This is a genomic window from Agromyces ramosus, assembly GCF_030817175.1.
GTDB classification, from domain to species: Bacteria; Actinomycetota; Actinomycetes; order Actinomycetales; family Microbacteriaceae; genus Agromyces; species Agromyces ramosus_A.
In genome coordinates, this window is sequence record NZ_JAUSYY010000001.1 from 3,732,969 (window position 1) to 3,790,639 (window position 57,671).

The window sequence follows — 57,671 nt, forward strand, 5'->3', positions numbered from 1 at the left end:
CCCGATCCAGGCGATCGGCAACGCGAACGAGCAGGACCGGGAGGAGCTCGGCAGCCGCCGCACGCGGAACGTGAGCGCCATCGTGCTCGTCGTGCTCGGCATCGGACTGCTCGCAGCCGGGGTGGCCTGGGGCCTCACCGAGCCGTACGGCGTCTTCGTCGCCATGATCGGTGGCATCCTCTCGTTCACGGGGCTCGTGCTCGGCGCTCACATCGTGATGCCGCCCGTGCTGCGGCTCGTCGGGCGGCTCCTGGGCTCGAGCCCGGCGGCTCGCCTCGCCGCCGAGAACGCCGTGCGCCATCCCGAGCGAAGCTCCCGCATGACGATCGGCCTCGTCATCGGCGTCACGCTCGTCACGACCTTCGCGGTGACGATGGAGTCGTATCGTGCGATGCTCCTCGAGGCGCAGCGCGCCCGCCCCGAGGTCTACGCGGGCATCGACGAGATGCTCGACGTGACGGTGACCGTCTTCACGGTGCTCATCGGCTTCAGCGCGCTGATCGCGGCGATCGGCATGGTGAACACGCTCTCGCTCAGCGTGATGCAGCGCACTCGCGAGCTCGGGCTGCTGCGCGCACTCGGATTCGACCGTCGACAGCTGCGTCGCATGATCGTCGCCGAGAGCGCGGCGCTCACGGTCGCTGCCACGCTCACGGGCATCGTGCTGGGCTTCGCGTACGGCTGGGCCGGCGCGCAGGCGCTGCTCGGCGGCGCACAGGGCGAGCCGACCTTCGTGCTGCCCGGCATCCCGTGGATGCTGTTCGGCGGCCTCCTCGTCGCGGCGGGCGTGCTCACGCTCGTGGCGTCGATCACGCCCGCGCGGCGGGCCATGCGGGTGTCCCCGGTCGCGGCGCTCGCGATCGACTGACGCGCGGACGCGTGCCGGGGCGGCGGCAGGGGGACTGCGACGGGCGGATGCTTCGGGGGAGGCATCCGCCCGTTCCGTCATGTTGCGCGCCCCACCGGGCCGGGTGTTAGCCTTGACTCGTGCTTCACGGCCTGCTTCTCCTTAGCTGCCGCAGCGAGTCCTAACCCAGGCCTCCCTCGCTGCGGAGTTCGTCGTCGGCTGAAACCCATCCGTAAGCGAGAAGAGCACCCCATGCAGAACACCCAGAAGCCGTCGTCGATGCCCGTGCATCGCTATCGCCCGTTCCACGAGCAGATCCGTGTCGAACTGCCCGATCGCACGTGGCCGTCCAAGCGCATCGAGCGCGCACCGCGCTGGTGCGCCGTCGACCTCCGCGACGGCAACCAGGCCCTCATCGACCCGATGAGCCCGGAGCGCAAGCGCATCATGTTCGACCTGCTCGTGCGCATGGGCTACAAGGAGATCGAGGTCGGCTTCCCGTCGGCGAGCCAGACCGACTTCGACTTCGTGCGCAGCCTCATCGACGAGGGCGCCATCCCCGACGACGTCACGATCCAGGTGCTGACCCAGGCGCGCGACCACCTCATCGAGCGCACCTACGAGTCGATCGCCGGCGCGAAGCAGGCGATCGTGCACCTCTACAACTCCACGAGCATCCTGCAGCGAGAGGTCGTCTTCCGCACCGACCGGCAGGGCATCATCGACATCGCGCTGCACGGTGCACGCACCTGTCGCGAGATGGAGTCGAGCATCCCCGGTACGACCGTCTACTACGAGTACTCGCCCGAGAGCTACACGGGCACCGAGCTCGAGTTCGCGGTCGACGTGTGCAACCAGGTGCTCGAGGTGTTCGAGCCGACGCCCGAGCGAAAGGTCATCATCAACCTGCCCGCGACGGTCGAGATGGCGACGCCGAACGTCTACGCCGACTCGATCGAGTGGATGAGCCGTCACCTCGCCCACCGCGAGAACGTGCTGCTCTCGCTGCACCCGCACAACGACCGTGGCACGGCCATCGCCGCTGCCGAGCTCGGATACCTGGCCGGCGCGGACCGCATCGAGGGGTGCCTGTTCGGCAACGGCGAGCGCACCGGCAACGTCGACCTGGTCGCCCTCGGCGTGAACCTGTTCACGCAGGGCGTCGACCCGCAGATCGACTTCTCCGACATCGACGAGGTCAAGCGCACCGTCGAGTACTGCAACCAGCTGCCGGTGCCCGAGCGCCAGCCGTGGGCAGGCGACCTCGTCTACACGGCATTCTCGGGCTCGCATCAAGACGCGATCAAGAAGGGCTTCGAGTCGATGGAGGCCGAGGCGGCGCGCCGAGGCGTCAGCGTCGACGAGCTCGAGTGGGCGGTGCCCTACCTGCCGGTCGACCCGCGCGACCTCGGTCGCAGCTACGAGGCCGTCATCCGCGTGAACTCACAGTCGGGCAAGGGCGGCGTGGCCTACCTGCTGAAGCATGACCACGCACTCGACCTGCCGCGACGCCTCCAGATCGAGTTCTCGGGGGTCGTGCAGGCGAAGACCGACGCCGAGGGCGGCGAGGTCACGAGCGAGCAGATCTGGGCCGTCTTCAACGACGAGTACCTGCCGGCGCCGCAGAACCGGCCCGACGAGAAGTGGGGCCGCTTCGAGCTGCTGTCGCTCCGCACGGAGAGCGCGCTCGACGGCGTCGTCAACGTGCGGGTCGGCCTGCGCGACGGCGACGAGAGCCTCGAGGCCGACGCGAGCGGCAACGGGCCCATCTCCGCGTTCCTCGCGGTGCTGGGTGGCGAAGGCGTCGACGTGAAGCTGCGCGACTACGTCGAGCACACGCTCTCGGCGAGCGGCGACTCGCAGGCCGCCGCCTATGTCGAGCTCGAGGTCGACGGTCGCGTCCTGTGGGGCGTCGGCATCGACGCCGACATCTCCACCGCGTCGCTCAAGGCCGTCGTCTCGGCCGTGAACCGCGCGCTGCGAGCGCGAGTCGCCGAGCCCGTGCTCGAGGCAGCCGGCGTCTGACGTGTCACCGGCGGCCGGGGCATCCGCTCGGGTCGCCGGTGGTCAGGCGCGGCGCCAGACGCGCCAGCTGCCGAGCGCGCGCTGTTCGGGCAGGCTCCACCCGTAGCGCACGGAACCCAGGCGGGTGAGGGTCGTCACGACCACGCACAAGCCCGCTGCGACGACCACGTTCACGCCGAGCGACACGAGCACGACGAGCAGGACCGTGCCCGCCGTCGCCGCGATCGCATAGAGCGAGCCGACGTGCATGAGCGCGATCGGCAGGTTCAGGGCGACGTCGCGAAGGATCGATCCGCCCACCGCCGAGATCACCCCGACGAAGACCGCGGGCACCTCGGGCACCCCGTACGCGAGCGCTTTGGACGTGCCGATCGCGCCGAAGAGGCCGATGGTGACCGCGTCGAGCGCGATGATGAGCCCGTTCAGCTTCGTGAACACGCGCAGCAGCAGCATGCCGAGCAGCGCGGCCGCGGTCGCCACCGGCAGGTACCAGTTGTCGGAGATCGCCGCTGGGCGCTGGTTCAGCAGCAGGTCGCGCAGGATACCGCCGCCGAGGCCGACGATCACGCCGATGAGCGCGACTCCGAGCAGGTCGATGCGTCGCTCGGTGAGCCGCGCCGCGAACATCGCGCCCTGGATCGCACCGACGGCGACGGCCGTGAGATCGAGCCAGAGGGGGATGGTGAAGAGCGCGGTGGTCACGCGAACAGTGAACCACGAGCGGATGCCCCGCCGCGGCATCCGGAACCGCCAGCCTCGGCCGGTTCGACGATCGCGGGTGGGAGAATGAAGGGTGCCCGTGTACCGAGATGAAGCCGTCGTGCTGCGTACCCACAAGCTGGGTGAGGCCGACCGCATCCTCACGCTCCTCACGCGCCAGCACGGCAAGGTACGTGCGGTGGCGAAGGGCGTGCGGCGCACGGGGTCGAAGTTCGGTGCGCGGCTCGAGCCGTTCATGGTCGCCGACCTCCAGCTCTACGAGGGCCGCAGCCTCGACGTGGTCACCCAAGCGGAGTCGCTCGGCTCCTACGGCGCGCTGATCACGCAGGACTACGCGGCCTACACGGCGGCCAACGCCATGGTCGAGGCCGCCGACCGGCTCACCGAAGACGAGGGGTCGCTCCAGCAGTACCTCCTGCTCGTCGGCGCCCTGCGTTCGCTCTCACGCACCGAGCACGGTGCGAGCCTGACACTCGACTCCTATCTGCTGCGGGCGCTCGCCCTCGCGGGCTGGGCGCCGAGCTTCCAGGACTGCGCGCGCTGCGGCCGCACCGGCGAGCACTCCGCCGTCGTGGTGCAGCTCGGCGGCGTCGTCTGCGACGAATGCGCCCCGCCGGGCACCCCGCGCATCGCCCGCTCGAGCGTCGAGCTGCTCGGCGCGCTGCTCGCGGGCGACTGGGCATTCGCGAAGGCGTCGAGCGAGCGCGACCGCAACCAGGCGAGCGGCATCGTCGCCGCGTACACCCAGTGGCATCTCGAGCGGGGGCTCCGCTCGCTGCCGCATGTCTCCCGAGAAACGACGGCCACGTGACCCCGAAGCCCTACACGCACCGCGACGCCGTTCCCTACCGGCCGATCGACTGGACCGGCCTCTACCCGCCCGAACTGCCGAAGGGCGCCGTGCCGCAGCACGTGGCGATCGTCATGGACGGCAACGGCCGCTGGGCGAACCGCCGCGGGCTCACTCGCATCGAGGGGCACAAGGCGGGGGAGGCGGCGCTGCTCGACGTCGTTGCGGGCGCCGTCCAGGCCGGCGTCAAGCACCTCTCGGTCTACGCGTTCTCCACCGAGAACTGGAAGCGCTCACCCGACGAGGTGCGCTTCCTCATGGGCTACAACCGCGACGTGCTGCACCGCCGCCGCGACCAGCTGAACGAGTGGGGCGTGCGCATCCGCTGGGCCGGGCGACGTCCGCGCCTGTGGGCATCGGTCATCAACGAGCTGCAGTACGCCGAGCAGCTCACCGCGGGCAACGACGTCCTCACGCTCACGATGTGCGTGAACTACGGCGGCCGCAACGAGATCACCGACGCGGTGCGATCGATCGCCGACGACGTGGCATCCGGGCGCATCCGCCCTTCGGCCGTGTCCGAGAAGCTCATCGCGAAGCGGCTCTACGTGCCCGACCTGCCCGACGTCGACCTGTTCGTGCGCAGCTCGGGCGAGCAGCGCACCTCGAACTTCATGCTCTGGCAGTCGGCTTACGCCGAGATGGTCTTCCTCGACACGCTCTGGCCCGACTTCTCGCGCACCGACCTCTGGCAGGCGATCGAGCTCTACGCGGCGCGCAATCGTCGCTTCGGCGGCGCGGTCGACACGCCGACGGCAACGTCGTAGCGAGCGGATGCCCCGTCACCGCGCCGCGCGGATGCCGGCCGGGGAATAGGCGAGCCGTGGCATCCGTTCACCCTTCAAGTGAGTGAAGCCATCAAGATCGACATCTGGTCCGACATCGCGTGCCCGTGGTGCTACATCGGCAAGCGCAACCTCGAGGGCGGCATCGCGGCCCTCGGCGACGACGGGCCCGACGTCGAGATCGAGTACCACTCGTTCGAGCTCGCTCCCGACACCCCCGTCGACTTCGAGGGCTCCGAGGTCGACTTCCTCGCGCGGCACAAGGGCCTGCCCGAGGAGCGCGTGCAGCAGATGCTCCAGCACGTCACGGGCGTGGCCGCCAACGCGGGGCTCACCTACGACTTCGATGCCCTGCAGCACACCAAGACGCTGAAGGCGCACGAGCTCCTGCACTTCGCGAAGGAGCAGGGGCGCCAGCTCGAGCTCTCCGAGCGGCTGTTCCGCGCCTACTTCACCGAGGGGCGCCACCTCGGCCGCGTCGACGAGCTCATCGAGCTCGCGATCGAGGTCGGCCTCGACGCCGACGCGGCGCGGGCAGCGCTCGATTCGGGCCGCTTCGGGCCGGCGGTGCAGGCCGACATCGCGCAGGCGGGTGCCTACGGCATCAACGGCGTGCCGTTCTTCGTGATCGATGGCAAGTACGGCATCTCGGGCGCCCAGCCCGCCGAGGTGTTCGCGCAGGCGATCGCCCAGGTCGCCGAGGAGCAGGCGGCGTGAGCTCGTCCGAGCCGACGACGCCGACGGATGCCCCGGCCCGGGCGCCGTTCGCGATGATCGCCGGCGATCCGGCCGCGATGGTCTGCGAGGGCGACGTCTGCTTCATCCCCGGCGCCGAGGGCTGACCTCGACGCTATTCGGGGTCGCTGATGTCGGCGACGGTCGCGTCGAGGGCGGCGATCAGCCGGTCGGCGTCGACGAACAGGCTCCGGCCGTGTTCGCCGGCGCCCATCGAGACGCGGCGGCCGGCCACGGTCTCGTCGACGACCACGGGCCACGCGGTCGTCGAGCCCAGCGGGGTGATGGTGCCGCGCTCGTAGCCGGTCGCGGCGAGCGCGAGTGAGGCGTCGGGCAGCTGGAGCTTGTTCACGTTGAGGAGCCCGCGCAGCTTCGGCCAGGAGATCTTGCGACCGCCGGGCACGAGGGCGAACACGTAGGTGTCGTCGCTGCGCTTCACGACGAGGGACTTCACGATGTCGGCTGGTGTGATGCCCATCAGCTCGGCGGCCTCTTCGAGGCTGCGCGCGGCCGGGCGTTCGATGATCTCGACGTCGAGACCTCGTGCTGCGGCATCCGCTCGCACTCGTTCGACACCGGTGAGCTCTGCCATGTGGTCCTCCCCAGCCTCGCCTTCCCCGTGAATCCTAGGCGCGCGACGGGGGAGCGGGCGAGCAGGCCCGGAACTCTGGGAGAATCGACGGTGATGTCCTCCACCACCACGTTGCCCGCAGGCCCGCTCACGATCGGCGGCATCGAGCTCGACGTACCCGTCGTGCTCGCGCCCATGGCCGGCATCACGAACACCGCGTTCCGCCGGCTCTGCCGCGAGTTCGGTGCCGGCCTCTACGTCAGCGAGATGATCACCTCGCGCGCCCTCGTCGAGCGCACGCCCGAGTCGATGCGCCTCATCACGCACCACGAGTCCGAGACGCCGCGATCGATCCAGCTCTACGGCGTCGACCCGAAGACGGTGGCAGAGGCGGTCACCATGCTCGTCGCCGAAGACCGCGCCGACCACATCGACCTGAACTTCGGATGCCCCGTGCCGAAGGTCACCCGCAAGGGGGGCGGGGCGGCCCTCCCTTGGAAGACCGAGCTCTTCCGCGGCATCGTCGAGGGAGCGGTGCGCGCTGCGGGCGACATCCCCCTCACCGTCAAGATGCGCAAGGGCATCGATTCCGATCACCTCACCTACCTCGAAGCGGGTCGCATCGCCGAAGGTGCCGGAGTCGCCGCGGTCGCGCTGCACGCGCGCACGGCTGCCGAGTTCTATTCCGGCGAGGCCGACTGGTCGGCCATCTCGCGGCTCAAAGCGGCCGTCACGAGCGTGCCCGTGCTCGGCAACGGCGACATCTGGTCGGCCGACGATGCGCTGCGCATGGTGGCCGAGACAGGCTGCGACGGCGTCGTCGTCGGGCGCGGATGCCTCGGCCGGCCCTGGCTCTTCGGCGACCTCGCCGCGGCCTTCCGCGGCGAGAACCGCACGGCGCACCCGAGCCTCGGCGACGTCGCCCAGACATTCCGACGGCACGCCGAGCTCCTCACCGAGTTCTTCGACAGCGAAGAGCGCGGATGCCGTGACATCCGCAAGCACGTCGCGTGGTACTTCAAGGGGTACCCGGTCGGCGGCGAGCTCCGCGCGCGACTCGCGACCGTCGAGTCGCTCGCGCAGCTCGACGAGCTGCTCGGCACGCTCGACTGGTCGATGCCCTACCCGGGCGAAGGGGCCGAAGGCCCTCGGGGCCGAGCCGGCACTCCGAAGAAGCCCGCCCTGCCCGACGGCTGGCTCGCGTCGCAAGACCTGGTCGGCGACGACCGCGCCACCCTCGTCGGCGCCGAACTCGACACGAGCGGCGGCTGATGCGCGAACGACTCTTCGGCGGCTATCACGACGCCGACATCGAACGGCGCCTGCCCGAGCAACACGAGTCCCGCCGCAGCGACTTCGCGCGCGATCGGGCGAGGCTCTTGCACTCGAGCGCCCTGCGACGCCTCGCTGCGAAGACGCAGGTGCTGAGCCCCACCGCCGGGCTCGACTTCGCCCGCAACCGATTGACGCACTCGCTCGAGGTCGCCCAGGTCGGTCGAGAGCTCGCGACGAGCCTCGGTCTCGACCCCGACGTCGTCGACACCGCGTGCCTTGCGCACGATCTCGGCCACCCGCCGTTCGGCCACAACGGCGAGAAGGCGCTCAACGTCTGGGCCGCCGACATCGGCGGGTTCGAGGGCAATGCGCAGACCCTGCGACTGCTCACGCGACTCGAGCCCAAGGTGTTCGGCTCCGACGGCCGAAGCTACGGACTGAACCTCACGCGCGCGAGCCTCGACGCGAGCTGCAAGTACCCGTGGCCCGAGGCGACGTCGGTGTCCGATCCGAGCGGCCGCGCGAAGTTCGGCTTCTATCCCGACGACCTCGACGTCTTCACGTGGCTCCGGGCCGGCGCCCCCGAGCGGCGGCTCTGCATCGAGGCACAGGTCATGGACCTCTCCGACGACATCGCGTACTCGGTGCACGACTTCGAAGACGCCGTCGTCAACGGCTACCTCGATGTCGCGGCGCTCGGCTCTCGCGTCGACCACGACGACCTCGTGACCTCGATGTACGAGTGGATCGGGGGTGCGATCCCGCACGACGAGCTCATCGCGGCGTTCGACCGCCTCGACTCCCTCGATGCGTGGCTCGAGTCGTGGGACGGCAGCCGTCGCGACCAGGCGCGCCTCAAGAACCTCACGAGCCAGCTCATCGGACGATTCGCGCATGCCGCGACCGATGCGACTCGCTCGGCGTTCCCGCTCGCGAGTCTCATCCGGTTCGACGCCGACGTCGTCGTGCCGCGCGAGATCCAGGCCGAGATCGCCGTGCTCAAGGGCATCGTGGCGGCTTTCGTGATGTCGCGCAACACCAGGCAGCCCATCTACCAGCAGCAGCGGCAGATCCTGACCTCGCTCGCCGACGTGCTGCTCGACGGCGGCGAGCAGCACCTCGATGCGGGCTTCGCCGAAGAATGGCGTGACGCCGCCGACGACGCCGCGCGCAAGCGTGTGGTCGTCGACCAGGTCGCGAGCCTCACCGACCAGTCCGCGCTGTCCTGGTACGAGCGGCTCGTGCAGCGCTGAAACCGGCCGCACCGGCCGCCACGACCAACACGACGAATAGGATGTGAGCATGGCGGGCCGAATTCGACAGAGCGATGTCGATGAGGTGAAGGCTCGCACGAACATCGCCGACATCGTCGGCGAGCACGTCAGCCTGAAATCCGCCGGCGTCGGCTCCATGAAGGGGCTCTGCCCCTTCCACGACGAGCGCAGCCCGAGCTTCCACGTGCGCCCCGGCCTGGGGTACTACCACTGCTTCGGCTGCGGTGAATCGGGCGACGTCTACACGTTCCTGCAGCGCATGGACCACGTGTCGTTCACCGAGGCGGTCGAACGTCTCGCCGGCCGCATCGCGTTCGAGTTGCACTACGAAGACGGCGGGCAGGCCTCCGACCACGGCAACCGCGCCCGGCTCCTCGCGGCGAACCAGGCGGCGGCCGAGTTCTTCGTCGATCGGCTCGGCGGCCCAGAGGCCGAGATCGGCCGGCGCTTCCTCGGCGAACGCGGCTTCGATGCCGAGGCCGCGCGCCGGTTCGGCGTCGGCTTCGCGCCGAAGAGCTGGGACGCACTCACCGGCCACCTCACGGCACGGGGATTCAGCACCGAAGAGCTCGCGGCATCCGGTCTCGTCTCCCAGGGCGACCGCGGGGTCTACGACCGGTTCCGCGGCCGGCTCGTGTGGCCGATCCGTGACGTCACCGGCCAGACGGTCGGATTCGGCGCACGACGCCTCTTCGACGACGACCAGGGCCCGAAGTACCTGAACACCCCCGAGACCGCGGTGTACCACAAGTCGCAAGTGCTCTACGGGCTCGATCTCGCCAAGCGCGACATCGCCAAGACCCACCGCGTCGTCGTCGTCGAGGGCTACACCGACGTCATGGCCTGCCATCTCGCGGGCGTCACCACGGCGATCGCCACCTGCGGCACCTCGTTCGGCGTCGACCACATCAAGGTGCTCCGGCGCGTGCTCGGCGACGACTCGGGACTCGGCGAGGTCGTCTTCACCTTCGACGGCGACGCGGCCGGACAGCAGGCGGCGATGCGCGCGTTCGCCGAAGAGCAGCGGTTCGCAGCCCAGACCTTCGTCGCGGTCGCACCCGACGGACTCGACCCGTGCGACCTGCGGCTCGCGCGTGGCGACGCCGCCGTGCGCACGCTCGTCGACTCCCGAACCCCCCTGTTCGACTTCGTCATCCGGCACACCCTCGCCCGCCATGACCTCGAGACCGTCGAGGGCCGGGTCGCAGCCCTCCGGGCGGCGGCGCCGATCGTGGCCGAGATGCGCGACCCCGCGATGCGGCCGGGGTACACGCGCGAACTCGCACGCATGCTGGGCGTCGAGCTCGCCGAGGTGACCCGCGCAGTGCGAGGCGCCTCGGGCCGTGCCGGCGCTGCGGCCCCGACGGGGGCGGGCGATCGAGGTCGCGCGGCGGCATCCGATGGCCAGAACCGTGCAGCGACGACGGCGACGGATGCCCCTGAGCGACCGTTCTCCATCACCGACCTGCCGAACGACCCCTCGACCAGGCTCGAGCGCGACGCGCTGCAGGCCATGCTGCAGTTCCCCGACACGATCGGCGCCGACCTGCTCCGGCATGCGGCCGACAGCCGCTTCGGAAACGCCTCCCTCGCCGTGATCCGTGACGGCATCGCCTCGGTGCTCGCCTCACCAGACCCCGCCGTGCGGGTCGATCGGGTGATGGCCGAGGTGCCCGCGCCGTTCGCGGGCGTCGTCCAGCAGCTCGCGGTCGCACCCGTGCCCCAGCGCAGCGAGGCCGAGCTCGCGGCCTACGTGCAGGGCGTCGTGAGCGCGCTCGTCGATCGAGAGCTCCTCCGCCAGAAGGCCGAACTGCTCGGCCGGCTCCAGCGAACCGACCGTGCCGACGTGACGACGTTCACGGCGCTGCAGCACGCGCTCGTCGAGCTCGAGACCGAACGGCGCGCACTCCGCGCCGAATAGCTTCCGGTTCAGCCGTCGTGCGGCACGATTCGATCGAGCTGCTCGCGGAGCTTCTGCTCATCGGCACCCGACGGCCAGAGCTTGAGGAGGTGCCCCTCACTGTCGATGAGGGCGGTCATGGGAGGTTCGGTTACGGCGTAGGAACGCCAGATCTGCAGGTCGTGATCGACGAGCACGGGTTGAGCGACCTGATGCGCGTCGAGATATCCGGCCAGGGCCGCAGCGTCGGTGTCGCCCGAGACCTGCGCGATGGCGATCGCATCGCCGTATTCCGCGGCGACCCTCGAGAGCACCGACTGCTGTTCGGCGCAGCTCGAGCACCAGCTGGCCATGAACTGCACGATGAGCGGTCGACCGGCCGCGAGTGCGTCGAGGTCGACAGGGGTGTCGTCGACGAGTATTCCGTCGAGGGCTGGAGCCGCCGGACCGGTCGTGCCGGGTGTGTACGAGGTGCCTTCGGGCAATGGCGCAGGCAACTGGGCGGCGCCTCCTCGAATGCCGGTCGCGCAGGCGGTCAGGGCGAGGATGAGCGCGGCGATCGTGCCGATCACGGCGATGGGTCGGATGCCGGTCATTCTGATCCTTCGGTGGTGGGGTCGACCGAGGCGAGCGCGGGCACGAAGACCATCGTCGCCGCGGCATCCGCTCGATGTTCGGCGACGACATGGCCGTCGATGCTCACGTGATAGGTCACGCCGTCGTCGAGTTCTGCGGCACCGAGCGGGAAGCGGCAGAAGGTGGGGATGCGCGGCGCCTTGCCGTAGTCGATGTCGTCGACCTTCACCGCTTCACCGTCTTCGAGCTCGGTGGTGAACACCTCGTGGCCGTGCTCGTCGATCAGGGCCAGCTCCGCTCCCTTGTGGAACTCGAGGTACGGCCTCGCGCCTGAGCATGACGCGCCGAGCTCTCTCAGGTGACCATCACGGACGACGAGCTCGAGCTCACGGCGATCGGCGACGTCATCGTCGGCGCCGGAACTCGCGCAGGCGGTGAGCGCGAGCGCAGGAAGGAGTGCAAGGCACAATGCCGAGCGGTGGACGGACGTGAACAAACATTGCCTCCTCATGCCCATCGATGCCAGGGCGAGTGTGTGCTGCCGATGATGCCCGACGCCGAACGGGGCGGCGCGGAACGGAGTGCTTCCCGTTCCGCGCGCCCCGGTCGGCGAGGTCGACTCAGCGGGCGTTGCCCGGTGCGTCGATCTCGCAGGTGAGCGTCTCGGTCGCCGACGGGTCGTTCTCCGACGTCGCGGTGATCGTGACGGTGGCATCCCGAGCGGCGTCGGCACCGCGTGATGCGTAGACCGGGACGGAGATCGTCTCGCCGGCCGTGGCCGTGACGATGCTGCTCGGCGTGTGCACCGACCAGCCGCGGCCCTCGATCGAGGTCGCGAGGCGATAGATGTCGCTGTTCGCCTTCGCATCCTCGACCGCACCGCCCGTGTTCGTCAGCGGAACGGCGCACTGCGCGATCGCGGTGCCGTTCGCCTGGGCCTGTCCATGCAGCGACGCGAGGTTGCCGTTCACGACGGCCTCGCCGAGGTCGACGCCACGGGCCTGCGGTCCGGCGCTCACCGTCGAACGCACGGCCACGTCGTAGGCGAGGATGCCCGCTTCGTCGCGCTGCACGTTCACGATGTAGAAGTGCAGACCGTTCGCGGTGTCGACGTACTCGAACTCCGAGCCGGAGTCATTGCCGGCGTGGAAGAGCGCATCGTTCAGCTGACGCTGGTCGCCGCGAGTGATCATGATCGGCGTTCCGTCGGGGCGGACGTAGTCGACCGTCGCGATGTCCTGGGGATTCGCGTCGATCGTCCAGATGAAGGGGTTGCGATCCTGGTTCTTCGTCTTCGCGATCATCACACCGTGGTCGGGCTGGAACGAGTCCGTGCCCATCCGGTCGATCACTTCGACGGTGTAGTTGTCGAAGGAACCGCCGTCGCAGTCGAACTTGGCCCGCCGGGTGCACGTGCCGGTCGAATCGTCGGCCGGAGCCGCGCCCGGCTTGTCGAACACCAGGTTGATGCCGGTGAGTTCACCGGGGCGCATCACCGCTCGTGAGACGACATTCGTGACGATCGAACCGAGCGAATCGAGTTCGCTCTCCTGGAGGTTCAGGTAGCTCGACTCGTCGATGATGCCGAGGTTGATGCGGTTGCGCAGCGCAACGCCCGAGGGCTGGGATCCGCCGGCGACCGACGGGACGCTCCATCGCTCGTGCGTGCCGCCCGGACCGTTGAACGTTCCTCTGGCCAGAATGTCGAACGGTCCGCTGGTGTCGCGGAGCGGCCCGCCATCGGCGGCTTCGGTACCGTACGGGTTTCCGTAGTTGTCCGAGATGCCGAGGATGTGCGAGAACTCGTGGGCATAGGTTCCCATGCCCGAGGACTCTGCCTGCGTCGAGTTGCCTGCCCGCCCGTTCGAGGCGAAGTTGGCGTTCGGCCAGTGGTTCACCGCAGCGGCCCACGAGGTCCATGGGATGTAGCGGGTCTTGGCCCAGTTCGCCATCGGCGCGCCGTTCTGGTCGAGCGCGATGCCGTTCTCGTCACGGGGCGGCCCGAAGTCGTCGGTGACGTCTTCGGGGTGCTCGAACAGCATCTGCCCGAACTCCTCCCACGTCGCCGACTCGTCGTGCCCGGCTGTGACGTAGAACACCTGGTCGAACTGGGTCAGGGGGTCGGCGCTGCCGATGTCCGCACCCCAAAGCGGGAGCGCGTCGGTGCGGATGTTCTTGTTGCAGGACAGGCCCTGCGGGCAGAAGGCCGCGTTCGGCTTGTTGAACGAGTCGTTGAGGCCGTATTCCTCGATGTTCCCCGGGAGCTGGTACGGGCCGAATGCCTCCATCTGCACACTGAGCCGGCCTCCTGACTGTTCCATCCAGTACTCGTTGATGGTTCGGCCGTGGTTCAGCTCGCTCGGCTTGTTGAGCAGGTCGAGGTAGAAACCGGGTACCTGTTCACGGTCGAGGCCGTTCGCGAGCCCGGAAGGATCGCCGAACGCGTGAGTGCCTTCAGGCTGGGTCACGAGGAACGGCTGGTTCTCGAAGTCGAGGAGCACGATGGCGCCGTTGAACTGCCGCTCAGAGCCCTCGACGTCATTCGCCCAGTCCGTACCTGGGACGCCGACGTAGTCGTCCCAGGTCATGTCGTCCATGTTCTCCCAGCTCTGCGAGTCCATCGGGCCGAGGACGGAAGGGTCGAACGCGTCGGGCGGCGCCGCCATCGCCGTGCTGTTCGAGACCGTCGCGAGCGCGATGACACCCGCGGCTGCGGCGACCGCGATGCCGGTGCGCCCCCTGCCGATCCGGCGTCGCTCCTTGAGACGTTTCACTGGGTCGTGTCGTTTCACTGCCAACCTCCCGATGGTGTGTGCGAGCGATGTGGCCCGCTCACCATCCTGTGCAGCGGTGTGGAGTCCCCCGTGAAGATGGTGTGCTGGCAGCCTCCCATCGAGACATCATCGAGCAACAGACATCCGGTGTCTTCGAAGAGTGGGGAGTTCCGATCGGTATTGTTCGGAATTGTTGAACAATTACGGTCCGATAACGTTGGGTTCCCGCTTCAGGTGGCCGTGCTACCTCTTGAAGTGTCTCCCGCAACCGCGCGGCGGGGCGCCTCCAACCCTCGTAACTGTGGGTGGAGAATGAGCAACCCGGTTCGTCCCGCGCGCGGGGCTCGAACGGGCCGGTCTCACACAGCTCGGCAACAGCCTTCCAAAGGTCATGCCGATATCCACAGGAAGAGGTAGACGGATATGACATCCGCATCCAAGAACGGCCGTCGCGGCATCGCCGCGCTGGCTGGTCTCTCGGTCGCAGCCCTCGCTCTCGCAGGCTGCTCGGCCGGTGGCGAAACGGGCGACGACGCCTCGGGCGACTCGATCACCATCGGCACCACCGACAAGGTCACGACGCTCGACCCGGCCGGCTCGTACGACAACGGTTCGCTCGCCGTGCAGACGCAGGTCTTCCCGTACCTGCTGAACACCGACTACCAGAGCACCGACGTGGTTCCCGACCTCGCAGAGTCGGCCGAGTTCACCTCGCCCACCGAGTACACGGTGAAGCTTCCCGCAGGCCTCAAGTGGGCGAACGGCAACGAACTGACCTCGTCCGACGTCAAGTTCTCGTTCGATCGCAACATCGCGATCGCCGACCCGAACGGCGCGTCGAGCCTGCTGTACAACCTCGACAGCGTCGAGGCGCCCGACGACACCACGGTCGTCTTCCACCTGAAGGCGGAGAACGACCAGGTCTTCCCGCTCATCCTGACGAGCTTCCCGGGCGCCATCGTCGACGACGAGGTGTTCGCCGCCGACGAGCTCACCCCCGATGCCGACATCGTCGAGGCGAACGCGTTCGCCGGTCCGTACGTCATCACGAGCTACGACTTCAACAACCTCGTGTCGTTCAAGGCCAACCCCGACTACAAGGGACTGCTGCCTGCCGCCAAGACCGAGACGGTCAACCTCAAGTACTACGCCGAGTCCTCGAACCTGAAGCTCGACGTGCAGGAGGGCAACATCGACGTCGCGTACCGGAGCCTCTCCGCGACCGACATCGAAGACCTCAAGGGCAACGACAACGTCAACGTGGTCGAGGGCCCCGGTGGCGAGATCCGCTACATCGTCTTCAACTTCGACACCCAGCCCTATGGCGCCAAGACCCCCGAGGCCGACCCGGCCAAGGCGCTCGCGGTTCGCCAGGCCGTCGCCGACCTCATCGACCGCCAGGAGCTGTCGGACCAGGTCTACAAGGGCACCTACACGCCCCTGTACTCCTACGTTCCCGCGGGTCTCGCCGGTGCGATCGAGCCCCTGCAGGAACTGTACGGTGACGGCAATGGTGGTCCTGACGCAGACAAGGCGGCCGACCGGCTCGCAGCTGCCGGCGTCACCACACCGGTCGAGCTGAACCTGCAGTACTCGAACGACCACTACGGCCCCTCCTCGGCCGACGAGTACGCGCTGATCAAGGACCAGCTGGAGTCCACCGGGCTGTTCACGGTGAACCTGCAGACCACCGAGTGGGTGCAGTACTCCGAGGACCGTACGGCCGACGTGTACCCCGCCTACCAGCTCGGTTGGTTCCCCGACTACTCCGACGCCGACAACTACATCACGCCGTTCTTCCTGATCGAGAACTTCCTCTCGAACCACTACGTGAACCAGGAAGTGAACGACCTGATCATCGAGCAGGCGTCGACGCTCGACCCGGCCGCCCGCACCGCCCTCATCGAGGAGATCCAGCAGAAGGTGGCGGCCGACCTGTCGACCGTGCCGTACCTGCAGGGCGCACAGGTTGCGGTCACCGGCAACGACGTCACCGGCGCCGACGACACGCTCGACGCGTCGTTCAAGTTCCGGTACGCAGCGCTGGCGAAGGGCTGAGCCGCCTGAACAACGGCTAGAGTCACTTCTACGCAAGGAACGGGTGGCCCGCTCTCCGGAGCGGGTCACCCGCATTTCGAGCCTTCACCCGATTGGCGAACATTGACCTCAACGACGACGCCCGCCGCCGGAGCGCCCCCACGTAGTACACGATCGACCAAGACGCCGGGTGGCGGCCTCGGGCGGTACATCCTGGTGCGAGCGCTCCTGATCATCCCGACGATCTTCATCCTCGTCACGCTCGTGTTCGTGCTGATGCGCACGACCGGTGACCCCATCACCGCCAAGCTCGGCGGCCAAGTGACCGCAGACGAGCTGCAGGAGCGCATCCACGCCGCCGGCTATGACCGACCCGTGATCGTGCAGTACCTGGAGTACCTCGGCGGGATCTTCACCGGCAACTTCGGCACGACGCTCAACAACCGCCCGGTCACCGAGGTGCTGCTGACCTACGGCACCGCGACGCTCGAGCTCGTGTTCTACTCGCTCATCGTCGCCTTCCTGATCGGCATCCCGTTCGGTCTCGTGGCCGCGTACTTCCGCGACAAGGGCCAAGACGCCGTGCTGCGCGTCTTCGCCATCCTCTGCTACGCCACGCCGGTGTTCTTCGCGGGCCTCCTGCTGAAGCTCGTGTTCGCAGTGTGGCTCAAGGTGCTGCCCGTCGCCGGACGAGCCTCGACCGGAGCGCAGATCCAGATGGAGCTGCTTCCGAACGAGACGGGGCTGTACACAATCGACGCCATCATGACGGGAAGCCCGGCCGTACTCGGCGACGTGCTCGCCCATGCGGTGCTCCCGTCGATCGCGCTCGGCCTGCTCACCGCCGGTGTGTTCCTTCGACTCGTGCGCACGAACGTCATCGGCACGCTCTCCACCGACTACGTCGACGCGGCACGATCACGAGGGGTCAGCGAGTTCCGCCTTGTGCGCAAGCACGCCTATCGTCCGGCGCTGATCCCGATCATCACCGTGATCGGCCTGCAGATCGCGCTGCTGCTCGGCGGTGCCGTGCTGACCGAGACGACGTTCGAGTGGAACGGGCTCGGCTTCCAGCTCTCCGAGTACCTCCAGGCCCGCGACTTCGTCGCGGTGCAGGGCATCGTCGCCCTGCTCGCCGTGATCGTCGCGCTCACCAACTTCGTCGTCGACATCATCGCGGCGCTCATCGACCCCAGGGTGAGGTACTGACATGACGACCGACACCGCCGCACGGCCCCCGAAGCGGCTCCTCCGCGACCGCCTTCCCGTCGTCCACCAGCTGCGGCAGAGCGTCGGGTTGCAGCGAGGGATGCTCGTAACCGGACTCGTGCTCACCGCGCTCTTCGTCTTCATCGCCATCTTCGCCCCCCTCATCGCACCGTATGGCTTCGCCCAGCTCCGCGACCTCGAGGGTCCGTTCGGCAGCCAGCAACCCCCGTCGTCGGCTCACCCCTTCGGCACGACCGTCGGCGGCTACGACGTGCTGTCGCGAACGATCTGGGGTGCGCAGACCGCGATCCTCGTGATCGTCGTCGCCGTGCTGCTCTCGATCTTCGCGGGCGTGTTCCTCGGTCTCGTTTCGGGATATTTCGGCGGATGGCTCGACCGCGTGCTCGTCGTCATCTGCGACGCGATCTACGCCTTCCCGTCGCTGCTGCTCGCGATCGTCATGGCGATCGTGATCTCGGGCGGCCAGTCGAGCCTCTGGGGCGGCGTGCTGGCCGCCGCGATCTCGATCACGGTCGTCTTCATCCCGCAGTACTTCCGTGTCATCCGAGCAGAGACCGTGCGCATCAAGGCCGAGGCGTTCGTGGAGTCCGCGAGGGTGCTCGGCGCGTCGAACGGCCGCATCATGTTCCGCCACGTGCTCCGGAACGCCACGCGGACCCTGCCGCTCATCTTCACGCTGAACTCGTCCGAGGCGATCCTCACACTCGCCGGGCTCGGCTTCCTGGGCTTCGGCATCGAGCCGACTGCCGGAGCGGAGTGGGGATACGACCTCAACAAGGCCCTCTCCGACGTCTCCAGCGGGATCTGGTGGACGGCGCTGTACCCCGGACTCGCGATCGTGCTCGTGGTGCTCGGCATCACGCTCGTGGGCGAGAGCCTCAACGACCTCGCCGACCCGCGCCTGCGCGGACGCCGTCGCGTTGCGCAGTCCGCGGGCGTCGTAGCTGAGACCTCGGTCGTGCCGGGCGGCACGCTCACCGCCGGGCCGGGCGGACTCGCCGGCCTCGAAGACGGCGAATCATTCGACGAGCACGGGATCGAGGTCAGGCGATGAGCACGGTGGTCGACATCAAGGGCCTGGGGATCTCGTTCTCCACGGACGCCGGGGCGGTCAAGGCGGTCGACGGCGTCTCGCTCTCCGTCGAGCGCGGTGAGGTGCTGGCGATCGTCGGTGAATCCGGCAGCGGCAAGACCGTCACCGCGAAGGCCATCCTCGGCCTCTTGCCCGAGACCGCGACCGCGAGCGGCGCGGTGATCCTCTCGAACAAGGCCGGCACCTCGACGCACGACGTGGTGTCGATCCCGAAGCGCGAGCTGCGCGGCCTCCGCGGCACCGACGTCGCGATGATCTTCCAGGAACCGTCGACGGCGCTGAATCCCGTGTACACCGTCGGGTGGCAGATCATCGAGGGTCTCCGCGCCCACACCGACATCTCGAAGAAGGACGCCCGGGCGAAGGCGATCGAGATCCTCGGCCGGGTCGGCATCCCCGACCCCGAGTCGCGGATCGATCACTACCCGCACCAGTTCTCGGGCGGCCAGAAGCAGCGTGTGGTCATCGCGATGGCGCTCGTGCTCGACCCGGGGCTCATCGTCGCCGACGAGCCGACGACGGCGCTCGACGTCACGGTCCAAGCCGAGATCCTCGACCTCCTGCGTCGCTGTCGCGACGAATTCGGCATGGGCATCGTGCTCATCACCCACAACATGGGAGTCGTCGCCGACCTCGCCGACCGGGTCGCGGTGATGTACCAGGGCAAGGTCGTGGAAGAGGCAGACGCGGAGACGCTCTTCGCCTCACCGCAGGCCGAATACACGAAGGCCCTGCTCGCCGCGGTGCCGTACGTCGGCACCGGCACCGCGAGCGCCGTGGCGCGCGTGGAGGCGCGCTCGGCCGACTGGTTGGAACAGCCGCCCGTCGTCGAGGCATCCGGGCTCGAGATCGTCTACCCGGGTCGATTCGGTCGCCCTGGGTTCCGGGCCGTCGACGGCGTGGACTTCGTCATTCGTCCGGGCGAGGTACTCGGCCTCGTCGGCGAATCCGGGTCGGGCAAGACCACGATCGGACGTGCGATCGCCGGGCTGACCAAGGTGTCGGGCGGTTCCCTCCGGGTGCTCGACCACGAGATGAACGGGATTCGCGAGCGTCAGTTCCGGCCCGCGCGCAGCCGCCTCGGGTTCGTGTTCCAAGACCCCGCGTCGAGCTTCAACCCGCTGCTCACGATCGCCGAGTGCGTCGCCGAGCCCCTCATCATCGACCGGCGTGCCGAGAACGCAGCAGGGGCCAGGCAACGCGTCGACGAGCTGCTCGAGGCCGTGCAGCTTCCGCGTGCCTACGGCGACCGCTATCCGCATGAGCTGAGCGGCGGCCAGCGCCAGCGCGCGAGCCTTGCGCGTGCGCTCGCCCTCGAGCCCGAGCTGCTCATCGCCGACGAACCGACCTCGGCGCTCGACGTCTCGGTGCAGGCGCGGGTGCTCGAGCTGTTCGCCGAGCTCCAGCGCGAGTTCGGCTTCGCCTGCCTCTTCATCAGCCACGACCTGGCCGTCGTCGACATCCTCGCCGACCGCATCGCGGTGATGTACCGCGGCCAGCTCGTCGAGGAGGGGACCGGTGCCGAGGTGCTGGGCGCTCCGTCCGACCCGTACACCCAACGGCTGCTCGCCTCGCTGCCGGTGCCCGATCCGGTCGCGCAGGCCGAACGCCGAGAGGAACTTCGCCGACTTCGGGAGGCGGGTTGATGGGCGCCGCCGCGCACGGCTTTCCAATTCGATTGAGCGACCTTTCGCTCGAGTACCCGGCGCACGGCCCGAGCCCCGCGCACGTGGCACTGCGCGGCCTCACGCTCACGGTGGCTCCCGGAGAGGTGCTGGGGGTGCTCGGCAGCGCGGGCAGCGGCAAGAGCACGCTCGCGAAGGTGCTGTCGGGTGCGGCGTTCGAGCCGCGATCGGGCGAGGTGCAGCCGGTGATCACGGGGGGCGACGCGAACGTGCTCGGGTATGCGTTGCGGGGGATTCCGAAGCGGAAGGTGCCCGAGTACCGCTTCCATGTCGGCTACCTCCAGCAGGACGCCGCATCCACCCTGCCGGCCGACCGGACGATCGCGGAGATCATCGGCGAGCCGATCCTCGAGCGCGACCGCCGGTACAACGCGAAGGCGCTCGCGACGCGCGTCGCGACGATGCTCGACTCCGTGCGGCTTCCGCTCGGCATGCTCGAGCAGTACCCCTACGAGCTGAGTGGCGGGCAGCGGCAGCGAGTGGCGGTCGCGCGAGCGCTCGTGCTGGGGCCATCGGTGCTGATCGCCGACGAGCCGACGGCCGGCATCGACCTCACGGTGCGCGACGCGGTCGCGCAGCTCATCGGCGAGCTTCGCGCGCATCACGCGTTCTCAGCGATCATCATCAGCCACGACCTGCCCGTGCTGCGGAGCACCGTCGATCGCATCGCCGTGCTCGACCGCGGTGAGCTCGCCGCGATCGGCACGATCGATGAGGTCTTCGACGACCCGCGCCACCCGTACGTGATGGCACTGGCGGGCGCGCTCGACGCGGGCCATGCCGTGACCGACGATCTCGAGCCGGACTTTCCGGCGTGACCGATGCCGCCGAGCCGGCGCCGCGTCCACGACACCGACCCGTCGTGGCCGACGAGCCCGGCGACATCGAGCCGGCGTCGGTGACGCCGGGTCCGATCGCGGTCGTCCCGACAGCGGAGCCCCCACTCGTGGCCGCCGTGCAGCGCGAGGGCGGAACGGTGGCGCCGCTCTCCGCGTCGACCCGCGGCATCGTGTGGACGGCGGCATCCGGTGCCGACTCCCTCGGCCGATTGCTGCACGACCACCCCCACGTCTCGTGGGTGCAGCTGCCGTGGGCAGGAGTCGACGCCTTCGCCGACCTGTTGGCGTCGGCTCGCGACGACGGGCGCGTCTGGACGAGTGCGAAGGGCGCCTATGCGCAGCCCGTCGCCGAGCACGCCCTCATGCTGGCCCTCTCGCTCGCCCGCGTGTTGCCGCGGCGTGTGGCGGCACACACCTGGGAGGCCGACGAGGTCGGACGCACGCTCTATGGCGCCGAGGTCGTCATCGTCGGTGCGGGTGGCATCGCGGTGGAGGTCCTTCGGCTGCTCGAGCCGTTCGGCGTGCACGCGACCGTCGTGCGACGGCGCGCGATGCCGGTTGCCGGCGCCTCCCGCACGGTGACCGTCGCCGAGCTCGGCTCCGTACTCGCGAGCGCCGAGGTGCTGTTCGTCGCCGCGGCGCTGACGCGCGGGTCTCGAGGGCTCATCGGTCGCGCCGAGCTGGAGCGCATGCCGCGCGGGGCATTGCTCGTGAACGTGGCTCGTGGCGGCCTCGTCGACTCCGAGGCCCTGCTCGACGCGCTCGAGACCGGCCGGATCGGCGGTGCCGGGCTCGACGTGACCGATCCCGAGCCGCTGCCCGACGGGCACCCGCTCTGGACGGCGCCGAACTGCATCGTCACGCCGCACGTGGCCGATACCCACGCGATGACCGTGCCCCTGTATGCCGAGCGAATCGCCCGCAACACCCGAGCGTTCCTCGGCGATGGGCGCTTCGAGGGCCGCATCGACCTCGCCGCCGGGTACTGACGCGAGCCAGGCGGCGCGCGGCCCGGCCAGCGGCGGCCGTGAATTGGGAGTCGGGGCATCCCTTTGCTAGAGTATCGATGCTGAACAAGCGATCCTCCATAGCTCAATTGGCAGAGCAATCGGCTGTTAACCGATAGGTTCTTGGTTCGAGTCCAAGTGGGGGAGCGTACAGGGCCGTCCGGGCGACCGGGCGGCCCTTCGTCGACTCGGGAGGAATCGTGCACGAGCGTCCGGATGCCGCGCCGGCCGGCGCATCCGATCCCGAGCGTGGCGTGGCCGACGCCGTCGCCGACCCGGCCACGCAGTCGGGCCGCGCGGTGCGCGACAGCCTCGCGGTCGGCCTCGCGACCGCCGTCTACGGGATCTCATTCGGGGCACTGGCAGTGGCGGCCGGCCTCGACGTGTGGCAGACCTGCTTCCTGAGCCTCGTGATGTTCACCGGCGGCTCGCAGTTCGCGCTCGTCGGCGTGCTCGCGAGCGGCGGCGCGGCGGCCGGCGGCGCGGCCATCGCGACCGCGGCGATGCTCGGCATCCGAAATGTCGTCTACGGCATGCGCATGAAGCCGATCGTCGATGACGGCCGGGCTTGGCGCCGCATCGCAGCCGCCTGGATCACGATCGACGAGTCGACCGCGGTCGCGCTCGCGCAATCGAGCGATCGGGCCGCACGCGTCGGCTTCTGGGTGACGGGTCTGGTCATCTTCGCCGGGTGGAACCTCATGACGCTCGCTGGTGCGCTCATCGGCGACGCGCTCGGCGACACGAGTGCGTGGGGACTGGATGCCGCGGCCGCAGCTGCATTCCTGGGGCTCCTGTGGCCCCGCCTGAAGCGGTTCCAGGCCGGCGCCGTGGCGGTCGCCGCTGCGCTCCTCGCGACGCTCACGACACCGGTGCTGATGCCGGGGCTGCCGGTGCTCGTCGCCGCGCTCGTCGCGATCGTCGTCGGCTGGTTCGACCTCGGCGGTAGGCGGACTGCAGCATGACGACCTGGCACATCATCCTCATCGCCTCGGCGGCGACCCTCGCGCTGAAGCTGGCCGGCCACCTGGTGCCGGCGGGCTTCCTCGAGCGCGAACGCCCGGCCCGCATCGCCGACCTGCTGACGGTGGCGCTGCTCGCCGCACTCATCGCCGTGCAGACGCTCGGCGTCGGCCAGGCGATCGTCGTCGACGCGCGGGTGCCTGCCGTGATCGTCGCAGCGGCGCTCTACGCCCTGCGGGTGCCGTTCGTCATCGTGGTGGCGGTGGCCGCCGCCGTCGCCGCCGGAATCCGCGCCCTGGTCTGAGCGAACACGAGCCGGGACATCCGCTCGGCGTGCCTCACCCCTCGAGGTCGTCGACGCCCGGCATCCACTGCTCGCCAGGCTTGCCCCAGCCGACCTTGCGGTTGATCTTCGCCACGATGCGCTGGTCGCGATGGCTCAGCCGGTCGAGGTAGAGGATGCCGTCGAGGTGGTCGTACTCGTGCTGGAAGATGCGAGCGAGCCATCCCTCGGCCTCGATCTCGAACCGCTCGCCGGCAAGGTCGGTCGCCCGAAGGATCGCACGTTCTGCGCGGCGCAGGCCGAAGCGCTCGCCGGGGTACGAGAGGCACCCCTCGGACTCCTCGTCGAGATCGGGGTCGCCCGGCGGCGGAGGCGAGATCCACAGCTCGGGGTTGATCGCGACGCCGCGCCACCGCGTGCCCTGCTCGTCGACCCAGCCATAGGTGAAGACGCGAAGCGGTACCCCGATCTGGGGAGCCGCGAGTCCGACGCCCGGCGCGGCATCCATCGTCTCGTAGAGGTCGCGCACGAGACCCCGGATCTCGTCGTCGATCGCCTCGACGGGGGAGGCGGGGGAGTGGAGCACCGGGTCGCCGGTGATGCGAATGGGGAGCACGGCCATTCGCCAAGGATATCCATGAGGCAACAGGTAGGGTCGAGGACGTGGAACCGGACCTGAGCGAGCTCACCGAGCAGATCGCCCTCGACCCCTCTCAGTTCATCGGCATCCCGCTGGCGCTCATCGGCGCAGTATTTCTGTCGCTCGGTGCGCAATTCCAGCATCGCGGTGTCGTGAAGGTCGAGGCGTACACCGCCGACACGTTGGGCAAGGGGCTGAATCCCAAGCAGCTTGGGCTGCTGCTTGCGCGGCCATCCTGGGTCGTCGGCACCCTCATGCTCGGCTTGGCGATTCTCTTCCAGCTCGGCAGCCTCTACTTCTCGCCGCTCATCGTCGTGCAGCCGCTCGGCGCGATCGCGCTCGTGATCACGTCGATCGTCAACTCGCGAGTGAACCACGTACAGTTGAACCACAAGTCGATCATCGCGATCGTCATGTGCGTCGGCGGCGTGTTCCTCTTCGTCGGCGTTGCGGCGTTCACCGCCGTCAACAAGCCGGTCACCGACCGGCAGCTCATCACGATTCTCATCGTCCTGGCCGTCGTGCTCGCCGCGGCAGGCCTCGCGTTCGCCCTGTTCCGCCTGCACATCCGCGCGATCTTCTACGTCATCATGGCGGGCGTGCTCTACGGCTTCGTCGCGACCCTCGCGAAGGTCGTGCTCGTCCGCCTGCAGCAGGGCGAGTTCGACTGGCTCACCACCGTCTGCGTGGTGGCGCTGCTCCTGGCCACCGCGCTCGGAGCCTACTTCGTGCAGAACGCCTATGCGTCGGGCCCGCCCGACCTCGTCATCGCGGGCCTCACCGTCGTCGATCCGATGGTCGCGGTCGCGATCGGCATCGTCGTGCTCGGCGAGGCGTCGCAGGCGCCGCCGTGGGCGATCGGCGTGTTCATCCTCTCTGGCGTGATCGCCATGTGGGGCGTGTTCCAGCTCGCTCGAAACCACCCGCAGACGCGCCTCTGATCCGAGCCGACCGGCCTGTGCAGTACGGCCATCGCGGTCGCGCTGCGTAGACTATCGTCGGATTCAGCTCGCGCGCCAACCCTGTGTCGCGGCACCCGCGAGGGCCGACCGCCCCGACTCCCCGAACTGTGAGGACCAACTCCACGTGGCTGACAATACCGGTGCGTCATCCGCCGGCACCGACCATACGACCGGGGAGCGACCGCTCCGCATCCTGATCGGAGCCGACACCTTCGCTCCCGACGTCAACGGAGCCGCCCGCTTCGCCGAACGCCTCGCGGCCGGCATGGTCGAGCGCGGTCATGAGGTGCACGTCATGGCGCCCGCCGCGAGCCGCAAGCACGGCACCTGGAAAGAGGTGCACGAGGGCCAGGAGATCACCGCGCATCGCCTCAACTCCTGGCGCTGGTACCCGCACGACTGGCTGCGCTTCGCCCTGCCGTGGCGCATCAAGCAGAACAGCGCTCGGGTGCTCGACGCGGTGAAGCCCGACGTGGTGCACTTCCAGTCCCACATCATCGTGGGTCGCGGACTCTCGGTCGAGGCGCAGAAGCGAAGCATCCGCATCATCGGCACCAATCACTTCATGCCCGAGAACATGCTCGAGTTCACGTTGCTGCCCAAGGGCTGGCAGGAGTGGGCCGTGGGGCTGGCCTGGAAGGCGGCGGGCCGTACCTTCGGCCGTGCCGAGTCCGTCACCACTCCCACGCGCAGGGCGGCGCAGTTCCTTGAGAAGCACACGGGTCTCACCGGCGTGCACGCGATCTCGTGCGGTGTCGACGCCCACAAGTACTCGCCGAACTGGGCACCGCGCACCGAGAACCGCATCCTCTTCGTCGGGCGCGTCACCGGCGAGAAGCAGATCGACGTGCTGCTGCGCGCCATCACGCTTCTGCCCGCCGAGCTCGATGCGAAGGTCGAGATCGTCGGCGGCGGCGACCAGAAACGCAATCTCGAGCACCTCGCCCACGATCTCGGCATCGCCGACCGTGTCACGTTCACCGGCTACGTCACCGACGACGAGCTGCGAGACGCCTACCACCGGGCCTCAGTGCTCGCGATGCCGTCGATCGCGGAGCTGCAGAGCATCGTGACGATGGAGGCCATGGCCTCGGCGCTGCCGGTCGTCGCGGCGAACGCGATGGCGCTTCCGCACCTCGTGCACGACGGCGAGAACGGATACCTGTTCGAGCCGAGCAACCCCGAAGATCTCGCAGCCAAGCTCCGCACGGTGCTCGAGGCCACACCCGAGCAGTACCGCACGCTGAAAGAGGGCTCGATCCGCCTCATCGCCGCGCACGACATACAGCGCACGCTCTCGACGTTCGAGAGCCTGTATCGTGGAAAACCGGTGACCGATCCGGTCACCGACGTCGCGCCGGTCACTCTTCCTGAGTGAGCCGACGCCGCGCGGGGCGGTAGCTCAGCCGGTCAGAGCAGTGGACTCATAATCCATCGGTCACGGGTTCAAGTCCCGTCCGCCCTACGGTGAAATCGTTTTGATCAGCATTTCTTGCCTTCATTGAAAGGCAGAGACTTGACTGACTCTCCGTTTATTCACCACAAATGCGCGCGTGATCGCGTGCTCGCAGAACGCTGCACGAAGGTGCTCGGCCGGTTTCGACTTGCTTCGGCTGATCTGGAATCGCGGGTTCCGGGCCATTGCTCCGTCTCGTTCCGGTGGGCTCCTCCACGCACCTGTGGTGTATGGACACGCAGCGATTCGCAGGGTTCGGTCTCGAACCCGTGCTGACCACAAGCGAGCTCGCCGAGTACCTCGGCGTGCACGTACAGGCGATCTACGACCTGCGCGAGTCGGTCGAGAGATCCGGTTCCGCATCTCCGATGTCCTGCGCTTCGTCGCGACGAATAGATCTGCGCGCAACTCGGCTGGAATTGTTCGCAGGAACTCACCAAGGCGTTCCTGGCTGAGCCCATACGCAGGTGCGGTGTCAAAGAAGCGGATGCCAAGATCGACAGCGCCGGCCAGGAGAGCGGCCACGTGTACGCTCTGCTCGACCGTCGAGGCCGGGAGCAGGTTGTACGCCTGGAACACGAATCCCACGTGCTTTCGCCGGAACTTCGCGAGCTTGTTGGGCCGCATCCGCGAGATATCGGTGTCGCCAATCCAAACGGAGCCGCTCGTTGGAGTATCCAGGCCCGCCGCGGTGTGTAGGAACGTGCTCTTTCCCGACCCGGATGGTCCATGATGGCAGTGAACGACCCACGCGCCAGGCTGAGATCGATGCCGCGCAGGGCGTTCACTGCCGATGGGCCAGTGCCGTTATTCTTGACGACCGCCTCGAGCCGCACGGCCTGACCCGTGGCCTGCTTCGCCGCGCGTGCGTCGATGGCGGTGGCCGTGTTGCCCAAGCCGAGGTTGCTGGTCATGATGCGGATCAGTTGGTCGTGGGGTCTTGCTGGCGTCAGATCACGGTGGTGCCGCCGTCGGCGACGAGCTCCATGCCATTGACGTAGCTCGAGTCGTTCGAGGCGAGGAACAATGCGACCGAGGCGATCTCCTCAGGGCGCCCCATCTCTCGCCGGGGGATCACGGACTCGAACATCGCCTTCATCTCGCCGCTCAGAGCGTCGCCCATCATCGGCGTGGCAACCTGGCCGGGGGTCAGCACGTTCACCCGAATCTTTCTGTCCCTCAACTCGGCCACCCACACCCGTGCATAGGCGGGCAGCACCGCCTTGCTCGCGGCGTACACACTCCAATCGGGGTAGCCCCGGAGCGAAGCGTTCGACCCGGTCATGAAGATCGAGCCTCCGTCGTTGAACAGCGGCAGCGCCTTCTGAACGGTGAACAGCGTGCCGCGCGCGTTCAGCGAGAACGCGGCATCGAACTGCTCCTCGGTGATCTCACCGAGCCTGCCCTGCTCGCCGCCTCCGGCGCTCGTCCACAACACGTCGATTGAGCCCTTCTCCTGCTCGACCGTCTCGAACAGTCGGTCGAGATCAGCGAGGTCGGCCGAATCGGCCTGCACACCGGTGACGTTCCGGCCGATCAGCTTCACAGCTTCATCCACGGCGTCCTTCCGTCGACCGGTGATGAAGACGTGAGCGCCCTCATCAACGAACAATTTCGCGCCGGCCAACGCCATCCCGCTGGTCGCGCCGGTGATCACCGCGACCTTGCCATCGAGTTTTCCCACGATTACTCCTGTCCTCCGAGGTTGATGCCGAGGGAGAAGTTGATCCCCAGGCCGTTGCGGGCCAGGCCCATCTCCAGCAGGCCCGCGCCCTCCAACCAGTGCGCCATGCTCAAGTCACCCGTGTCCCTGGGGCGAAGTCCCAGGCTCGTGATGAACGCAGACACCCTCGCCTTGGCCCGCGTGTCGTCACCGGCCATGAACACATCCACCGGGTCGCCCGCGGCCAGGATGTCGCGGAAGAGGGTGTTGAACGCCTTCACGACGTGGGTGCTTGCGTGGGCGGCCTCGGCGACTAGCTTTGCGTTGGACGATTCATGAGGCACCGCCAGCCCGGTGGCGCCGGCGTTGAAGGGGTTCGTGATGTCGACGACGATCTTGTTGGCCAGCGCCTCCCCGTACTCGCGAACGACAGGCACGGCACCTCCGGCTAGCACGGCGAGGATGACGATGTCGCCCGTCGGGGTGGCGCCCCAGATTCCTGCCGTGGCTCCCTTGCCGAGCGCCCGGACCAGGGCCCCGGCCTTGTCCGCGTCTCGACTTGTGACCTCGACGGTGTTGCCTCCCTTGAGGGCCAGGGCGCCGATGGCGCTGGCCATGTTGCCCGAGCCGATGATGCTGATGCTGCTCATGACGTGCTCCTTCGTGGTGTTATATCGGTTGGCCGTGAGGTACTCGCTGGCGGTCGAGTGCAGCCTCAAGCTGAGGCACCCCTCCGGTTATTGGGTTGAACCGGAGGGGTGCCTCATCTATTCCAGACAACGGTGTGAATTCGACAGAAGGCTTTCCGCCCTTGACGTTGGTACGGCGCTTCTGAGCCAGAACCGGAGGGTACCCTCGGATTCCGAGGTAAATTGGCTAGGTGAGCATCAACGACGTTGAGCGGAAGCGGGCGCCCCGGCGCCGAGACGCCCAGGAGCGCCATGACAGGCTCATCGCCGCGGCACAGCGCGAGTTCGCCGCCCGAGGCGTGGATGCCTCCTTGGAAAGGATCGCTCGCGACGCCGACGTCGCCATCGGGACCCTGTATCGCCACTTCCCGACCCGCCTGGACCTACTCCTGGCCGCCCTCGAGCCTCGACTCCGGGAGTTCGCCGACGGGTCCGAGAAGGCCCTGGAGATCGACGATCCGTGGGAAGGATTCGTCTCCTACCTGGAGAACCTGTTTCGCGTGCAGGCGGGAGACCGAGGTTTCAACGACTTCCTCTCCCGCCGCTTCCCCGGTAGCGCTGACACCGAGCGCATCCACGACGAGATGTGCCGACAGATCGACGACGTGCTCACCCGGGCCCAAAAAGTGGGTGCGGCGCGCCCCGACATCACGCTGGCCGACATCGTCAACCTCATCTGGTCCAACGGGCGAATGATCGACGCCACCAGCACCACCGCGCCCAACGCATGGCGGCGGCACCTCTACCTCATGCTCGACGCCTACCGGGCTCAGCGGGCACATCCGATCCCCGAGCCGCCGATGACGGAAAAGCAACTCTACGACGCCATGGTCCACCTCAGCACGGCGGACTAGATGGCCGTCCGCAAGCACCTATGGCACACCCGGCGGAGGTGCTGCCCATCCACTGCGGCCTCAGGCTTCGAAACATCGCCCAGTTGCCAGAACTTACCGTTGACGACCTGAAATGCGCCCTGGGCGAGCCGCGAGTCATTCCCCGGAGACTTAAGCGCCCCAAATTCCGAACCCCGGACGTCAAACACCGATCTCCGGGGAGAATGATTTGTCACGTAGCGCGCGGCTTTGGCGCGAGCGTGCTCCGAGGCCGATGAAACGATGCTGCTCATGATGAGTGCTCTCTCTAAGGTTGAATCGACTCTCCGCGGTGGAGGCAGACTGGCTCGTGGAGCCTCGATGCGGCGCATATAACGTTTCACATTCCGCGGATGCCGCGACAGCCATGACCCGGGCGCGACTCCGCCCAATCATCCGGCAATCCGGCACATGCTGCGCCACATCTGGGATCGGGTTCTGAAATTTAGGGGTTGCTCGCGACGCGCGGTGTGGATAGGCTCCGAGCGAGCCAATATGAAACGGTTCAATTGAACGTCAAGGGAGACGCCTGTGATGTCTTGGAGTATCCGCGAGCTCTCACGGCGCACGGTCGTGCCGGCGCTGGCCGCACTGCTCGCCGTCTCACTCGCCGGCACCGGCACCGACACGGTCGCGTTCGCCGAAGTCGAGAGCGGCGAGGTCGCGGTCGGGACGCTGGCCGTGAACCACCTCGAGGACGCGATCGGCATCCCGACGTCGCCGCCGGTCTTCTCCTGGCAGCTCGAGGGGCGCGAACGCGGCATCGTGCAGTCGGCGCGGCAGATCCAGGTCGCGACGTCGGCCGATGGATTCGACGACCCCGACGTGTGGGACAGCGGCCGGGTGGAGGGCCGCGACTCGGTGAACGTGTCCTACGACGGCGAGGCGCTGGAGGCGCAGACGGAGTACCACTGGCGGGTGCGGGCGTGGGACGGCGCCGGGTCGCCAACCGAGTGGAGCGAGCCGAGCCGCTTCGAGACCGCGCTGGCGGCCGACGCCGCCACGGCCGAGGCGTGGGACGCGGAGTGGATCGGCGGCCCACCCCACGGCACGCTCGGGGTCGAGTGGAGCGATTACACGCTCCGCATGCGCACGAGCAATATCACCGAGGCGCTCGGGATCGTCTTCTACGCCGACTCCACCGTCAGCAACACGTACATGTGGCAGCTGTCGGCGCGGGGCGAACCCACCCTGCGTCCGCACAGCCGGGTCAACGGCAGCTGGGCGCTGCTCGGCGAGGTCCCGATCCCGGGCGAAGCGCTGCCCGGCGGCTTCGCGGGTGAGCACGAGATCACGATCGAGCTCGCGGATGACACGGCGACCACGAGCATCGACGGCCGCGTCATCGACACCCGGCCCATCCCGCTGCGTTCCTCGGGCACGCTCGGGTTCAGGTCGGCGCAGGGCGAGTCGGGCGACGTCGAGGAGTTGACGGTCACCCGGGATGACGAGACGCTCTTCCACACGGACTTCTCCGATGGTGTGAACCCCTTCGCGATCGGCAATGTCAGCGACGGGCGCCTGAGGGTCTCGGGCGTGATCGAGAACGGCGTGTTCACGAGCGAGGACCGGCCGCTTCCGCTCGTCCGCAAGGACTTCGACATCGACAAGCCGATCAGCTCTGCGCGGCTCTACTCGACGGCGCTCGGCGTCTACACCGCCGAGATCAACGGCGCACGTGTCGGCGATCACGAGCTGGCGCCCGGCTGGACCGACTACAGCCAGCTGGTGCAATACCAGGTCTACGACGTCACCGAGCTGTTGCAGCAGGGCCCGAACACGATCGGGGTGAAGCTCGGCACCGGATGGTACGCCGGGCACCTCGCCTGGGTCGGACCGAACCGCTACGGCACCGACCCGGCGTTCCTCGGCCGGCTCGAGATCACCCACGACGACGGGACGACCTCGGTCGTCACATCCGACGGCTCCTGGGCAACCACGCCGGGGCCCATCGTCGACGCCGACATCCTGATGGGTGAGACCTACGACTTCCGTCGTGAGGTCCCCGGGTGGAGCGAACCCGGTTCCGCGAGCGGGTGGTCTGCCGCCAACGTGTTCACCCCCGCCGTCGGCGAGCTGCAGGCCCAGACGGATCCGCCGGTCCGGGTCACCGAGGAACGACCCGTCGAAGCGGTGACCACGCCGACCGACGGCGTCACGATCTACGACCTCGGCCAGAACATGGTCGGATGGGTCCGCGCCCGGCTGACCGGCGCACCCGGCGACGTGCTGACGATCCGCCACGGCGAGGTCCTGAACCCCGACGGCACCCTCTACACCGCCAACCTGCGCAGCGCGCGGGCCACCGAGAAGGTCACGCTCGGCAGCGACGGCACCGTCGAGTACAGCCCGAGTTTCGTCTTCCACGGGTTCCGGTACGTCGAGATCACCGGCCTCGCCTCGCCGCCCGCGGCAGAGGACCTCACCGGCATCGTGGTCGGTACCGACAACCGGCGGACTTCGACCTTCGACACCTCCGACCCGATGCTGAACCAGTTGCAGTCGAATATCGTCTGGGGCGTGCGGGGCAACTTCCTCTCGGTGCCGACCGACACGCCGGCCCGCGACGAGCGGCTGGGCTACTCGGGCGACCTGAACGTCATCGTCGACACCGCGACGTTCAACCACGACGCGTACGCATTCCTCACCAAGTGGCTCCGCGACATGCGGCTCCGGCAGGCTCCGAACGGGGCGCTCCCGGGCGTCGCACCCGGCACCGAGCCGGGCGTCGGCGAGAGCAACGTCTCCGCCGGGTGGGGCGACGCGGCCGTCACCGTCACCCACGCCCTGTGGAAGCAGTACGGCGACACCCAGGTCATCGACGACAACTGGCAGATGATGAACGACCTACTCGGCTTCTGGACGTCCGTCGCGCAATCCGGCATCGTGCCCGAAGGGCACGGCATCGGCGACTGGCTGAACCTCGACGACCCGACCTCCAACTCGCTGATCGCCACCGCGTACTACGCCCACGACGCGGACCTGCTGAGTGAGATGGCACGGGCCACCGGGCGCGACGAGGAGGCGGATTCGCTCAGCGCGCTGTTCGACGAGATCCGCGCCGCCTTCGCCGCCCGGTTCATCGCCGCCGACGGCACCATCGACACCGGCTCGCAGGCGGCATACACGATGTCGGTCGGGATGGGCCTCGTGCCCCAGGACCGCATGGTCGCCGTCGGCGATCGGCTAGTCGAGGCCATCGAGGCCCGTGACTGGCACCTGTCCACGGGATTCCTCGGCACGCCGCACCTGCTGCCGGCGCTCTCAGCGGTCGGACGCGACGACATCGCCTACCGGCTGCTGCTCGAGAAGGAGTACCCGTCATGGCTGTACGAGCTCACGATGGGCGCGACGACGACCTGGGAGCGGTGGGACTCCATCCGGCCCGACGGCTCGTTCCAGGACCCGGGCATGAACTCCTTCAATCACTACGCATACGGCGCGGTCGGCGAGTGGATGTACTCCTCGATCGCCGGCATCACGGCGACCGGGCCCGGATACTCGACCTTCGACGTCGCACCGCGGCCCGGTGGCGGGCTGACCCACGCCGACGTGAGCCACGAGTCCCCCTACGGCGAGGTCCGGTCGTCGTGGAAGCAGCAATCCGGCCACGAGCTCAGCCTCGACGTGACCGTTCCGGCGAACACCACCGCGCTCGTCCACGTCCCCGCAGTCAGTAAGCACGCCGTGCTCGAAGGCGGCGTCGCCGCACACGAGGCGACGGGCGTCGAGTTCGTGCGGATGGAGGACGGAGCCGCGGTCTTCGAAGTCGGTTCGGGTACGTACGCGTTCGAGTCGGATGACGTTCGCGGCCACATCGGCGAGGCGGCGGATGCTGCCGCCTCCGTCCACCGCAACGTCGCCGACCTCGTCGATTCGGGCGACGTGGACCGCAAGCTCGGCAAACGTCTGCTGACGCAGGCGTCCGCGCTCCTCCGCGCCGTCAACTCGAGTCGCGCACACACCGACGACGGCGCGACGGCGGAGGCACTCGACGCAGCGAGGACGGCCGCGGCCACGTCGGCGAAGCTCACGAAGCTGATCGAGGCCACGGCCGCCGACGGCTCGATGGCCACGGGCGACGCCGAGGCACTACTCGCGTCCCTTCACCGGGTCGATGCGGCGCTGTCGGCGATGACGACGCTGCTCCTCGGCGTGTCCGTGTCGCTGGCGTTCGCCGAGGCCGAAGTGGTTCCCGGTTCCACCGCCATCCTGGAGGCGACGATCATCAACACCGGCGACTCGAGCCTGAGTCGTCCGGCCCTGACGCTCGACCTGCCGGCGGGCTGGTCGGCAACACCCGGATCCACCCCGCAGACCGTGGACCCCGGCGCATCGGCGGTGGTACCGCTGATCGTCTCGATCGGCGCCGACGAGCCGATCGCCGACGACGTGGCGCTCGCCGGAGCGGTGACGTACCGCCGGGGCCAGGCCACGATCACCATCCCGGTGACGACGGTGGTCAACGTGGTGTCCCCGGTCGAGATCGTCTCGGTGCAGGCCGATCCGGCGGTGCTCGCGCATGCCGGCGACTCGACGACGGTCACGGTCACGATCCGCAACCGTCGCGCCGCGGCACCGCTGGCCGGCTCCGTGCGGTTCACGGCGCCCGACGGCTGGCGCCTCGATCCGGCGACTGCGCCGTACGCCCTCGCAGCGGGAGCCGAGGGGAGCGTCAGCACTTCAGTGACGGCTCCCGCCGGCGCCGAACTGCCGTCCGGAACCGTCGGGGTCACCGCCGTGTACGGCGACGCCGAGACGCCGGGAGACCACGACCAGGTGCGCGTCACCTCGGAGATGAGGGCGTGGAACTTCGAGACCCCGGGCGACACCGAGGGCTGGGCACCGACGGGCCAGCTCACCGGCTTCACCGTCGCCGACGGTGCACTTCATGCGACATCCACCGGCGGCGATCCGAACATGACCTTCATGGGATCGATGTTCCTGGATGCCTCGGCAGGAGCCGTGGTGGAGATCACGATGACGTCGTCGATCCTGACCCAGGCGCAGCTCTTCTGGGGCACGGCCGCTCAGCCGGGCGCCGCCGAGAGCCGGAGCATCAGGCTCAAGGTCGAGGCGGGCGGGCCGTACGTGTACCGGGTGAGCATCCCGCCGCAGGGCAGTCCACTCACCACGTTGCGGTTCGACCCGCTCACCGCCCCCGGCGATATCCGGATCGAGAGCATCCGGGTGCTCCGCTAGACGTACCGTCTCGGCGAGACTTCCGACGCTGGGGCGATCAATCGGCCGAGATTCTCCATTCGGAGCGTCGATGTTTCCTCGCAGAGGCGTACCCTCGGTTGGCATTTCCGGTGCGGCGGCTGCTCGACGAGGTCATGGTCGGAGGCGACTTCGAGGCGCTTCCGGAACTCGTGGCACCGGAAGAGGTGGAGCCGATGCGGCGCTGGATTGAACCGTTCCGGCGATCCTTTCCGGATATTCACATGAGCTCAGAGCAGGCACTCTTGGTCGCGCGCCTTGCCCGACGCGTCGAAGCGGTGCTCCGGCTCGGCGAAGGCTGCCGAGCCGATGACACCGCGGTTCGCGGATGGCTCCTCCCGCGGCCGGTGTCGCACGACGCGCCGGGCCGGCGATCTGCGCGACCCGGCCTCAGGCGGCCTGCTGTGCGTCGCTCTCGCGCTTGATCGCCGAGATCTCGAACTCGAGCGTGATCTTCTCCGAGACGAGCCAACCGCCCGAGTCGAGCGCCATGTTCCACTCGAGTCCGTATTCACGGCGGTCGATGCGCCGAGTGCCCTCGAATCCGGCACGCAATGCGCCGACAGCGTCGGTCTCCACGCCGGTGAACTCGATCGGGATGGTGATCGGTTTCGTGATGTCGCGAATCGTCAGGTCGCCCGAGACCACGAGGGCGTTGTCGCCGACTTCCTCGATCCTCGTGCTCTTGAAGACGATGTCGGGCCACTTCTCCGCATTGAAGAAGTCGGCGCTGCGCAAGTGGTCGTCGCGTTGCGTGTTGCGGGTGTCGACACTGGCGACCTTGAGCACGATTTCGGCGGTCGACTTGGTCGTGTCCTCGAAATCGACGTGCAGGCTGCCGGTTACGTCGTTAAAGGCACCGCGAACATTCGCCACCATGGCGTGTTTGGCCGAGAAGCCGATGCGAGTGTGGGAGGGGTCGAGGTCCCAGTCGCCGCTCAGGTGTGGTCGGTTGTCGGTCATGATCTCCCCACGGGTCGTTGCACGAACCAAAGCAGTCTCTCATCCCCGCACTGGCCGAATGCTCCACGGTGCCTGTGGCCGTCATCGTCCGTGATCGCGTTGCCCTGTCACTGGCGTTGGCGTTGGCGTGGCATCTCGTCGGTTGCCGCCGGAAGGAACCCACGGCCGATCCAGGTGGCCACGCGCTCGATCGAGACGGATGCCGCGGGCTCGTCTGGCCTGTTCAGGTGCCCGTGCGCGGTGCGGGCCTCCATGACGAGCTCGAGTGGCACGCCGGCTTCGACGAGCGTCGCGGCGAACACCTCACCTGACACGCGAAGCTCGTCGATCTCGCTGTTGATCATGAGCACTGGCGGGAAACCCGCGAGGTCGGACGCGGCGGCTTCACCCGGCACCACCGAGAGCGGTGCGTCGTCGACGGGTTTCCCGAAGTATCCCTCGTACATCGAGCGCACGCGGGCGGGCCCCGAGCGGTCGACCTCGGGGTTCGCGTCGAGGAGTGCTCGCAGCGCGGCATCCGGTGGCGGCTGCTCGGCGAGGAGAGTCGGGTAGGCGAGGAAGACGCCCCCGGGCAGTTGTCGTGGTCGCGTCTCGTCGGCGAGCATGCGCAGCACGGCACCTGTCACGAGGTTGCCGCCCGCACTCGCGCCGCCGATCGCGAGGCGCGCGGGGTCGATGCCGAGCTCGTCGACGTGTTCGAGCGTCCAGTGCCACGCCGTGAGGATGTCATCGGATGGCACGGGGTAGTGGAACCCGCCACCCGCGTGGCGATAGTCGACCGTGATGACCGAGATGCCGCGTTCGGAGAGCGCGCGTGCGACCCAGTCCGCCTCGGGCATATCGAGGTCGCCACCCGCGAATCCGCCACCGTGTGCCCATACGAGCGTCGGCTCACCTGCCGGGTATACCCGCACGAGTCCGTCTGCCGCGCCGAATGATTCACTCACTCGACACCCGCACTGAGCTGCGACGACCTCAGCCGCACCGACCCGCCGGCCTTGTACGGGCGCGTCACGGTGATCCCACTGCCCGTCAGCGTGATCTTGTCGCGCGTGACGAGCAGTTCGAGCCTCTTGCCATGCCAGTGGAGGTTTCTCACCCCGACGCGCGTCAATGTCGATGGCAGGTTCGGCGTGATCACCAATGCATCCGGTTCGGCTTCGACTCCGACGAAGGCGTACATGAAGCTGGCAGGCGCCAGTCCACTCTCGGGGAATGGAATGTCCGTGCCGACCGACGTGCTCTTCGTACCGCTGTCGACTGTGCTCTCGCCGCGGAACAGTGGAGTGCCGCCGGAGATATGGTCGGGTTCGTTCCAGCGATCGAGGATCGCGGTCAATCGTGCCCACGCGTCATCAGCGGATTGGTATCGGGCGCGTGCCATGACGTCGAAACCCGAGGTGTAGAGGATCGCCCCGCCGTCTTGCACCTGATGCTCCCACGGCACTGTGAGGTTTTCGAGGAAGAACCAGTAGCTGTTTCGGCGCGTGGTCGACCTCGGCGCGAACACCCACCTCGAGTAGATGTCCGCCGGGCCTTCGTAATGCTCACCCAGTGCCGCCAGGAATCGCGACCTGGCATCCGCGGCTGGGAGCCCGTCGGAGTACGCCTGTGCTCCCGGCACTGCGTTCATCGACGACCACCAGGCGAGTGAGCCTGTCACGTCGGAAACCTCTAGGTAGTACACGCCCGGTTGCTGCTTCGGAAGGTCGATGTGTGCCACCCCACCGTCGTCCCAGTTGCTGAACTGCCGATCTGCGACCTTGACCGGCGATGCTCCGTCGGGCAGACCCTGGTACAGGGTCATCGTGAATGCGGCACCGCGTTCGCCGTAGGTCGGGAATCGCGCTGCGACGCTCGTGAAGGCGGCATTGGCCGTGAAGCTCTGCCCGAGAGTGTGCCCGGGCTGGACCTTCGGAGCCAAGCCGCCGCCTTCCATGAGCACGACGGAGTTCTGCAGTTCGGTGTGGCCGTGGTCGAGCCAGTCGAAGATTCGAGCGGCCTGGGCGTCAGAGGGGAGCCCGAACGACGCGGCCTCGAGGTTCACGTAGGTCGCGCCGTAGTCGTGGACGACGCCGTCGATGTCGATGGATTGGATGTACCTGCCGTCTGCGTCATTCCAGAAGAGCTCGTTGTAGCGCTCCGCCACAACCGAGCGGAGCGCTCGCAGTTGCTTCGCCCGCTTCTTGTCGCCGACGAACTCCTCGAGTTGTGCCATCGCCTCGAGGGAGCCGTAGAAGTAGGCGTTGGCGTACGCGTCGAGGTGACCGTGCGACATGATGTCCCAGTAGTTCGAGGGCACCGCTCCGTCTCGTCCGCTGTGGTCGGGCGAGGTGATCGTGATGACGCCGGTGCTGCCGCCGAGCGAGTCCAGGTAGAACGCCATCGCCTTCCGTGTGCGCGGCAGCATCGTCGTGAGGAATGCGGAGTCGCCGGTCCAGGAGAAGTAGCGCCATGCGGCGAGGATGTACATCGCGTTCGAGGTGAAGTGCCTGCTGTCGTAGAGCTTCGGGTCGGGAAACGGCCAGCCCTGCGAATCCGGCCACGACCAGACGTACCCGTCGTCGTCGAGTTTGGTGTTCAGCAGGCTCGCCGACTGCTCTGACCTGCCCACGGTGCCGGTCCAGTCGAGGATGCGCCCCTCCCAGTCGGCCCAATCGGCGGCATGGCCGCTGAATCGAAAACTGAGTGCTCGTTCCCAATAGAACGTTGAGAGCTGTGTCGCCCTGAGTTCGTCGGAGGCGGTGAATACGGGGAAGACGTCGGGCAATTCGTCGGAGTGGGGGAGTACGTCGACGACGATCGTGCGCGAGATCACGGGTGCCGGGTCGGTGCTGCCCGTGTTCAGCGACAGCGTCATCGAGTCGGCCGCCATCGCGCCGTCGAGGATCGGCTGAGGCGCCGTGAACCGCAGGTCGTAGGGGCCGGTCCCGGTTGCCCCGATCCACTTCGTGCCGAGCACCGGGTTCGTCCAGGCGGTACGGCGCTTCAACTGCTGCGACGGGATGTAATAGCCGTCGTCGCCGATGAAGCGACTGAACAAGACTCCGTCCGCGCCATCGATCGAGTACCCGTCCTTGACCCATGAGGTGTTCAGCGTCAATCCGAGGTCGGCACGCGCATCGCCCTGCCAGTGCAGCTCGTACGACATCTGCAGCGTTGGCCCGCTGAGGTCGAACTCCCACGTGGCGACTCCATCGACGTTGTAGCCGACGACGTCGATCGTCATCGTGCGTCCGGTGAGCTGGTGGCGATCGGCGTATGCCGCACCCCCGACGTCGACCGTTGTACTGCCGCTCTGCGCCCACCAGCCCGGCGTGCCAGCGGCATGGGATGCTTCCAGGTAGTAGAGGCCGGCCGGCTGCGCGGGCACATCGACGTACGCCCACCCATTGTCCTGAACCGGAGCCACCTCGCGACTGCCGATCTCCGTCAGACCGTTCGCCGGGGTGCCCGAATAGAGGGTGAGCTTCATCGATGCGTTCGGGTCGCTCCACGTCGGGAATTGACCCCCCACGCGCGTGAAGCGATTCGCGGTTGCGGTGAAGGCCTGGCCGAGCGTTTGACCCGGATTGAGCGGAACCGGTGCGTTGAGCTGCGCCTGTCGGAGATTCTGCGCGGACGGGATCTGGATGCCGGCAAGGCTCAGTTTCGTCGTCGTCGTCGTCCAGGTGACTCCGTCGTTGAAACGGGCGTCATAGAAGTCCGACTCACCGAGGAACACCGAGCTGAACGCGGTGGGTTCGTACCGGCCGCCGCCCGTCGGGTCGCACGCCACCCGGGTCAGCTTGCCGTATGCGCCCGAGAGGCTGACGAATCCGTTCTCCAACAGGTAGGTGGCTTCCTCCGACGCGGCAGCAGCCGCGCCCGGCGCCCGCCCCGCGAGGGCGCCAGCCGCGGCCGCAAGTCCCGCTCCCTTGAGGAACGAGCGTCGGCTCGCGGTGATGCGATTGTTGATCATGCTCATCGGTTAGCTCCATTGCTCGATGTCGGTCTTGGCGTGTTGGGTGGCTGACGAGACGCTGCATCGTTCACACGGTGGACGTGCCTGCAGCAGCGACACCGCTTCCGGGTTGGGGCAGCGGTGGCGTTTGGTTGATGGTCACAACCCGCATGAAACGTTTCATGAAGCCTATTCATGATGACCACGCCTGTCAACCACGTTGAGCCCCAGACGCAGCCTGACAGAGCGCCGCCGCCATGGTGTGCTCGCGAGTCGGGCGGTGCTCGATTGAAAAGTTTCAGTCATGAGTTGGAAGTGGGCAGGCGCCGGGGTCGTGGACTCGTAGGATGGGGTCAGTCGAGCGATCGGAGGAGCGATGAGCAGGTCAGTCGGCATCCGTGAGGTCGCCGAGGCGGCTCGTGTGTCGGTTGGCACCGTCTCCAACGTGCTCAACAAGCCCGATCGAGTCTCACCGTCGACGCTCGCACGCGTGCAAGGGGTCATTGACGACCTCGGCTTCGTTCGCAACGACTTGGCGCGACAGCTCAAGATGGGAGCCGGCACGACGCTCGGCATGATCGTGCTCAACGTGGCCAACCCCTTCTTCGCTGACCTCGCGCACGCGTGCGAAGCGGCCGGCGAGCGGGCCGGGCAAACGGTCGTCCTCGGTTCGAGTGATCAGCTCGAGGCTCGCGAGGAGCGCTACCTCGACGTCTTCGAGGAGCAGCGCGTTCGGGGCATGATCGTGGCGCCACTCGACGGCATCACGAGGCGCATGCGCCAGCTCCGTACGCGCGGTATGCCGCTCGTACTCTTCGACATTCACGCCGATCGCGAGTTCTGCTCCGTCACCCTCGACGGCCGGGCCGGGGGCGAGCTCGTCGCGCGGCACCTGATCGAGTCCGGGCGCCGTCACATCGCCTTCCTCGGTGGTCCGCTCCACCAGGTCGAGGATCGATGGCTCGGAGCGCAACGGGTCTGTGCCGAGCACCAGGGCGTGCGCCTCACCCACGTCGACACCGCCGATCAAACCATTGCCGAAGGTCGGGCCGCCGGTGCGATCATCGAGGCGATGCCGGAGAACGAGCGTCCAGACGCCGTGTTCGCGGCGAATGACCTGCTGGCGCTCGGCGTGCTGCAGGCGCTCGTGCTCTCCGAACGCATCCGCGTACCGCACGACGTCGCGATCGTCGGGTACGACGACATCGATTACGCAGAATCCGCAGTCGTTCCGCTCAGCACCGTGCGTCAGTCCACCGAGCTCCTCGCCGAGCATGCCGTGCGACTGGTGCTCGACGAGGCGAATGACCCAGAGCATCAGCACGAGCAATTGAAGCTCGCGCCCGAGCTCATCGTGCGCGAGAGCTCCGCGGCGCGCTGACCGAAGCTTGACAGCTCTGCGGGGCGGCCCCATCATGGCAGCACAGTGAAACCTTTCATTTCTGCAATTCCGGCCTGACGGACGCGAGCCGCAGTGCTCGACTCCCACGCTGGTCCCATTCTCGGAGTTGTTGTGCACATCCGCGCAAGTCACCCCATCCGTTCCGTAGGCAGCCTGCTTCGCCCATATCGGGGCAGAGTACTCTCGGCGGCGTTGTTCCACGTGGTCCAGGACAGCCCGCTGTGGCTCGTCCCCGTCTTCACGGCACAGATCATCGACACCGTCGTGGCGGGCGCGGATTTCGGCAGGCTCTGGCTCCTCGTCGCGCTCACCGTGCTGGTGCTGTCGGTGCACTACCCGAACCACATCTGGTACGTGCGCATGTACAGCACCGCTTACCGTTCCGTCGCCGCCGACCTGCGAAACGCATTGACCGCGCACCTGCAAGGCCTCTCCATCGGATTCCACACCCGCAAGAGCGCATCCGTCATCCAGACCAAGATCGTTCGCGACGTCGAGAACGTGGAACTGCTCCTGCAGCAGGTGTTCCCGGTGGTCCTGATCTCGCTGAGCATTCTCGTCGGTTCGATCACTGTGACGGCGATGCAGGCACCCGCCTTCCTGCTGGTGTTCGCACTCACGGTTCCCATCGCGGCCGGACTCGTGGCTGGAATGCGCCGCCGTGCCGCCCGCCGCAACGAGGCCTTCCGTCGAGAGATGGAAGACCTCTCCGCTCGAGTCGGCGAGATGGCCACGCTCATCCCGATCACCCGCGCGCACGGGCTCGAGCACACCGCCTCGACACGTGTGGCGGAGACGGCCGAGAGCGTCAAACGCGCGGGCCTCGCACTCGACCGACTGAACTCTCGGTTCGAGACCACCTCGTGGGTCTCGTTCAATGTGCTCTCCACACTGTGCATCGGCTCAGCCGGATGGGCGGCGATGTCGGGCCTCGCGCCGATCACCGCAGGACAGGTGGTGCTGCTCGGCACCTACTTCGCGACACTGACGAGCGCGACCACTCAACTCGTGGGGCTCACGCCGATCATCTCTCGCGGCGTCGAGTCGATCAATTCGATCGCCGAGGTACTCGAAGACGCTGATCTCGAGCGCAATGCGGGCAAGACCGTGGTCGACCGCGTGGTCGGCCAGATCACCTTCGACCAGGTCGGCTACTCCTTTGCGGATGCCCCGCGGCCGGCGATCGACCACATCGACCTCGACATCCAGCCGGGGGAGACCGTGGCCTTCGTCGGGGCCTCGGGCTCGGGCAAGTCTACGACGATCAACCTCGTGCTCGGATTCATCCGCCCCACCGTTGGCCGAGTCCTGCTCGACGGGCGCGACATGGAACGTCTCGACCTGCGCACGTATCGCCGCTTCGTCTCGGTGGTGCCGCAGGAATCGGTGCTGTTCGAGGGCAGCATCCGGGAGAACATCACGTACGGACTCTCCGACGTGCCCGAAGAGCGTGTGCGCCGTGCCTTAGTCGACGCGAACGCGGCCGAGATCGTGGATGCGTTGCCAGACGGCCTCGACACGATGGTGGGTCAGCGTGGTGCGCGTCTCTCGGGAGGGCAGCGGCAGCGTCTCGCGATTGCGCGGGCGCTCATCCGCGATCCCCGCATCCTCCTGCTCGACGAGGCGACGAGCGCGCTCGACAGTGCATCCGAGGCAAAGGTCAAGAGCGCACTCGACACGCTCATGCGCGGTCGCACGTCCCTCGTGGTCGCGCATCGCCTCTCGACGATTCGCGGCGCCGATCGCATCGTGGTGATGGACCACGGCCGCATCGTCGAGGTCGGCGACCACGATGCCCTCCTCGCCACGGGCGGCGCGTACGCACGCCTGCACGCCGCGCAGCTCCAGTGAGCGCCCAGCACGATCGTCCGGGTCACGGCCAGGTTCGCCGAGCCCGGGAGAACCCGATGCGACCGAGGTGGAATGCGGCGGGAAGGCGCGGCGATGTCGTGCCGGCGGCATCCATTGGCGCTGCCGCATCCAGATAGGTGAGCCCGGCCTCGATCGCGACCACCGCGCCGGCGCCGGCCCAGCCCGCGACGTCGAGGGTCGTCCGTACCCAGCCGGCGGGCCACAGCCGCTGATTGGTCTCGAGCCGGCTGCCATCGACCGAGACGAGCCGGAGCTCGGTCTCGAGCCGTCGTGTGGAATTGTCGAGACACAGGTCGAACATCGCGAAGACGAACTGGGCGTGCGAGAGATCGAGGGGGCGGGGGAGCTCGATGCGAATGAGCGGGCCGGTCGGCTCGTCGGGGTCGGTGCCGGTCACCCGCAGGATCGGCCCCTCGAGCTGAGCGTGCGGCACCGGCATGCAGCGCACGCCGTTCTCGAGCACGGCGATCGAAGCCGTCGAGCCGGCGGCCACGAACCGCCGATCGACGACCGCAGATCGCAGCAGAAGCGCGTCGCCGTCGACGACATCGGTCGAACGGGGTGCCGTCGCAGGAGCCTGCCACGGCGGCTCGTGGCCCGGCAGCACTCGAACGGGAACCGCCACGTCTGCCAGGAATCGATGACGGCCGGGCCCGGCGCTCTGTTCCGGCACCCCGGGGAGTCGCACGACGGCCTCCGCGCCGACCGGAACAGTCACCTCGAGCTCGAGCCGTGTGCCGAGGCGGCGCAGCCGCACCTCGACCCGTCCGCGCACCGTCTGCGCCTCGAGATCGAGCGCCGTGAGGCCGTCGACGATGCTCGGTTCGACGATGAACCGCGAGTACCCGCCCGCGATCGGCCGAACGCCGGCGAGGAACTGCCAGGCCCACCCGGCGAACGGGCCCCCGAGACCGATGTGGTCAAGTGAACCGGTGCCGGTGTTCTCGGGGTCGATCCACCAGCACTCCCAGAACGTGCCGGGTCCGTGGTCGAGCATCGCGCCGATCCCGGGTTCGGCGGGCTGATGCAGGGCATCGAAGAGCGCCTGGGACCGCCCGCGATGGGCCAGGGAGCGTACAACCGTGCGAGTGGTGGCGAATCCCGACGAGACTCGATTCCCCCGGGCGCGAATGTCGCGTTCAAGCTGTTCGACGGCGACGGCGGTCTCTGCCGCCGTCAGCCAGCCGCTCTCGAGGGCTACCGCGAGCGAACCCTGGGATCCACTTCCCACCGACAGGCGACCTTCACCCGAATCGACGAAACTCGCTCGCGCCGCGCGCCGCAGCGTGTCGGCCTGCGCACGACGTTCGGCGGCGGCATCCGTCGCCCCGATGAGTTCTTCGAAGTCTGCGAGCACCCGGAGTGCATCGAGTGCTGCGGCCGTATGGTGCAACTCGGGCGGAGTCTGCTCGAGCGCGAGCCAATCGTGGCCGTAGCTGATGGGGGAGCGGCCGATGGTTCCGTCGTCGCTCGCGCAGGAGAGTTGGAAGTCGACCCAGCCGCGCAGGGCCGGCATCGTGTCGAGCACGACCTCGAGGTCGCCGTAATGCAGCCAGTGCCCCTCGAGCACCCGCTGGAGGGCCGCGCCCCACACGGGGTCCGGTTCGATCCGCTCGGCGCGCACGTCGGGCGCGATCGCGGGAATCGCCCCGTCAGCCTGTTGGCTCGTACGCAGGTCGCCCAGCCACTTCGTGAAGAACGCCTGCATGTCGAACGCCGAGAAGTCGAACTCGTTGGCGCTCGCCGTGTCACCGGTCCAGCCGGATTGTTCGCGAGTGGGGCAGTCCTCGGGAATGCCGTGAACATTGTTGAGCAGCGTGCGTCGTCCGCGCGCGACGAGCGTGTTGACGACGGGCGCATCGGTCGTCAGTGCGCCCGAGGGTCGGAGGTCGCTGTGCAGCACGTGCACCTCCACGCGGACCCGTACTTCGACGGGGAGCCCGGTCACCTCGAGGTAGCGGAACCCGTGGTAGCAGAACCACGGTTCGAGCACGTGGCTCGGGTCCGTCCGGTCGCCCGCGGCGCCGATCGTATACCGGAGGGCCTGCCGCACGCGCCCGTGGTCGAATGGCATCGTGAGGTTGGTGGTATCGAGCCGGCCGTCGTCGTCGACGTGTTCACCGTGCACGACCTGGATGACGGTGCCGACGGGGAGTGCGCCGTCGACCACGAGGCGGCTCCGACCGGCCACGTTCACGCCGACGTCGTACTGTCGCACCACGGGGTCGTGCATGGCGACCTGCGAGGGCGTGAGCACCTCGACGACGTGCAACGGGGGACCCGGATCGGGGAGCACACGCACGGGCGGCGGGGCGAAGTCACCCGCCCCGTCGGTGGGGTCGAGGACGACGATGGATGCCGCTCCGAACGCGACAGGTCGGCCCCGGTTCCTGGGCCTCGAGGTAGAACGGTTCCTCGATGGTGACGGGCCCGGCACCCGCGAACATGCCCTCGCCGGTTCCGTGGAACGTTCGCGAGCCGTCGGCGTGCTCGACCACCAGCGTGGCGAGCACGCGTGGGTCGAGGCCGGTGCGTGCCCACTCACCGCGCGCGACGGTGAGGTCGAGTTCGTTGCTGCCGACCCGGAGGAGGTCGGTCACGTCGTAGCTCCGAAAGAGTGCACGGTCGGCATCGGTGCGTGACGGGTCGCTCGCCGTGGCATTGACCGGGGTGCCGTTGACGCCGGCACGTACGAGCCCTTGGGCGGTCAGGTGCAGGCGAGCTCGCGGTGCAGCGTCGACGAGATCGAACCGACGACGCAGCACCTGGAGCGGCGGTGATGTGATCCAGCTCGCGCCGCCCCAATCGGCAAGCGTGTGCGGACCCGTTTCGAGCGGCACGGGCGGCGCCCAGTCCGACCACTCGTCGTTCTCGTCGCGGGTTCGCACCGTGAAGGAGTGGTGCGAGTTCGCGCGGAGGTCGACCGTGAGCTGCACCCATGGGTCGGCGCTCTCGACGAGCCCGCTCGTCCACGCGGCCGTGCCGGATTCGTCGAGCACGACCGCCGTGAACGCGGTCTGCGCCTGGCCGTCGTGCTCGAGCGGGACGTTCCACGACAGCCGCGGGCGGGGACTGGTCGCGAGCGCGATGAAACGGTCTGTACGCATCGTTGTTCGCGCGTCGACCCGCAGATGCTCGGGTGCCGAGCCGGAGCCACGGCGTTGACGTGCCGCGTCTGATGCATCACGGCCCCGCCGCTCGTTCACTGGCACAGCACTGCCCGATTCAGAAAGCATATTGAAACGTATCATACCTCGCGAGGTAGGCTCGACTCATTTCCCGAGGGCCCGCTTGCCTCTGCTGGTAGCCCGTCGATGAAACGTTTGCATTACGGGTCTTGACATTCGGGGAAGACTGACGTTTCATGAAGTGAAAGGTTTCAACAACGGCGTTCTCCCCAAGTCTGCGCCGTCGATTCTCCTGCATCACTCACACATAGGAAGGGAATGACGGACAATGACGTCACGTCCTACACGCAGCCGTCGTCTGACGGTGGCCGCCGCAGCAGTCGCGGTGTTGCCGCTTCTTGCGGCGTGCGGCAGTTCGAATGCCACCGGCGCAGCCGGAGAGGTCGAGGGCAGCACCATCGTCCTCACCACCGTCACGGGCCTCCAGCCCCAGTTTCAGGAGTACGCCGACGCGTACATGGAGTCGTTTCCCGACCGCACGGTCGAGGTTCGCAGCACCACCGACGACGCCGCCGAGTACGCGCAGCAACTCGCCACTGCTCGGCTCAGCGGTGAGGTGCCGGATGTCTTCTTCAACGTCGACTTCCTCGCCGACACGCTCGCGAAGAACAACGTCACGCTCGATCTTGCACCGGGCATCGACGAGGGCAAGCTCGGCGACCTCACGATCGATGACTTCCTGCCGCAGTTCGTGGGACAGTATCGACCGCTCGATGACCCCGACCAGGTGACCGGTCTGCCGGTGAGCGCCGATTCGGTCGGCCTGTACTACAACAAGTCGGCCTTCGAACAAGCGGGCGTCGACGAATTCCCCGAGGCGGACTGGACCTGGGACGACATGTACCGCGTCGCGGACGAGATCCAGACGAATACGGGTGGTGCCGTCACAGGACTTGCGGCTCCGCTCGGCGATGGCACGCCGCAGATCGTCTACGGCCCCGTCATCCAGGCATACGGCGGCTACGTGTACGACGCCGAGACCGGCACATCGGGCATCGGGCAGCCGGAGGCGATCGAAGCATGGACGACGCTGCTCGCTCCGTATGGCACCGCATCCGGTGAGTACACGGCGACCGCCGACGACCCGACGCTGAAGTTCAGCTCCGGCAATGTGGCGATGGCCATCGCGTCGCGGGGAGCAGTTCCGCAGACGAAGACCGCGATGGGTGACGCCGATTGGGATGTGCAGGTGCTCCCGACCATCGACGGCAACTCGACCGCCGGCGGCGGCTCCTACGGTCTCTCGATCGCCCAGACGAGCGAGAACCAGGATGCCGCGTGGGCGTTCCTCGCCTGGTTCTACGACACGGACGCCGGCATGAAGGTCGCCCAGGAGGTGGGCGGCGTCATCCCGCCGACCGATGACGGCATCGACAACGGCACCTGGAAGGACGGGACGCCTCCGCCCGTCAACATCGCCATCTTCGGCGAGTCGGCGCGCACCGCCGTGCTGCTCACCCAGATGCCGGGCGCGAGCGCGAGCGTCATGTCCGAGGCGACCAAGAAGGCGACGCAGCAGGTACTGCTCGAGGGCCGCGACATCACCGAGGCCTTCCAGGAGGCCGAGGCGACCGTCAACGACGCCATCGCCAAGGAATCCGAGTAGGTCGAGTATCGGGTGCGGGAACACGCGTTCCCGCACCCGACTCCATTCGAAGGAACCATCCGTGACAGCAACACCACTGACGGAGACGCCGCTGCCCCGCGCGGAGGCGCTTCGTCCGCCAGAGCCGGCCGAGCATCCGTCGGGTCGCAGGAACCGACGGGTCGATGCGCTCACCGCGACACTCTTCGTCTCACCCGCGATGCTCGCGTTCTTCGTGTTCGTGATCATCCCGGCGATCGGCGGCCTCGTGCTCGCCTTCTTCGAATGGGACCTCTTCGGCGTACCGGTCTTCGTCGGCCTCGACAACATCACCCGGATGTTCGTCGATCCCGACATGTGGCAGGCGCTCGGCGTGACAGCGCTCTTCGTCATCATGGGCGTCATCCCGACGATCATCGTCGGGTTCGTCCTCGCCGTCGTCGTGAACAGCAACATGCCGGGTGTCGCAGCGTGGCGCGTGCTCTACTTCACGCCGATGATCGCGTCCGCGGCGGTCGCGGCCATCATCTGGGTGAACCTGTACAACGGACGCAGCGGCCTCGTGAACCAGTTCCTCGCGTTGTTCGGCATCGACGGCCCCAACTGGCTCTCCGATCCGACGTGGGCCAGGCCCGCGCTCGTGATCATGATGATCTGGGGAGCGCTGCCGATCGTCATCATCCTCTACCTCGCCGGTCTGCAGCGTGTTCCCGAGGACATCTACGCCGCGTCGTCGCTCGACGGCGCCGGCAAGTGGCGGCAGCTCTGGAGCATGACCTGGCCGAACGTCTGGAGCACGACACTGCTCGTCGCCGTGCTGCAAGCCGTCGGCTTCATCAGCGGATCATTCGAGATCGCCCTCATCATGACCGATGGCGGGCCGCTCGGCACGACCCAATCGCTCGCGCTGTACTCGTACAAGGTCGCGTTCGCCGAGCGCGACATCGGGTACGGAAGTGCACTCTCGCTCTTCCAACTCGTGCTACTCATCGTCATCGTGGTGGTCGCGAGAATCATCACCCGCCTGCGAAAGGAGCGCAGCTGATGCATCCGCGTCTCTACAACACGCTCCGCTACGCGCTCATCGTGGTCTGCGGTCTCGTCCTGGCGGTGCCGCTGCTGTTCATGGTGTCGGGCTCGCTCAAGTCCGCTCAGGAGATCAACGCCTTCCCGCAACCGCTGCTTCCCGAGACGCCGATCTGGCAGAACTTCGCCGACGCGTGGAATTACCTCACCCCCCAGGTGATCGGCAACACGTTCATCTTCAGCCTGGGCATCGTGGGACTCCAGCTCCTCATCTCGCTGCCGGCCGCGTTCGCCCTCGCGAAGATCCCATTCAAATGGACTGCCGTGATCCTCACCACGCTCGTCGTGCCGATGTTCGTGCCCGCCAATCTCACGCTCATCCCGCTCTTCGTCGTGACGTTCCAGCTCGGCTGGCTCAACTCGTTCGCCGGCCTGATCATCCCGATGGCGGCGCAGTGCGCGTTCGCGATCCTGCTGTTCCGCCAGTTCTTCGTGACCCTCCCGCCCGGACTCATCGAGGCGGCCCGCATCGACGGCGCGGGGTGGCCGCGCGTCTTCACCTCGATCGCGCTGCCCTTGGCCAAGCCGGCGCTCGCCACGTTCTGCTCGATCAGCTTCCTGACGGCGTGGAACATGTACATCTGGCCATTGGTCGTGGCGCCGAATCCCGCACAGCGAGTGATCAACGTGGCGCTCGCACCCCTCGCCGGCGGTGAGAACTCGGTCATCTCACCGGCGATCGGGCTGGCGGGTGCCGTGATCGCGATGGTCCCGGTGCTGATCGTCTTCATCGTGCTCCAGAAGTGGTACATCAAGGGCGTCGTGGGAACCGGGCTCGAGTAGATGACGATGCAGAAACCGGTGCTGCCGAACGGCGGCGCCGAGCCCGCCGCCGCCTCGTCGGCCATCGCGACGGTCGCGCGCGTCTCGCGACTCCGGGTCGAGCAGGCCGAGCCCGGGGCGGCCCTCGGCACTGGGACGCCGCGGCTGTCCTGGGTGCTCGAGACACGCGACCGCGATTGGCGGTCGGACCGCTACGAGATCGAGTTCCAGGATTCGTCGGGCGCGGCATCCGTCGCCGTCGTCTCGAGCGGCGAGAGCGTGCTCGTCGACTGGCCGCTCGCCCCACTCGAATCGCGGCGGCACGGCCGCGTTCGCGTGCGCGTGGGATCAGGCGCCAGGTGGACCGAGTGGAGCGACGCCGAAGCGCTCGAAGTCGGGCTGCTCGAGACGGACGACTGGTCGGCGTCATTCGTGAGCCCGGTCTCCTTCGGCGGGCTTGATGACGCGGCGCCACTCGTCTTCACCGAGTTCACGCTCGACGCCCTGCCGGTGCGCGCCCGCCTCTACGCGACCGCGCACGGCGTCTACGAGGCCTCGCTGAACGGTGCACGCATCGGCGATGACGTGCTCGCGCCCGGCTGGACCGCGTACGAGCACCGCCTGCGTTACCAGGCATACGACGTGCTCGCCCATCTCCGCAGGGGCGCGAACACCATCAGCGCTCTGCTCGGCAACGGTTGGTACCGCGGCCAGCTCGTCTGGCCCGGCAACCGTTCGAGCTACGGCGACCGACTCGCGTTGCTCGCGCAGCTCGAGCTCGAGTTCGCCGACGGCTCGCGACGCGTCATCGCAACGGATGCCTCGTGGCGGGCGAGCCCGAGCGGCATCCTCTTCGACGACCTGTACGACGGTGAGCGGCGCGACCTGCGCGTTCCGAACGCGCCCGACCGCGCGTCGAGCGAGCCGGTCGAGGTCGTGCCCGGTGATCACGCGCGACTCGTCGCCCGCCGCAGCCCTGCCGTGCGCGTGACCGAGCGAGTGCCGACCGCCGAGATGTCGGTTTCGCCGTCGGGGGCGACGATCGTTGACTTCGGGCAGAACCTCGTCGGCTGGGTCGAGCTCGTGGTGCGCGGTGGTCGTGCCGGCGACGAGGTTACGGTGCGCCATGCCGAGGTGCTCGAGGCGGGTGAGCTCGCACTGCGCCCGCTCCGGAGCGCCAAGGTGACGGCGACGTACGTGCTGAGCGGGGCCGACGTCGAGGTGCTGCACCCGACGTTCACCTTCAACGGCTTCCGCTATGCCGAGATCACGGGTGCGCCTCACATCGCGCTTGGAGATGTGACGGCGCTCGTGCTCGGCTCGGATCTGCGTCGCACCGGGTGGTTCGAGAGTTCCGACCCGCTCGTCGACCGATTGCACGAGAACGTGGTCTGGGGCATGCGCGGCAACTTCCTCGATCTTCCGACCGACTGCCCCCAACGGGACGAGCGGCTCGGATGGACCGGCGACATCCAGGTGTTCGCACCCACCGCCGCAACGCTTTTCGACACCTCGGGGTTCCTTGCGGGCTGGCTCGAGGACCTCGCAGCCGAGCAGCGACCCGACGGGGGAGTGCCGTACGTCATCCCGGACGTGCTGCGCGAGGAGGACCCGGCGGCCGCGGGATGGAGCGACGCCGCCACGATCGTGCCGTCGGCGCTGTTCCTCTCGTATGCCGATCGCGACGTGCTCGAGCGGCAATATCCCTCGATGCGTGCCTGGGTCGACAAGGTGACGAGCCTCGCTGGTGACGACCATCTCTGGAACAGCGGTTTCCAGTTCGGCGACTGGCTCGATCCAACGGCACCGCCTGAGGAGCCAGCGAAGGCAGCAGCCGATCCCTACGTCGTCGCGACCGCCTACTCTGCGCGCTCGGCCGGTCTGCTCGCGACCGCGGCAGCGACGCTCGGCCATGCCGAAGACGCCAGGCGATACGGTGCGCTCGCCGACCAGATCGTGATCGCCTTCAATCACGAATACGTCACCCCAGGGGGGCGTGTGCTGAGCGATTGCCAGACGGTCTACGCGCTGGCCCTGTGCTGGGATCTCATCGTCGATGACGCCGCACGCCGTGCCGCAGGCGATCGGCTGGTGGAGCTCGTGATCGCCGCCGACCACCGGGTCGCCACCGGATTCGTCGGCACGCCGCTCATCCTCGATGCGCTCTGCCTGGCCGGCCGGCCGGATGTCGCCCACCGGATGCTGCTCGAGACCACGTCGCCGTCGTGGTTGTACGCCGTCACGATGGGGGCAACCACCATCTGGGAACGTTGGGACTCGATGCTGCCCGACGGCACGGTGAACCCTGGCACGATGACCTCGTTCAACCACTACGCATACGGGGCCGTTGCCGACTGGCTCCACCGTTGTGTCGGGGGCCTGGCCGCGGCGGCGCCCGGGTGGAAGCGCGTCACGGTTCGGCCGCTCGTGACCGGCCAGCTCACGCACGCGCGGACCGCCGTCGACTCGCCGTACGGTCGCATCGAGAGCTCGTGGCGGCTCGACCACGGGCGCGTGCTGCTCGAGGTGGAGGTGCCCTACGCAGTCACGGCAGACGTGTGGGTACCGGGAGCGGATGCCCCGGTGACCGTCGGTCTCGGCAGACATCGCTTCGACGGCACGGCCGGCTTGTGAAGAGTCCCCGGTCGGTGACCTCGTTCGCTGCGCTTCGATACTCACTCCATCAACGACGATTGGAACACCTTGCGCTTCACGACCTCGTTCTTCACGCAGCCGCTCGTTTCGGCCGTGCTCGCATTCACGCTCATGGTCGGGCTCATTCTGGTCGGTGTCCCCGCGCCAGCAGGGGCGACCTCGCTCGCCTCGGCGGACGGCCGGGTCGTCTCTGCGGGTCAAGCGGCTGACCCTGTTGCGGAGGTGGGTGACGACTGGTTCACGTCGTGGGCGCAATCGCAGGATCGGCGGTCCGGCATCACGTTCAAGGAACAGACCTTCCGCATGATCACGCATCTGAGCCAGGGCGGTGACGCACTTCGAATCCGCTTCCAGAACCAGTACGGCGCCGCGCCGATCACGATCGATGCGGCCGCAGTGGCGTTGAGCGCGAAGGGTTCGGCGACCGTGCCGGGGACCACCCGGACGCTCGCGTTCGCCGGCCTGCCGAGCGTGACCATCCCGGTGGGCGGCGAGGTCTGGAGCGACACCGTCGAGCTCGAGACCGCCGCGCAGGACGACGTCGCGGTGAGCATGTACGTCAAAGCGCCGACGGTGCCGAGCCTGCACAGCTACCCCTATCGCGACAATTACGTCTCAGCCGCAGGATCGGGAGACCAGGTCGCCGACGAATCTGGTACGCCGTTCGCCGAGAAGATGGCGTGGACCTACCTGGTGAGCGCCGTCGATGTGCACAACACGGAGCTGCTCGGCACTATCGTGTCATTCGGCAGCTCGGTGGTCGACGGCGAGGGCAGCCAGAATTGCGGGCCCGGCTGCACCGCGACCGGCACGAATCGTCGCTGGTCGGATGAGCTGGCGCGACGGATCAACAGCGAACTCCCGGCCGATGCGCAGCTCGCCGTCGCCAACGCGGGAATCGGAGGCACGACCAGCGCCCCGAGCTGTGCCGACGGCGTCAGCCGGCTGGAGCGCGACGTGCTCGCACTGCACGGCGTGACCGGAGTGATCTTCTATTACGGCACGAACGATCTGGGCGAGAACTGCAGCAGCGCGACGATCCTCGCGAGCTATCAGGACATGTTCTCCCGACTCAGGGACGCCGGAATCGCGGTGTACGTCACGCCGATCACCCCCCGGCCCTCGTACACCGCGCAGCAGAATGCCGAGCGCAACGCCGTCAACGCCTTCGTCCGGAACTCGGGCGACTGCAGCGGCACTTGCGACGGCGTGCTCGACTTCGATGAGGTGTTGAAGGATCCTGCGAACCCCAACGCCATCTTCCGGCCCTACGACACCGGTGACGGCACGCACGTGAATGTCGCAGGCCAGCAGGCCATCGCCAACAGCATCTCGCTGCCGCTCATCGCCTCATCCGCACTGGCACCGGATGACACCCGGCCGCTGACCAAGACGTTCTCGATCTACGACTTCGAAGACGGGTTCCAGGGCTGGCGCGCCGGCACCGGCGTCGGGGCCGTGGAGTGGGCCGACAGCTTCGCGAACGGACCCAAGACGCCGTTCGCCGGGAATCGGGTGATGGATGCGTCGTCGGTCGCGCTCCCCGCAGACGCCATGCGATCGGTGTTCGTCGAGCCGCCGCATCCGCTCGATCTCAGTGCGGCGACGCAGCTGGTGGCGCACCTCGATGCCTGGGGCGGTTTGGGCGGCGGCACCGGCTACGAGGCCGCGATCACGCTGACGAGCGCAGATGGCGAGGAGCTCATCGAGACGTTCCAGGTGTCGCCCGACACCTGGAACGAATTGACCCTCGACGTGTCCTCATGGGCTGCGCGCGGTGCGGTGAGCCGCATCGAGATCGGGTTCCGTGCGCTCGGCACCTCGAGCATCTGGGTGCCGCATTTCCAGATCGATGACGTCACCTGGAACGCCGGTCCCGTCGCTGGACCCGCGGAAGCGACATCGTGTGACACGGCCGCCACGGCCGACGGCCAGCAGCCGGTGTTGCAGCTGCAGCTCGGCACCGACTCGACCTGGGCGGGTGTTCGACCGAACTACTCCTTCGACGGGCTCGACGCCGTGCGGAACGGGTTCGACCGCGTGGGGTACTGCCTCGAGACGGCCGGAGGCACCGGCGACCAGTGGGCCTGGGCAGGGATGGACCCGTTCACCGCGGACTGGAGCCTGCTCGGCCTGCACACCATTCCCGGGCAGATCTCGCAGCAGCGCGTGACGGATCTCGAGGTCGCGTCGAACGTCGCCGGCGTGGCGACCGGTGAGCACCTCACCGGGTGGCTCGAACACTGGCCGAACAGCTACCTGACTCACCGCAGTGGTCAGGTAGAGGGTGCGACGAGCGAGCGATACGACGCCGACGACCAGCCGATCACCGGATGGCACGGCTCCTTCCAGATCCACCGCGTGAATGAGGAGCCGGGCAATGCCGGGGCGCCGAGCACCGTCATGGCGCTCAACAACTTCACCGGCCCCGGAACACTCGCGCTCGGCTTCGGCGATGCCCCGCGGGGCGGGCCGGCGGAATCGGACTGGACCTTTGCCGCGAACGCCAACGCGTTCACCAGTCGCACCCTGACGGTGTTCGCGCGACCCGCGGTGGTCTCGCTGACCCAGGCGCCGCAGGACCGGCAACTGTTCGCGCGGGACACCGACAACGGCGCGAACGTGGTGATCGCGGGCGAAGCGGATGCCTCGGTGGACTCCGTGCGGATGTCTTCGACCAGCCAGGGCGAGACCGTGCAGCAGGTGGGCTCGGGTCCGTCGTTCTCCTTCGACACCCGGATCACGGCAGGCCTGCACGACTACGACTTCCTCTTGGAAGCGCGCGTCGACGGAGTCTGGCGCGAGGTCGGCCACTGGACGCACGTCGTCTCGGGTGACGTCTTCGTGATTCAGGGCCAGTCCAACGCGGAATCGGCTGCCTGGGAGAGCGGTTCGGATTCCAGTACGGGCAACCAGTCACCCTGGGTGCGCACCTACGGAACGACATCGTGGAACTCCGATACGTCTCGTGCCAACCGCGCGTGGCAGTACGCCTACGGTGACATGACCTCGCCGAACAAGGGCGAGGTCACCAATGCAGGGATGGTCGGTCAGTGGGGCATGCGCATGGGCGGCGTGCTCTCGCAGCAGCAGGAGGTTCCGATTGCGATCTTCAACGGTGCGCACGGTGGCCAGCGAATCGGCTTCTTCCAGCGCAATGATGCTGATCCGAATGACGCCAACACGAACTACGGTCGGCTGCGTCACCGACTCGAGGCCGCGGGTGTGCTCGCAGATGTGAAGGCTGTGCTCTGGTATCAGGGTCAGGCGGAGAACGGCGACACTCGCACCCACATCGAAGGCTTCACCTCGTTGCTCGAGGACTGGCAGGGTGAGCTGGGCTCCGATCTGACGAACGGATCGTCGTACTACGCGTTCCAGATTCGGGGCTCGTGCAATCCCGCCGGAGATGCCGCCCGCGAGAGCGACATCGACTTGCGGAACGCGCAGCGAAACCTCTCGCGAACACTCGGCGTGACGGTGCTCTCCACAACTGGGGCGCCGAACCACGACGGGTGTCACTTCGGATACGAGAACGGCTACAAGATGCTTGGCGAACAGGCCGCTGCTGTACTCTCCCGCGACTTGTACGACGGCCCGAGTGCTGGGGTTGCAGCTCCCGACCCGATTGCCGCGACTGCGGCATCCGCGTCGAGTACCGAGTTCTCGATCCAACTCGATTCGGCAACTGATCCTCTGACCGTCGATGCCGGTTTCGACTCGATGGGCGACTTCGTTCTTCACAACTCTGCAGCGAGCGTGACGAACGTGACGTATGTGGATGGAGGAAAGCTTCTCGTCACGGTGGCGGGATCGATCGGTGCGGATGCCACGATCTCCTACCTTTCCCACTACGGCCCAGGTCCGATGATTCGAACGTCGAGAGGTGTCGGCCTGCTCGCCTTCGACCGGATACCGGTTGTGGTGGGAGTTGCTGCTCCGCAATTGGTGGACTCGGTTCCGGAGGCCATTGCCGGTGGTGAGTATTCGACCACATTGGGTGCGGTGGGTACGGATGCAGCGCGATACACGGTGACGAATGGCATTCTGCCCACCGGGTTCGCTCTCGACCGGGTTACGGGGGAGTTGACCGGAACATCGACGGTTGCGAACGCGACGACGTTCACGGTTCGGATGGACTCGGCGGCAGGCACCAGCAGCCGAGAGTTCTCGTTCATCGTCGCGCCGGCACCGGTTGCGAAACTGACAGTGTCATCGGATTCGATGACGTCGACAGTGCGTGGCAGCGTTCAGATCAGCGTCACGGGTGAAGACGCATTCGGAAACGATCTCGGGGACCTCGCGGCTGAGGCCGTGTTGACCAGCGACAAGCCGGATGACGTGATCTCTGGTAGCCGAGTCACCTTCACGCACGCCGGTGCGCACGTGATCACGGCCACAGTGGGAGAAGTGTCTGGATCGGTGCGTATCGATGTCCGCGGCAGAGGCCGGTGGTTCCGGTGAGATGCCGGGTGGCGAGCCGGGTAGCGCGCGTTCGCCGGAGCGGATCCGACGCTCCCACGCTCCCGCGGGGCTTCGAGTTCGGTGTCGCGACGAGCGCCTACCAGATCGAGGGCGCCTGGGACGTCGACGGGCGCGGCCCGTCGGTGTGGGACACCTTCAGCCAAACCCTTGGCAAGGTGTTGGGTGACGTGCCCGGAAACGACGGCGTACGCCATTACGAACGTATGGATTCGGACGTCGGGTTGCTCCGCTGGCTCGGCGTGGACTCGTACCGGTTCTCGATCTCCTGGTCTCGTATTCTTCCGGACGGGGTCGGAACGCTCAACCAGCGCGGCGTGGACTTCTATCGTCGGCTCCTCGACCGTCTCGAAGATGCCGGCATCTCGCCCAGCATCACGCTCTACCACTGGGACCTGCCACAAGCGCTGGAGGATCGGGGCGGGTGGCGAAGTCGCGACGTTCAGTTCTGGTTCGCCGAGTACGCGCAGCGGGCGTTCGAGCAGTTCGGTCGGTACACGCCCCGCTGGGCGACGCTCAACGAGCCCATCGCCAACTGGGTAGGGTACGGTCTGGGCGTGTTCGCGCCAGGTTACCGCGATGAACTCGGCGGTCGCGCCGCGATGCACAACGCCTTGCTTGCCCACGGGCAGGCCGTTCGCGCTTTCCGTGCCGCGGGGTCGCCCGGAGAGATCGGGATCGTGGTCGATGTGTGGCCGAGATCTGCGGTGCAACCCACTCCCGAACGGTTGCGGCAGGTGCGGGAGGAGGAGGCGGACTCGT

At 67.8% G+C, this 57,671-nt stretch carries 43 protein-coding genes and 2 tRNA genes (2 of these 45 cut by a window edge); 31 read left to right on the plus strand and 14 right to left on the minus strand.

The window, feature by feature from the left end:
• Together QFZ26_RS17515 and leuA are read left to right on the plus strand one after the other, a co-directional pair.
• A protein-coding gene (locus QFZ26_RS17515) for an ABC transporter permease (RefSeq protein ID WP_307044399.1) crosses the window boundary here: on the plus strand, positions 1-868 show its 3' portion. 530 nt of this gene lie to the left of the window's left edge; only the last 868 of its 1,398 coding nucleotides appear in the window; the start codon falls outside the window, past its left edge; it ends in the stop codon at positions 866-868.
• 231 nt (positions 869-1,099) lie between these two features.
• The gene (leuA, locus tag QFZ26_RS17520; RefSeq protein ID WP_307044400.1) at positions 1,100-2,872 is read left to right on the plus strand and encodes a 2-isopropylmalate synthase; all 1,773 of its coding nucleotides are present in this window, start codon (positions 1,100-1,102) and stop codon (positions 2,870-2,872) included.
• A gap of 42 nt (positions 2,873-2,914) precedes the next feature.
• Here the strand turns inward: leuA and QFZ26_RS17525 are convergent, their stop codons facing one another.
• Positions 2,915-3,613 carry a trimeric intracellular cation channel family protein gene (locus QFZ26_RS17525; protein WP_307044402.1) on the minus strand — a complete coding sequence of 233 codons (699 nt, stop codon included), beginning with the start codon at positions 3,611-3,613 and terminating at the stop codon, positions 2,915-2,917.
• Between the two features lie 52 nt (positions 3,614-3,665).
• On the opposite strand from QFZ26_RS17525, the gene recO reads away from it, so the two are divergent.
• The 4 genes from recO (at position 3,666) to QFZ26_RS17545 (ending at position 6,069) form a co-directional block, all read left to right on the plus strand.
• Positions 3,666-4,403: a DNA repair protein RecO gene (gene recO / locus QFZ26_RS17530; RefSeq protein ID WP_307044404.1), complete on the plus strand. Its 738-nt coding sequence runs from the start codon at positions 3,666-3,668 to the stop codon at positions 4,401-4,403.
• The gene (locus QFZ26_RS17535) at positions 4,400-5,209 is read left to right on the plus strand and encodes an isoprenyl transferase (protein WP_307044405.1); all 810 of its coding nucleotides are present in this window, start codon (positions 4,400-4,402) and stop codon (positions 5,207-5,209) included. Before recO ends, QFZ26_RS17535 begins: the two co-directional genes overlap by 4 nt.
• Positions 5,210-5,287: 78 nt before the next feature.
• Positions 5,288-5,944: a DsbA family oxidoreductase gene (locus tag QFZ26_RS17540; RefSeq protein WP_307044406.1), complete on the plus strand. Its 657-nt coding sequence runs from the start codon at positions 5,288-5,290 to the stop codon at positions 5,942-5,944.
• Positions 5,941-6,069, plus strand: a complete 129-nt coding sequence (locus tag QFZ26_RS17545) for a hypothetical protein (RefSeq protein ID WP_307044408.1) — start codon at positions 5,941-5,943, stop codon at positions 6,067-6,069. Before QFZ26_RS17540 ends, QFZ26_RS17545 begins: the two co-directional genes overlap by 4 nt.
• 8 nt (positions 6,070-6,077) lie before the next feature.
• Here QFZ26_RS17545 and QFZ26_RS17550 read toward each other — a convergent pair whose 3' ends face one another.
• Positions 6,078-6,554, minus strand: a complete 477-nt coding sequence (locus QFZ26_RS17550) for an aminoacyl-tRNA deacylase (RefSeq protein WP_307044411.1) — start codon at positions 6,552-6,554, stop codon at positions 6,078-6,080.
• Between the two features lie 93 nt (positions 6,555-6,647).
• On the opposite strand from QFZ26_RS17550, the gene dusB reads away from it, so the two are divergent.
• The 3 genes from dusB to dnaG are packed head-to-tail and all read left to right on the plus strand — an operon-like array spanning position 6,648 to position 11,003.
• Entirely contained in the window at positions 6,648-7,805 is a 1,158-nt protein-coding gene (dusB, locus tag QFZ26_RS17555; RefSeq protein WP_307044413.1) for a tRNA dihydrouridine synthase DusB, read from the plus strand.
• Complete coding sequence (locus tag QFZ26_RS17560) at positions 7,805-9,061, plus strand: deoxyguanosinetriphosphate triphosphohydrolase (protein WP_307044415.1); 1,257 nt, start codon at positions 7,805-7,807, stop codon at positions 9,059-9,061. Before dusB ends, QFZ26_RS17560 begins: the two co-directional genes overlap by 1 nt.
• A 49-nt stretch (positions 9,062-9,110) precedes the next feature.
• Complete coding sequence (gene dnaG / locus QFZ26_RS17565; RefSeq protein ID WP_307044417.1) at positions 9,111-11,003, plus strand: DNA primase; 1,893 nt, start codon at positions 9,111-9,113, stop codon at positions 11,001-11,003.
• A gap of 8 nt (positions 11,004-11,011) precedes the next feature.
• Here the strand turns inward: dnaG and QFZ26_RS17570 are convergent, their stop codons facing one another.
• The 3 genes from QFZ26_RS17570 to QFZ26_RS17580 all read right to left on the minus strand — a co-directional run bounded on the left by QFZ26_RS17570 (position 11,012) and on the right by QFZ26_RS17580 (position 14,332).
• Entirely contained in the window at positions 11,012-11,578 is a 567-nt protein-coding gene (locus QFZ26_RS17570) for a TlpA family protein disulfide reductase (RefSeq protein WP_307044419.1), read from the minus strand.
• A complete protein-coding gene (locus QFZ26_RS17575) occupies positions 11,575-12,054 on the minus strand; it encodes a hypothetical protein (RefSeq protein WP_307044420.1) in 480 nt (159 codons plus the stop codon). The genes QFZ26_RS17570 and QFZ26_RS17575 overlap by 4 nt, the downstream gene beginning before the upstream one ends.
• 124 nt (positions 12,055-12,178) lie before the next feature.
• Complete coding sequence (locus QFZ26_RS17580) at positions 12,179-14,332, minus strand: peptidase M6 (protein ID WP_307044422.1); 2,154 nt, start codon at positions 14,330-14,332, stop codon at positions 12,179-12,181.
• 423 nt (positions 14,333-14,755) lie between these two features.
• Between QFZ26_RS17580 and QFZ26_RS17585 the strand changes: the two genes are divergently transcribed.
• The 9 genes from QFZ26_RS17585 to QFZ26_RS17625 all read left to right on the plus strand — a co-directional run bounded on the left by QFZ26_RS17585 (position 14,756) and on the right by QFZ26_RS17625 (position 23,490).
• Positions 14,756-16,390, plus strand: a complete 1,635-nt coding sequence (locus QFZ26_RS17585; RefSeq protein ID WP_307044424.1) for an ABC transporter substrate-binding protein — start codon at positions 14,756-14,758, stop codon at positions 16,388-16,390.
• A gap of 102 nt (positions 16,391-16,492) precedes the next feature.
• Entirely contained in the window at positions 16,493-17,578 is a 1,086-nt protein-coding gene (locus QFZ26_RS17590) for an ABC transporter permease (protein WP_373460738.1), read from the plus strand.
• A gap of 1 nt (position 17,579) precedes the next feature.
• The gene (locus QFZ26_RS17595; RefSeq protein WP_307044426.1) at positions 17,580-18,653 is read left to right on the plus strand and encodes an ABC transporter permease; all 1,074 of its coding nucleotides are present in this window, start codon (positions 17,580-17,582) and stop codon (positions 18,651-18,653) included.
• On the plus strand, positions 18,650-20,338 hold the full coding sequence (locus tag QFZ26_RS17600) for an ABC transporter ATP-binding protein (protein ID WP_307044428.1): 1,689 nt from the start codon (positions 18,650-18,652) through the stop codon (positions 20,336-20,338). Before QFZ26_RS17595 ends, QFZ26_RS17600 begins: the two co-directional genes overlap by 4 nt.
• A gap of 32 nt (positions 20,339-20,370) precedes the next feature.
• Entirely contained in the window at positions 20,371-21,195 is an 825-nt protein-coding gene (locus tag QFZ26_RS17605) for an ATP-binding cassette domain-containing protein (protein WP_307044430.1), read from the plus strand.
• Positions 21,192-22,205 (plus strand): D-isomer specific 2-hydroxyacid dehydrogenase family protein, encoded by a 1,014-nt coding sequence (locus tag QFZ26_RS17610; RefSeq protein WP_307044432.1) that lies wholly within the window; start codon positions 21,192-21,194, stop codon positions 22,203-22,205. The genes QFZ26_RS17605 and QFZ26_RS17610 overlap by 4 nt, the downstream gene beginning before the upstream one ends.
• A gap of 92 nt (positions 22,206-22,297) precedes the next feature.
• Positions 22,298-22,370: transfer RNA gene (locus tag QFZ26_RS17615), tRNA-Asn, on the plus strand.
• 107 nt (positions 22,371-22,477) lie between these two features.
• Positions 22,478-23,188: an AzlC family ABC transporter permease gene (locus QFZ26_RS17620; protein ID WP_307045143.1), complete on the plus strand. Its 711-nt coding sequence runs from the start codon at positions 22,478-22,480 to the stop codon at positions 23,186-23,188.
• Entirely contained in the window at positions 23,185-23,490 is a 306-nt protein-coding gene (locus QFZ26_RS17625; protein ID WP_307044434.1) for an AzlD domain-containing protein, read from the plus strand. The genes QFZ26_RS17620 and QFZ26_RS17625 overlap by 4 nt, the downstream gene beginning before the upstream one ends.
• A 34-nt stretch (positions 23,491-23,524) precedes the next feature.
• Here the strand turns inward: QFZ26_RS17625 and def are convergent, their stop codons facing one another.
• A complete protein-coding gene (def, locus tag QFZ26_RS17630; protein WP_307044436.1) occupies positions 23,525-24,091 on the minus strand; it encodes a peptide deformylase in 567 nt (188 codons plus the stop codon).
• 41 nt (positions 24,092-24,132) lie between these two features.
• Here def and QFZ26_RS17635 point away from each other — a divergent pair, with 41 nt between their 5' ends.
• The 3 genes from QFZ26_RS17635 to QFZ26_RS17645 all read left to right on the plus strand — a co-directional run bounded on the left by QFZ26_RS17635 (position 24,133) and on the right by QFZ26_RS17645 (position 26,536).
• Positions 24,133-25,050 (plus strand): DMT family transporter, encoded by a 918-nt coding sequence (locus QFZ26_RS17635; protein WP_307044438.1) that lies wholly within the window; start codon positions 24,133-24,135, stop codon positions 25,048-25,050.
• A gap of 145 nt (positions 25,051-25,195) precedes the next feature.
• The gene (locus tag QFZ26_RS17640; RefSeq protein WP_307044440.1) at positions 25,196-26,449 is read left to right on the plus strand and encodes a glycosyltransferase; all 1,254 of its coding nucleotides are present in this window, start codon (positions 25,196-25,198) and stop codon (positions 26,447-26,449) included.
• A gap of 13 nt (positions 26,450-26,462) precedes the next feature.
• A tRNA-Ile gene (locus QFZ26_RS17645) sits at positions 26,463-26,536 on the plus strand.
• Between the two features lie 33 nt (positions 26,537-26,569).
• On the opposite strand, the gene QFZ26_RS18930 is transcribed toward QFZ26_RS17645, so the two are convergent.
• The 3 genes from QFZ26_RS18930 to QFZ26_RS17655 all read right to left on the minus strand — a co-directional run bounded on the left by QFZ26_RS18930 (position 26,570) and on the right by QFZ26_RS17655 (position 28,840).
• The gene (locus tag QFZ26_RS18930; RefSeq protein ID WP_373460770.1) at positions 26,570-27,322 is read right to left on the minus strand and encodes an aldo/keto reductase; all 753 of its coding nucleotides are present in this window, start codon (positions 27,320-27,322) and stop codon (positions 26,570-26,572) included.
• A gap of 154 nt (positions 27,323-27,476) precedes the next feature.
• Positions 27,477-28,211: an SDR family NAD(P)-dependent oxidoreductase gene (locus tag QFZ26_RS17650; protein ID WP_307044442.1), complete on the minus strand. Its 735-nt coding sequence runs from the start codon at positions 28,209-28,211 to the stop codon at positions 27,477-27,479.
• 2 nt (positions 28,212-28,213) lie between these two features.
• Positions 28,214-28,840, minus strand: coding sequence for an NADPH-dependent F420 reductase (locus tag QFZ26_RS17655; RefSeq protein ID WP_307044444.1), 627 nt, complete (start codon positions 28,838-28,840; stop codon positions 28,214-28,216).
• A 230-nt stretch (positions 28,841-29,070) separates the two neighbouring features.
• Here QFZ26_RS17655 and QFZ26_RS17660 point away from each other — a divergent pair, with 230 nt between their 5' ends.
• Both QFZ26_RS17660 and QFZ26_RS17665 read left to right on the plus strand, forming a co-directional pair.
• Entirely contained in the window at positions 29,071-29,733 is a 663-nt protein-coding gene (locus QFZ26_RS17660) for a TetR/AcrR family transcriptional regulator (RefSeq protein ID WP_307044446.1), read from the plus strand.
• Between the two features lie 552 nt (positions 29,734-30,285).
• On the plus strand, positions 30,286-34,953 hold the full coding sequence (locus QFZ26_RS17665) for a family 78 glycoside hydrolase catalytic domain (RefSeq protein WP_307044448.1): 4,668 nt from the start codon (positions 30,286-30,288) through the stop codon (positions 34,951-34,953).
• 408 nt (positions 34,954-35,361) lie between these two features.
• Here QFZ26_RS17665 and QFZ26_RS17670 read toward each other — a convergent pair whose 3' ends face one another.
• From QFZ26_RS17670 to QFZ26_RS17680, 3 genes are all read right to left on the minus strand, one after another.
• The gene (locus tag QFZ26_RS17670) at positions 35,362-35,934 is read right to left on the minus strand and encodes a YceI family protein (protein ID WP_307044450.1); all 573 of its coding nucleotides are present in this window, start codon (positions 35,932-35,934) and stop codon (positions 35,362-35,364) included.
• A 107-nt stretch (positions 35,935-36,041) separates the two neighbouring features.
• Positions 36,042-36,881 carry an alpha/beta hydrolase gene (locus tag QFZ26_RS17675; protein WP_307044452.1) on the minus strand — a complete coding sequence of 280 codons (840 nt, stop codon included), beginning with the start codon at positions 36,879-36,881 and terminating at the stop codon, positions 36,042-36,044.
• Entirely contained in the window at positions 36,878-39,901 is a 3,024-nt protein-coding gene (locus tag QFZ26_RS17680; protein WP_307044454.1) for an MGH1-like glycoside hydrolase domain-containing protein, read from the minus strand. Before QFZ26_RS17680 ends, QFZ26_RS17675 begins: the two co-directional genes overlap by 4 nt.
• A 352-nt stretch (positions 39,902-40,253) precedes the next feature.
• Between QFZ26_RS17680 and QFZ26_RS17685 the strand changes: the two genes are divergently transcribed.
• Positions 40,254-41,258 (plus strand): LacI family DNA-binding transcriptional regulator, encoded by a 1,005-nt coding sequence (locus QFZ26_RS17685; protein ID WP_307044456.1) that lies wholly within the window; start codon positions 40,254-40,256, stop codon positions 41,256-41,258.
• Positions 41,259-41,480: 222 nt separating this feature from the next.
• Entirely contained in the window at positions 41,481-43,130 is a 1,650-nt protein-coding gene (locus QFZ26_RS17690; protein ID WP_307045144.1) for an ABC transporter ATP-binding protein, read from the plus strand.
• A gap of 22 nt (positions 43,131-43,152) precedes the next feature.
• On the opposite strand, the gene QFZ26_RS17695 is transcribed toward QFZ26_RS17690, so the two are convergent.
• Both QFZ26_RS17695 and QFZ26_RS17700 read right to left on the minus strand, forming a co-directional pair.
• Positions 43,153-45,453 carry a family 78 glycoside hydrolase catalytic domain gene (locus tag QFZ26_RS17695; protein ID WP_307044458.1) on the minus strand — a complete coding sequence of 767 codons (2,301 nt, stop codon included), beginning with the start codon at positions 45,451-45,453 and terminating at the stop codon, positions 43,153-43,155.
• Between the two features lie 16 nt (positions 45,454-45,469).
• The gene (locus tag QFZ26_RS17700) at positions 45,470-46,258 is read right to left on the minus strand and encodes a glycoside hydrolase family 78 protein (protein WP_307044460.1); all 789 of its coding nucleotides are present in this window, start codon (positions 46,256-46,258) and stop codon (positions 45,470-45,472) included.
• Positions 46,259-46,643: 385 nt separating this feature from the next.
• On the opposite strand from QFZ26_RS17700, the gene QFZ26_RS17705 reads away from it, so the two are divergent.
• The 6 genes from QFZ26_RS17705 to QFZ26_RS17730 form a co-directional block, all read left to right on the plus strand.
• Entirely contained in the window at positions 46,644-47,945 is a 1,302-nt protein-coding gene (locus tag QFZ26_RS17705; protein ID WP_307044462.1) for an ABC transporter substrate-binding protein, read from the plus strand.
• 61 nt (positions 47,946-48,006) lie between these two features.
• Positions 48,007-48,969 (plus strand): carbohydrate ABC transporter permease, encoded by a 963-nt coding sequence (locus tag QFZ26_RS17710; protein ID WP_307044464.1) that lies wholly within the window; start codon positions 48,007-48,009, stop codon positions 48,967-48,969.
• Entirely contained in the window at positions 48,969-49,793 is an 825-nt protein-coding gene (locus QFZ26_RS17715) for a carbohydrate ABC transporter permease (protein WP_307044466.1), read from the plus strand. The genes QFZ26_RS17710 and QFZ26_RS17715 overlap by 1 nt, the downstream gene beginning before the upstream one ends.
• 6 nt (positions 49,794-49,799) lie before the next feature.
• A complete protein-coding gene (locus QFZ26_RS17720) occupies positions 49,800-52,406 on the plus strand; it encodes a family 78 glycoside hydrolase catalytic domain (RefSeq protein ID WP_307044468.1) in 2,607 nt (868 codons plus the stop codon).
• A 69-nt stretch (positions 52,407-52,475) separates the two neighbouring features.
• Entirely contained in the window at positions 52,476-56,891 is a 4,416-nt protein-coding gene (locus QFZ26_RS17725; RefSeq protein ID WP_307044470.1) for an SGNH/GDSL hydrolase family protein, read from the plus strand.
• A gap of 8 nt (positions 56,892-56,899) precedes the next feature.
• Positions 56,900-57,671, plus strand: partial view of a glycoside hydrolase family 1 protein gene (locus QFZ26_RS17730; RefSeq protein ID WP_307044472.1) — the 5' portion only. 701 nt of this gene lie beyond the right edge of the window; the window shows 772 of its 1,473 coding nt (coding positions 1-772); the start codon lies at positions 56,900-56,902; its stop codon lies off the right edge, out of view.

Coding starts and splice junctions, on each gene's coding strand:
- leuA (WP_307044400.1), top strand. CDS start 1,100: ATGCAGAACACCCAGAAGCCGTCGTCGATGCCCGTGCATCGCTATCGC.
- QFZ26_RS17525 (WP_307044402.1), bottom strand. CDS start 3,613: ATGCCGCGGCGGGGCATCCGCTCGTGGTTCACTGTTCGCGTGACCACC.
- QFZ26_RS17550 (WP_307044411.1), bottom strand. CDS start 6,554: ATGGCAGAGCTCACCGGTGTCGAACGAGTGCGAGCGGATGCCGCAGCA.
- dusB (WP_307044413.1), top strand. CDS start 6,648: ATGTCCTCCACCACCACGTTGCCCGCAGGCCCGCTCACGATCGGCGGC.
- QFZ26_RS17560 (WP_307044415.1), top strand. CDS start 7,805: ATGCGCGAACGACTCTTCGGCGGCTATCACGACGCCGACATCGAACGG.
- dnaG (WP_307044417.1), top strand. CDS start 9,111: ATGGCGGGCCGAATTCGACAGAGCGATGTCGATGAGGTGAAGGCTCGC.
- QFZ26_RS17570 (WP_307044419.1), bottom strand. CDS start 11,578: ATGACCGGCATCCGACCCATCGCCGTGATCGGCACGATCGCCGCGCTC.
- QFZ26_RS17585 (WP_307044424.1), top strand. CDS start 14,756: ATGACATCCGCATCCAAGAACGGCCGTCGCGGCATCGCCGCGCTGGCT.
- QFZ26_RS17595 (WP_307044426.1), top strand. CDS start 17,580: ATGACGACCGACACCGCCGCACGGCCCCCGAAGCGGCTCCTCCGCGAC.
- QFZ26_RS17600 (WP_307044428.1), top strand. CDS start 18,650: ATGAGCACGGTGGTCGACATCAAGGGCCTGGGGATCTCGTTCTCCACG.
- QFZ26_RS17625 (WP_307044434.1), top strand. CDS start 23,185: ATGACGACCTGGCACATCATCCTCATCGCCTCGGCGGCGACCCTCGCG.
- def (WP_307044436.1), bottom strand. CDS start 24,091: ATGGCCGTGCTCCCCATTCGCATCACCGGCGACCCGGTGCTCCACTCC.
- QFZ26_RS17655 (WP_307044444.1), bottom strand. CDS start 28,840: ATGAGCAGCATCAGCATCATCGGCTCGGGCAACATGGCCAGCGCCATC.
- QFZ26_RS17665 (WP_307044448.1), top strand. CDS start 30,286: ATGTCTTGGAGTATCCGCGAGCTCTCACGGCGCACGGTCGTGCCGGCG.
- QFZ26_RS17670 (WP_307044450.1), bottom strand. CDS start 35,934: ATGACCGACAACCGACCACACCTGAGCGGCGACTGGGACCTCGACCCC.
- QFZ26_RS17680 (WP_307044454.1), bottom strand. CDS start 39,901: ATGAGCATGATCAACAATCGCATCACCGCGAGCCGACGCTCGTTCCTC.
- QFZ26_RS17685 (WP_307044456.1), top strand. CDS start 40,254: ATGAGCAGGTCAGTCGGCATCCGTGAGGTCGCCGAGGCGGCTCGTGTG.
- QFZ26_RS17700 (WP_307044460.1), bottom strand. CDS start 46,258: ATGCGTACAGACCGTTTCATCGCGCTCGCGACCAGTCCCCGCCCGCGG.
- QFZ26_RS17715 (WP_307044466.1), top strand. CDS start 48,969: ATGCATCCGCGTCTCTACAACACGCTCCGCTACGCGCTCATCGTGGTC.
- QFZ26_RS17720 (WP_307044468.1), top strand. CDS start 49,800: ATGCAGAAACCGGTGCTGCCGAACGGCGGCGCCGAGCCCGCCGCCGCC.